Annotated in this window: 53 protein-coding genes (2 of these 53 only partly in view); 25 read left to right on the top strand and 28 right to left on the bottom strand. The window is 62.7% G+C overall.

Annotated features, from left to right (window positions below; translation table 11 throughout):
- Both NKH23_RS23130 and NKH23_RS23125 read right to left on the bottom strand, forming a co-directional pair.
- Positions 1 to 783 carry the 5' portion of a creatininase family protein gene (locus NKH23_RS23130; protein WP_353025988.1) on the bottom strand. The gene continues 21 nt to the left of window position 1, outside the view, so 783 of the gene's 804 nt are visible here — the first part of the coding sequence; it begins with the start codon at positions 781 to 783; its stop codon lies off the left edge, out of view.
- A 110-nt stretch (positions 784 to 893) separates the two neighbouring features.
- A complete protein-coding gene (locus tag NKH23_RS23125; RefSeq protein ID WP_292662997.1) occupies positions 894 to 1277 on the bottom strand; it encodes a RidA family protein in 384 nt (127 codons plus the stop codon).
- A 277-nt stretch (positions 1278 to 1554) separates the two neighbouring features.
- Between NKH23_RS23125 and NKH23_RS23120 the strand changes: the two genes are divergently transcribed.
- The 6 genes from NKH23_RS23120 (at position 1555) to NKH23_RS23095 (ending at position 7906) form a co-directional block, all read left to right on the top strand.
- Positions 1555 to 2559 carry an ABC transporter substrate-binding protein gene (locus NKH23_RS23120; protein ID WP_352978431.1) on the top strand — a complete coding sequence of 335 codons (1005 nt, stop codon included), beginning with the start codon at positions 1555 to 1557 and terminating at the stop codon, positions 2557 to 2559.
- A gap of 3 nt (positions 2560 to 2562) precedes the next feature.
- The gene (locus NKH23_RS23115; RefSeq protein ID WP_352978430.1) at positions 2563 to 3405 is read left to right on the top strand and encodes an ABC transporter ATP-binding protein; all 843 of its coding nucleotides are present in this window, start codon (positions 2563 to 2565) and stop codon (positions 3403 to 3405) included.
- Positions 3392 to 4243, top strand: a complete 852-nt coding sequence (locus NKH23_RS23110) for an ABC transporter permease (protein ID WP_352978429.1) — start codon at positions 3392 to 3394, stop codon at positions 4241 to 4243. Before NKH23_RS23115 ends, NKH23_RS23110 begins: the two co-directional genes overlap by 14 nt.
- Positions 4244 to 4421: 178 nt before the next feature.
- Positions 4422 to 5720, top strand: a complete 1299-nt coding sequence (locus NKH23_RS23105) for a cytosine deaminase (protein WP_352978428.1) — start codon at positions 4422 to 4424, stop codon at positions 5718 to 5720.
- Positions 5720 to 7117, top strand: a complete 1398-nt coding sequence (locus NKH23_RS23100) for an FAD-binding oxidoreductase (RefSeq protein WP_353025992.1) — start codon at positions 5720 to 5722, stop codon at positions 7115 to 7117. The genes NKH23_RS23105 and NKH23_RS23100 overlap by 1 nt, the downstream gene beginning before the upstream one ends.
- 207 nt (positions 7118 to 7324) lie before the next feature.
- Positions 7325 to 7906: an NAD(P)H-dependent oxidoreductase gene (locus tag NKH23_RS23095; protein WP_353035383.1), complete on the top strand. Its 582-nt coding sequence runs from the start codon at positions 7325 to 7327 to the stop codon at positions 7904 to 7906.
- Between the two features lie 6 nt (positions 7907 to 7912).
- On the opposite strand, the gene NKH23_RS23090 is transcribed toward NKH23_RS23095, so the two are convergent.
- Genes NKH23_RS23090 through NKH23_RS23070 form a run of 5 tightly spaced genes read right to left on the bottom strand, consistent with a single transcriptional unit; the run spans position 7913 to position 15500 of the window.
- Positions 7913 to 10372 carry a GcvT family protein gene (locus NKH23_RS23090; protein WP_353035381.1) on the bottom strand — a complete coding sequence of 820 codons (2460 nt, stop codon included), beginning with the start codon at positions 10370 to 10372 and terminating at the stop codon, positions 7913 to 7915.
- Positions 10369 to 11550, bottom strand: a complete 1182-nt coding sequence (locus tag NKH23_RS23085; RefSeq protein ID WP_353025985.1) for a pyridoxal phosphate-dependent aminotransferase — start codon at positions 11548 to 11550, stop codon at positions 10369 to 10371. The genes NKH23_RS23090 and NKH23_RS23085 overlap by 4 nt, the downstream gene beginning before the upstream one ends.
- On the bottom strand, positions 11550 to 12449 hold the full coding sequence (locus NKH23_RS23080) for a homocysteine S-methyltransferase family protein (protein ID WP_353025984.1): 900 nt from the start codon (positions 12447 to 12449) through the stop codon (positions 11550 to 11552). The genes NKH23_RS23085 and NKH23_RS23080 overlap by 1 nt, the downstream gene beginning before the upstream one ends.
- On the bottom strand, positions 12446 to 14899 hold the full coding sequence (locus NKH23_RS23075) for a GcvT family protein (protein WP_353035379.1): 2454 nt from the start codon (positions 14897 to 14899) through the stop codon (positions 12446 to 12448). The genes NKH23_RS23080 and NKH23_RS23075 overlap by 4 nt, the downstream gene beginning before the upstream one ends.
- A gap of 13 nt (positions 14900 to 14912) precedes the next feature.
- Entirely contained in the window at positions 14913 to 15500 is a 588-nt protein-coding gene (locus NKH23_RS23070) for a helix-turn-helix domain-containing protein (protein ID WP_353025982.1), read from the bottom strand.
- Positions 15501 to 15808: 308 nt separating this feature from the next.
- Here NKH23_RS23070 and NKH23_RS23065 point away from each other — a divergent pair, with 308 nt between their 5' ends.
- Positions 15809 to 16507: a nitroreductase gene (locus NKH23_RS23065; RefSeq protein ID WP_352978414.1), complete on the top strand. Its 699-nt coding sequence runs from the start codon at positions 15809 to 15811 to the stop codon at positions 16505 to 16507.
- A gap of 20 nt (positions 16508 to 16527) precedes the next feature.
- Here NKH23_RS23065 and NKH23_RS23060 read toward each other — a convergent pair whose 3' ends face one another.
- The 4 genes from NKH23_RS23060 to NKH23_RS23045 form a co-directional block, all read right to left on the bottom strand.
- The gene (locus NKH23_RS23060; protein ID WP_352913215.1) at positions 16528 to 17115 is read right to left on the bottom strand and encodes a sarcosine oxidase subunit gamma; all 588 of its coding nucleotides are present in this window, start codon (positions 17113 to 17115) and stop codon (positions 16528 to 16530) included.
- Positions 17108 to 20104 carry a sarcosine oxidase subunit alpha gene (locus NKH23_RS23055; RefSeq protein WP_352978413.1) on the bottom strand — a complete coding sequence of 999 codons (2997 nt, stop codon included), beginning with the start codon at positions 20102 to 20104 and terminating at the stop codon, positions 17108 to 17110. Before NKH23_RS23055 ends, NKH23_RS23060 begins: the two co-directional genes overlap by 8 nt.
- A complete protein-coding gene (locus tag NKH23_RS23050) occupies positions 20101 to 20397 on the bottom strand; it encodes a sarcosine oxidase subunit delta (RefSeq protein WP_352978411.1) in 297 nt (98 codons plus the stop codon). The genes NKH23_RS23055 and NKH23_RS23050 overlap by 4 nt, the downstream gene beginning before the upstream one ends.
- Before the next feature lie 71 nt (positions 20398 to 20468).
- Entirely contained in the window at positions 20469 to 21728 is a 1260-nt protein-coding gene (locus tag NKH23_RS23045) for a sarcosine oxidase subunit beta (RefSeq protein WP_352978409.1), read from the bottom strand.
- A 223-nt stretch (positions 21729 to 21951) separates the two neighbouring features.
- On the opposite strand from NKH23_RS23045, the gene NKH23_RS23040 reads away from it, so the two are divergent.
- The 8 genes from NKH23_RS23040 to NKH23_RS23005 all read left to right on the top strand — a co-directional run bounded on the left by NKH23_RS23040 (position 21952) and on the right by NKH23_RS23005 (position 32305).
- Positions 21952 to 24441 carry a mechanosensitive ion channel family protein gene (locus NKH23_RS23040; protein ID WP_353025980.1) on the top strand — a complete coding sequence of 830 codons (2490 nt, stop codon included), beginning with the start codon at positions 21952 to 21954 and terminating at the stop codon, positions 24439 to 24441.
- Between the two features lie 156 nt (positions 24442 to 24597).
- On the top strand, positions 24598 to 24861 hold the full coding sequence (locus NKH23_RS23035) for a hypothetical protein (protein WP_023676533.1): 264 nt from the start codon (positions 24598 to 24600) through the stop codon (positions 24859 to 24861).
- 267 nt (positions 24862 to 25128) lie between these two features.
- Positions 25129 to 27690, top strand: a complete 2562-nt coding sequence (locus NKH23_RS23030) for a GcvT family protein (RefSeq protein WP_352978406.1) — start codon at positions 25129 to 25131, stop codon at positions 27688 to 27690.
- 145 nt (positions 27691 to 27835) lie between these two features.
- Entirely contained in the window at positions 27836 to 28660 is an 825-nt protein-coding gene (locus tag NKH23_RS23025) for a site-2 protease family protein (protein WP_352719714.1), read from the top strand.
- Positions 28661 to 28760: 100 nt separating this feature from the next.
- A complete protein-coding gene (locus tag NKH23_RS23020; RefSeq protein WP_352719713.1) occupies positions 28761 to 29609 on the top strand; it encodes a DUF1194 domain-containing protein in 849 nt (282 codons plus the stop codon).
- Between the two features lie 115 nt (positions 29610 to 29724).
- On the top strand, positions 29725 to 30675 hold the full coding sequence (locus NKH23_RS23015; RefSeq protein WP_352719712.1) for an ABC transporter substrate-binding protein: 951 nt from the start codon (positions 29725 to 29727) through the stop codon (positions 30673 to 30675).
- A 71-nt stretch (positions 30676 to 30746) separates the two neighbouring features.
- Positions 30747 to 31523 carry an ABC transporter permease gene (locus tag NKH23_RS23010; protein ID WP_292654712.1) on the top strand — a complete coding sequence of 259 codons (777 nt, stop codon included), beginning with the start codon at positions 30747 to 30749 and terminating at the stop codon, positions 31521 to 31523.
- Complete coding sequence (locus NKH23_RS23005) at positions 31520 to 32305, top strand: ABC transporter ATP-binding protein (RefSeq protein ID WP_352719710.1); 786 nt, start codon at positions 31520 to 31522, stop codon at positions 32303 to 32305. Before NKH23_RS23010 ends, NKH23_RS23005 begins: the two co-directional genes overlap by 4 nt.
- A 31-nt stretch (positions 32306 to 32336) precedes the next feature.
- Here the strand turns inward: NKH23_RS23005 and NKH23_RS23000 are convergent, their stop codons facing one another.
- The 3 genes from NKH23_RS23000 to NKH23_RS22990 form a co-directional block, all read right to left on the bottom strand.
- The gene (locus tag NKH23_RS23000; protein WP_302895626.1) at positions 32337 to 33275 is read right to left on the bottom strand and encodes a GlxA family transcriptional regulator; all 939 of its coding nucleotides are present in this window, start codon (positions 33273 to 33275) and stop codon (positions 32337 to 32339) included.
- Between the two features lie 349 nt (positions 33276 to 33624).
- Positions 33625 to 33759 (bottom strand): hypothetical protein, encoded by a 135-nt coding sequence (locus tag NKH23_RS22995; RefSeq protein WP_013894968.1) that lies wholly within the window; start codon positions 33757 to 33759, stop codon positions 33625 to 33627.
- Between the two features lie 335 nt (positions 33760 to 34094).
- The gene (locus NKH23_RS22990; RefSeq protein WP_352452109.1) at positions 34095 to 34280 is read right to left on the bottom strand and encodes a hypothetical protein; all 186 of its coding nucleotides are present in this window, start codon (positions 34278 to 34280) and stop codon (positions 34095 to 34097) included.
- Positions 34281 to 34511: 231 nt separating this feature from the next.
- On the opposite strand from NKH23_RS22990, the gene NKH23_RS22985 reads away from it, so the two are divergent.
- Complete coding sequence (locus NKH23_RS22985) at positions 34512 to 35411, top strand: LysR substrate-binding domain-containing protein (protein WP_352913224.1); 900 nt, start codon at positions 34512 to 34514, stop codon at positions 35409 to 35411.
- Between the two features lie 6 nt (positions 35412 to 35417).
- On the opposite strand, the gene NKH23_RS22980 is transcribed toward NKH23_RS22985, so the two are convergent.
- Both NKH23_RS22980 and NKH23_RS22975 read right to left on the bottom strand, forming a co-directional pair.
- On the bottom strand, positions 35418 to 36401 hold the full coding sequence (locus NKH23_RS22980; RefSeq protein WP_292654722.1) for an alpha/beta hydrolase: 984 nt from the start codon (positions 36399 to 36401) through the stop codon (positions 35418 to 35420).
- A 268-nt stretch (positions 36402 to 36669) separates the two neighbouring features.
- Positions 36670 to 36852: a hypothetical protein gene (locus tag NKH23_RS22975; protein WP_352467719.1), complete on the bottom strand. Its 183-nt coding sequence runs from the start codon at positions 36850 to 36852 to the stop codon at positions 36670 to 36672.
- A gap of 275 nt (positions 36853 to 37127) precedes the next feature.
- On the opposite strand from NKH23_RS22975, the gene NKH23_RS22970 reads away from it, so the two are divergent.
- Positions 37128 to 37961 carry a class I SAM-dependent methyltransferase gene (locus tag NKH23_RS22970; protein WP_352978402.1) on the top strand — a complete coding sequence of 278 codons (834 nt, stop codon included), beginning with the start codon at positions 37128 to 37130 and terminating at the stop codon, positions 37959 to 37961.
- A gap of 28 nt (positions 37962 to 37989) precedes the next feature.
- Here the strand turns inward: NKH23_RS22970 and NKH23_RS22965 are convergent, their stop codons facing one another.
- From NKH23_RS22965 to NKH23_RS22930, 8 genes are all read right to left on the bottom strand, one after another.
- The gene (locus tag NKH23_RS22965; protein WP_352913228.1) at positions 37990 to 40059 is read right to left on the bottom strand and encodes an ASKHA domain-containing protein; all 2070 of its coding nucleotides are present in this window, start codon (positions 40057 to 40059) and stop codon (positions 37990 to 37992) included.
- 113 nt (positions 40060 to 40172) lie between these two features.
- Complete coding sequence (locus NKH23_RS22960; RefSeq protein ID WP_352467721.1) at positions 40173 to 41147, bottom strand: methyltetrahydrofolate cobalamin methyltransferase; 975 nt, start codon at positions 41145 to 41147, stop codon at positions 40173 to 40175.
- An 80-nt stretch (positions 41148 to 41227) separates the two neighbouring features.
- A complete protein-coding gene (locus tag NKH23_RS22955; protein WP_352913230.1) occupies positions 41228 to 42319 on the bottom strand; it encodes a methylenetetrahydrofolate reductase in 1092 nt (363 codons plus the stop codon).
- Complete coding sequence (locus NKH23_RS22950; protein WP_352913232.1) at positions 42316 to 42939, bottom strand: methylenetetrahydrofolate reductase C-terminal domain-containing protein; 624 nt, start codon at positions 42937 to 42939, stop codon at positions 42316 to 42318. Before NKH23_RS22950 ends, NKH23_RS22955 begins: the two co-directional genes overlap by 4 nt.
- Positions 42932 to 43234, bottom strand: a complete 303-nt coding sequence (locus NKH23_RS22945; RefSeq protein WP_292654739.1) for a virulence factor — start codon at positions 43232 to 43234, stop codon at positions 42932 to 42934. The genes NKH23_RS22950 and NKH23_RS22945 overlap by 8 nt, the downstream gene beginning before the upstream one ends.
- 236 nt (positions 43235 to 43470) lie before the next feature.
- A complete protein-coding gene (locus NKH23_RS22940) occupies positions 43471 to 44382 on the bottom strand; it encodes a fatty acid desaturase (protein WP_352913234.1) in 912 nt (303 codons plus the stop codon).
- A gap of 43 nt (positions 44383 to 44425) precedes the next feature.
- Entirely contained in the window at positions 44426 to 45208 is a 783-nt protein-coding gene (locus NKH23_RS22935) for a formyl transferase (RefSeq protein ID WP_353035377.1), read from the bottom strand.
- A 78-nt stretch (positions 45209 to 45286) separates the two neighbouring features.
- Positions 45287 to 45862, bottom strand: coding sequence for a DUF4893 domain-containing protein (locus NKH23_RS22930; RefSeq protein WP_352913238.1), 576 nt, complete (start codon positions 45860 to 45862; stop codon positions 45287 to 45289).
- Positions 45863 to 45982: 120 nt separating this feature from the next.
- On the opposite strand from NKH23_RS22930, the gene NKH23_RS22925 reads away from it, so the two are divergent.
- Both NKH23_RS22925 and NKH23_RS22920 read left to right on the top strand, forming a co-directional pair.
- Entirely contained in the window at positions 45983 to 46894 is a 912-nt protein-coding gene (locus NKH23_RS22925) for an NAD-dependent epimerase/dehydratase family protein (protein WP_352913239.1), read from the top strand.
- Between the two features lie 44 nt (positions 46895 to 46938).
- Positions 46939 to 47454, top strand: a complete 516-nt coding sequence (locus NKH23_RS22920; protein ID WP_352913241.1) for a hypothetical protein — start codon at positions 46939 to 46941, stop codon at positions 47452 to 47454.
- A gap of 59 nt (positions 47455 to 47513) precedes the next feature.
- Here the strand turns inward: NKH23_RS22920 and NKH23_RS22915 are convergent, their stop codons facing one another.
- Positions 47514 to 48143, bottom strand: a complete 630-nt coding sequence (locus tag NKH23_RS22915; protein WP_353025973.1) for a DUF1638 domain-containing protein — start codon at positions 48141 to 48143, stop codon at positions 47514 to 47516.
- Between the two features lie 64 nt (positions 48144 to 48207).
- Here NKH23_RS22915 and NKH23_RS22910 point away from each other — a divergent pair, with 64 nt between their 5' ends.
- On the top strand, positions 48208 to 48348 hold the full coding sequence (locus tag NKH23_RS22910) for an EncA/B family entericidin (protein ID WP_292654758.1): 141 nt from the start codon (positions 48208 to 48210) through the stop codon (positions 48346 to 48348).
- 81 nt (positions 48349 to 48429) lie between these two features.
- Here NKH23_RS22910 and NKH23_RS22905 read toward each other — a convergent pair whose 3' ends face one another.
- Positions 48430 to 49128 carry a cobalamin B12-binding domain-containing protein gene (locus tag NKH23_RS22905; RefSeq protein WP_023676506.1) on the bottom strand — a complete coding sequence of 233 codons (699 nt, stop codon included), beginning with the start codon at positions 49126 to 49128 and terminating at the stop codon, positions 48430 to 48432.
- A gap of 308 nt (positions 49129 to 49436) precedes the next feature.
- Here NKH23_RS22905 and NKH23_RS22900 point away from each other — a divergent pair, with 308 nt between their 5' ends.
- The 5 genes from NKH23_RS22900 to NKH23_RS22880 all read left to right on the top strand — a co-directional run bounded on the left by NKH23_RS22900 (position 49437) and on the right by NKH23_RS22880 (position 55402).
- Positions 49437 to 51011, top strand: a complete 1575-nt coding sequence (locus tag NKH23_RS22900) for a trimethylamine methyltransferase family protein (protein ID WP_352500948.1) — start codon at positions 49437 to 49439, stop codon at positions 51009 to 51011.
- Between the two features lie 107 nt (positions 51012 to 51118).
- Complete coding sequence (locus NKH23_RS22895) at positions 51119 to 51790, top strand: hypothetical protein (protein WP_352719684.1); 672 nt, start codon at positions 51119 to 51121, stop codon at positions 51788 to 51790.
- Positions 51791 to 51894: 104 nt separating this feature from the next.
- Positions 51895 to 52650, top strand: coding sequence for a dienelactone hydrolase family protein (locus NKH23_RS22890; RefSeq protein WP_353035375.1), 756 nt, complete (start codon positions 51895 to 51897; stop codon positions 52648 to 52650).
- A 68-nt stretch (positions 52651 to 52718) separates the two neighbouring features.
- Complete coding sequence (locus NKH23_RS22885) at positions 52719 to 53279, top strand: RNA polymerase sigma factor (protein WP_352913245.1); 561 nt, start codon at positions 52719 to 52721, stop codon at positions 53277 to 53279.
- 2 nt (positions 53280 to 53281) lie between these two features.
- Positions 53282 to 55402: a vWA domain-containing protein gene (locus NKH23_RS22880; RefSeq protein ID WP_352913247.1), complete on the top strand. Its 2121-nt coding sequence runs from the start codon at positions 53282 to 53284 to the stop codon at positions 55400 to 55402.
- A 148-nt stretch (positions 55403 to 55550) separates the two neighbouring features.
- Here the strand turns inward: NKH23_RS22880 and bmt are convergent, their stop codons facing one another.
- Positions 55551 to 56567: a betaine--homocysteine S-methyltransferase gene (gene bmt, locus NKH23_RS22875; protein WP_352913249.1), complete on the bottom strand. Its 1017-nt coding sequence runs from the start codon at positions 56565 to 56567 to the stop codon at positions 55551 to 55553.
- Between the two features lie 88 nt (positions 56568 to 56655).
- A protein-coding gene (locus tag NKH23_RS22870; RefSeq protein ID WP_352528189.1) for a helix-turn-helix domain-containing protein crosses the window boundary here: on the bottom strand, positions 56656 to 56726 show its 3' end. Its footprint extends 772 nt past the window's final position; the window shows 71 of its 843 coding nt (coding positions 773-843); its start codon lies beyond the right edge, outside the window — the gene reads right to left on this strand; the stop codon is at positions 56656 to 56658.

Genomic DNA, 56726 nt, shown 5'->3' with positions numbered 1-56726 from the left:
CTTTGCCTTGCGCACGTCCCTCAGCAGGCCGATGAAGCCGTCGGCCTGATGTTCGGCGGTGAGCCGGCCTTTTTCGGCGGTGGCAATGCTGGCGTCGCCGACCACACCATTCGGGTTGAGATCGCTGGCGATCCAGGCGAAGGCGTGCGTTCCGGTGTGGCGCAGCAGCGAAAATTCCTTTTCGGCGCGGGCGACCTTGGACACGAAATTGTCGGCCTTGGCCATATCGACGAGGTCGGGCCGGAAATGCAGCATCAGCGAGGTCTCGACGTCGCCGCCATGGATGCCGTGGCGGTCTTCGAGGTCGGTGTACATGCCGGCCGGCCGGCCAAAACGCTGCCAGCTGGTCTTTACCGCCAGCATCTTTGCCCGCACGCGCAATTCGCGGGTGATAATGCCCATGATCTCCTCATTGCCGCCATGCGAGTTGACGACGACCAGTTTTCGGATGCCGGCGCGCGCGACCGACAGGCCGAGTTCGGTCCATGCTTCGACCAAGGTCGTCGCCGGCAAAGTGAGGGTGCCGGGCGCATGCAAATGCTCGTTCGACTTGCCTATCGCCTGCACCGGCAGGATGCGGATGTCGAGATCGCCGGGCAGGCGGGCGATCACCGTGTCGAGCATGCCGTTCATGATCGAGGTGTCGGTCGAAACCGGCAGATGGGGCCCGTGCTGTTCGATCGCTGCCAGCGGCAGAACGGCAATGGTCGCCTCCGGATCGATGGTCGCGTATTCGGTGGTCCGGTAGTCACCCCACCATACGCGTTTTTTTGTCCCGGCCATTTTGAACCTCAAAGAGAGACTGAATGCGCGCTTGATGAGGGGCGGCGCCAACCTTTGTCGTGTAACTTGAGATCATCGGCCTGTCGATTCCAGCCGCTGGCCAGCGCTGCTCATCCCGCCGCGATGACCTCGATCTCGACCTTGAATTCCGGCCGTGCAAAGCCGGACACGATCATCAGCGTCGAGGCCGGCGCCGGGCTGGCGAACAGCCGGTCGCGAACCTCCATATAGGGCCGCAGGAACGCGCGGTCGGTGACATAGGCATTGATGCGGACGATGTCGGACAGGCCGAGCCCGGCCTCGCCGAGAATCGCCGCTATGTTCTGGAAACAGAGCTCGGCCTGTGCGCCGGGCTCCTCGGGGATCTGGTCGTCCGCTGTGATGGCGACCTGGCCCGAACACAGCACCAGCCGTTTGCCGGGCGGCAGCTCGACGCCGTGGCTGTAGCGGGCGAAGGGCGGCTTGATCGACTTCGGCGTGAGAAATTTGAACATGGCAATCTCCGGTTCTCGTCAGCGTAAAGCTGGATGTAGGCGGGCATCAAGATGGCGCTGCATGTCACGAGGGCGATTGTGGACAGGCGATCAAAAAATAGGCACGATGCCTTTCGTACAGCATGACCCGTCCGGCCTTCGCGCCGCCATTGCACAGGCGGGCATTGCACAAGCGGGCGGTCCCGACGCAACGCGCCGGTGGCATGTGTCTTGCTTCTTGAAACAATGGTGTCTAGCCCGGCGCGTGATGCGCCGGAGCGAACAAAGGGTGGTGTGGATGTACGGAAGACTCAAGATTTCGGCGGGCGTGATCGTGCTGCTTGGCGCAGGTACGCTTGCCGCGGCAGCGAACGAAAAAGTCACCTTCGGCACCAACTGGCTGGCCGAGCCGGAGCATGGCGGCTACTACCAGGCCGTGGTGGATGGTACCTATGCCGCCTGCGGCATCGACGTGACGATCATGCAGGGCGGCCCACAGGTCAGCGGCCGGCCGCTACTGCTCGCAGGTAAAATCGATTTCTACATGGGCGGCAATCTGCTGTCGGCCTTCGATGCCGTGCAGCAGGGCATACCGATGCTCGTCGTGGCCGCGGACTTCCAGAAGGACCCGCAGGTCATCATGTCCCATCCCGGGCAGGGGCTGGACAAATGGGAAGACCTGAAGAACGCCGACCAGTACATCCTCGGCGACGAAGGTGCCCAGACCTTCTTCCAGTGGATGGTCACCGACCTGGGTTTCGATGCCGCAAAACGCGTGCCGTACACTTTCAACCCGGCGCCGTTCATCGCCAACAAGAAGTCGATCCAGCAGGGTTACGTCACCTCGGAGCCATTCGCCGTCCAGAAGCAGGGCGGTTTCACGCCGAACCAGTTTCTGCTGGCCGACTATGGCTGGGACACATATGCAACGACGGTCGAGACCATGCAGGAGACGATCGACAAGCGGCCCGAGGTGGTCCAGTGCTTCGTCGATGGCTCGGCCAAGGGCTGGTACAATTATCTCTACGGCGATAACAAGGCCGCCAACGAGATGATCAAGAAGGAAAATCCGGACATGACGGATGAGCAGATCGCCTTCTCGATCGAGCAGCTGAAGAAATTCGGCGTGGTCGATTCCGGCGACAGCGAAAAGCTCGGCATCGGCGCCATGACCGACGCACGCATCCAGAGTTTCTACGACAAGATGGTCAAGGCCAAGGTCGCGCCGGCGGGCGTCGACATCAAGAAGGCCTACACGCTTTCCTTCGTCAACAAGAGCGTCGGGCTCGACCTGAAGAAGTAGGCCGTGAAGCTGGAGAAAGTGGCGCAACAGCCAGGAAGTGTACCGGGGCCGACGCTGTTGGCGCTGCGTGGCGTCGGCAAGGTGTTTTCCAACGGCGTCACCGCGCTCAGCAATGTCGAGCTGACGATCCGGGAAGGCGATTTCCTCAGCCTGCTCGGACCGTCGGGCTGCGGCAAATCGACGGCGCTGCGGCTGATTGCCGGCCTGTCGACGCCGACCTCGGGCGTGCTCGACTGGCGCGGCAGCGGCGCCCGCGATCGTTCGAATATCGGCGACCGTTCGAATATCGGCTTCGTCTTCCAGGAGCCGACGCTGCTGCCCTGGGCCGACGTCTTCGACAATGTCTGGCTGCCGCTGCGGCTGAGGGGCGTATCGCGGGCCAAGGCGGCGCCGGCGGTGATGGAGATGCTGGCGCGGGTTCACCTGACCGGCTTCGAGAATGCCGTGCCGCGCGAATTGTCGGGCGGCATGAAGATGCGCGTCTCGATTGCCCGGGCCATGGTGACCAAGCCGCGCATTCTGTTGATGGACGAGCCGTTCGCGGCACTCGACGAGATCACCCGCTTCAAGCTCAACAACGACCTTCTGGAGCTATGGCAGGATGAGCGCTTTACCGTCGTTTTCGTCACCCACAGCGTCTTCGAAAGCGTTTTCCTCTCCAACCGCGTCGTCGTCATGGCGGCGCGGCCGGGCCGGGTATTCGCCGAGCTTGCCGTCGATGCATCCTATCCGCGCGACGAGGCGTTTCGCACCTCGCCCGACTATGCCGCGCTCTGCCGCCAGGCATCCGACGTGCTGATCGGCGCCATCAACTCAACTGCCGGACCGCATCATGACGGCCATTGAAGAACAAGTGCTGGCGCTCGACCCGGAGGAGGCGCGTCGCGTCCGCCAGGAGCGCTTCGAGCGCATCGGCAGATGGCTGCTGCCGCTGGCGATCATGATCCTGGCGATCTGGCTGTGGGACCGCGTCTGCGTTTGGAACGACATCCCGAAATACATCCTGCCGCGTCCCGGCGTGGTGCTGCAGACGCTGCATGACGATGCCGGGCTGCTGTTCTCCTCGCTGCTGGTGACGCTCAGGATCACCTTCTTGAGCCTGCTTCTCGCCGTGGTCGGCGGCGTCGGGCTGGCGGTGCTGTTCGCGCAGTCGAAATGGGTGGAGATGTCGTTCTTTCCCTTCGCCATCGTGCTGCAGGTGACGCCGATCGTCGCGATCTTTCCGCTGATCAACATCTATGTCGACAACCAGACGACGAAGCTTTTGCTTTGCGCCTGGATCGTCGCCTTCTTCCCGATCCTCTCCAACACCACGCTCGGCCTCAATTCCGTCGACCGCAATCTGCGCGATTTGTTCAAGCTCAACGGCGCCACCCGCTGGCAGCAATTGCGCTATCTGCGGCTGCCGGCGGCGATGCCTTATTTCCTCGGCGGGCTGAAGATCGCCGGCGGCCTGTCTCTGATCGGCGCGGTGGTGGCCGAGTTCGTCGCCGGCGCCACCGGCCAGTCGTCCGGCCTCGCCTCGCGCATCATCGAGGCCGGCTACCGGCTCAACGCGCCAAGGCTGTTCGCGGCGCTGATCCTGATTTCGCTCACCGGCATCCTGATCTTCCTGGTGCTGTCGCTGATTTCGCATCTCATTTTGCGGCGCTGGCACGAGAGCGCGCTGAGGCAGGAGCGGTGATGGTGGGCAGCGCCAGCACCCCCCTCTGTCCTGCCGGACATCTCCCCCTCAAGGGGGGAGATTGGATGCCATCCAGGATTTCGCCAATCGCCAACCTTGCAAGACGAGCGCCATCGGCGAAGCTGCCAATCTCCCCCCTTGAGGGGGAGATGTCCGGCAGGACAGAGGGGGGTACGCCTTGATACCGGCTTCTGGTTCCTACCATCTCGCCAAGGTTCGGCTTCATGCCTCACTGACGCCGGGCTTTTCTGGAGCCTTCGATACCGACGGGTTTGGGCTCGCCGATATCGCCATCGCCGATGGCAAGATCTCCGGGATTACGGCGCATCGATCCAATGCACCGGCCGATGCCCCCGACCTCGGCGGCCGCATCGTCTTGCCCTGCTTCGTCGACTGCCACACCCATATCGACAAGGGCCATATCTGGCCTCGAAAGCCCAACCCGGACGGCACTTTCATGGCCGCGCTGAATGCAACCGGCGCTGACCGCGCGGCGCGCTGGAGCGCCGACGATGTTGCCCGCCGCATGGATTTTTCGCTGCGCTCGGCTTATGCGTATGGCACCAAGGCGCTGCGCACGCATCTCGACAGTGTTGCGCCGCAGGAAGAGATCTCCTGGCCGGTATTCGAGACGATGCGGGAAAAATGGCGCGGCCGCATCGAGCTGCAAGCGGCCTGCCTGCTCGGCATCGAGGGCGTGCGCGACAGGAAATGGTTCGAGAGGCTGGCCAAACGGGTGGCTGCCGCCAAGGGTGTGCTTGGCGTCGTCACCTATATGGTGCCGGATCTCGAAGAATTGCTCGACCAGGTGTTCGCGCAGGCGATCAAGCACGGCCTCGACCTCGATTTCCATGCCGACGAGACCGACGATGTCGCGGCGATCTCGCTGAAGAAGATTGCCGAAGCAGCCCTTTGGAACGGTTTTGACGGGAACATCCTGGTCGGCCATTGCTGCTCTCTGGCGCGCCAGCCCGACCTTGACGTGCTCGACACGCTGGACAAGGTCGCCAAAGCCGGCCTGGCGGTGGTGTCGCTGCCGATGTGCAATCTCTATCTGCAGGACCGCCGCGACGACAACACCACGCCGCGCTGGCGCGGGGTGACGCTGCTGCACGAGATGAAGGCGCGCGGCATTGCCGTCGCCGTCGCCTCCGACAATACCCGCGACCCGTTCTACGCCTATGGCGATCTCGATATGCTGGAGGTCTATCGCATGGCGACGCGCATCCTGCATCTCGACCATCCCGTTGCCGATTGGCCGCAAGCTGTCACCGCGACGCCGGCCAAGGTGATGCGGCTCGATGGTTTCGGCACGCTTGCCGCCGGAGGGGCGGCCGATTTCGTCGTCTTCAAGGGAAGAAGCTGGACGGAATTGCTGTCGCGGCCAGAATCGGATCGCATCGTCGTGCGCGACGGGCATGCGATCGAGCGCCAGCTGCCCGATTATGCCGAACTCGATGATCTGATGGTGGAATGATGGATATTGCGGCGCTCAAGCGCGACCTGGACGGCCTCAAGGTCGACGACCATCCGGCGATCGTCCAGCAGAAGAGTCGCGACTTCTATTGGTACAGCCCGGTGCTGAAGCAGCAGCTCGAGCACGTCACCGGTGACCTGATCGTGACGCCGAAAACCGAAGACGAGGTCGTCCGCATTCTCGCCGCCTGCCATCGGCATGGCGTGCCGGTGACGCCGCGCGGCAGTGGCACCGGCAATTACGGGCAGGCGATGCCCCTATCCGGCGGCGTGGTGCTCAATCTCGCCGAGATGAACGCGGTCAAGATGATCGCGCCGGGCCGTGTCGTCACCGGCCCCGGCGCCGTGCTCGCCGACATCGACAGAGCGACGCGGGCGCATTCCGGCCAGGAACTCCGCATGTCGCCGTCGACCTACAACACCGCATCGATCGGCGGGTTCGTCGCCGGCGGCTCCGGCGGTATCGGCTCGATCCGCTGGGGCGGACTGCGCGACCTCGGCAACGTCATCCGGCTGAGGACAGTGACGATGGAGGCACAGCCACGTGTCATGGAGCTCACCGGCGAAGACGTGCTGAAGGTCATGCACGCCTACGGCACCAACGGCATCATCACCGAAGTCGAGATGCCGCTGACCGCCAGCTATGACTGGATCGACGTCATCGTCGGCTTCGACGATTTCATGGATGCGGCCGGCTTCGGCAACGACCTCGCCATCCAGGACGGCATACTGGCGAAGCTGATCACGCCGATCGCAGCACCCATCCCATACGATTACTTCAAGCGCCACCAGCGGTTTTTCCGGCGCGGCCAAAGCATCGTCGTCCTGATGATTGCGCCGCATGCGATGGATGCCTTCCTCGCCTTCACGACGCGCAGCAAGGGCGAGATCGTCTTCCGCTCCGACAAGGAGGCCGATCTCAAGGGGCTGCCGCCGGCCTATGAGCTGACCTGGAACCACACCACGTTGCGCGCCATCCGGGTCGATCCGACGATCACCTACCTGCAGACCCGCTATCCGTCGCCGGACCACCTCGGTCACGTCAAGGCGATGGTCGAACGCTTCGGCGACGAGGTGCCGGCGCATCTCGAATTCATCCGCTTCGACGGAGCCATCGGTATCGCCGGGTTGCCGCTGGTGCGCTTCACCACGGCCGAGCGGCTGGACGAGATCATCCGCATCCACGAAGACAATGGCTGCTGGATCTTCAACCCGCACCGCTACACGCTGGAAGAAGGCGGCATGAAGCGGACGGATGAGGTGCAACTGGCCTTCAAGCGCGAGACCGACCCGCAAGGGCTGCTCAATCCCGGCAAGATGATCGCCTGGGAAAACCCGGACTATGATTATCGCTCCGGCAAGTCGTTTCTGTTTAAGGGGCTGGAGAAGGCGGGTTGAGACGATGACGGGCGTGTGGTGCTGTACCCCCCTCTGGCCTGCCGGCCATCTCCCCCTCAAGGGGGGAGATTGGCAGTTTCTACGCTCCGATCACCTTGCCGCGTTGGGGGTTGGCAAAAGCGACGGTGACAGCCAATCTCCCCCCTTGAGGGGGAGATGCCCGGCAGGGCAGAGGGGGGTGCCTCGCGCCGACCTGCGAGGACTTGGTTGAACGTCCTCGTCCTCTACGCTCATCCGGTCGAGACCAGCTTCAATGCCGGCCTGCACCGGACCATCGTCGAGCGGTTGACGTTGGCCGGCCATGCGGTCGACGATTGCGATCTCTATGCCGAGGGTTTCGATCCCAGGCTGACGCGGGCCGAACGGCTCTCCTATCATGACCGGCGCGGCGCCGGCGATCCTACGGCGGCTTACATTGAGCGCTTGCTGCGGGCCGACGCTCTGGTGCTGTCGTTTCCGGTGTGGAACTTCGGCTATCCGGCCATTCTGAAAGGCTTTTTCGATCGCGCCTTCCTGCCCGGCGTGTCGTTCAAGCTGGTCGACGGCAAGGTGCAGCCGTCACTACACAACATCCGCAAGGTGGTCGCGGTCACCACCTATGGCGGCAGCCGGTTCCGAGCCATGCTGATCGGTGACCCGCCGCGCAAGCTGGTCAATCGGGTGCTGCGTGCGACCATCAAGCCCGGCGGGTCGGTTTCCTACCTCGCGCAATACTCGATGAACCTGTCGACCGACGAAAAGCGGACGAGGTTCGTGGCGAAGGTCGCGGCCAGGATGGACGCGTTCTGAGGTGCGCTACATCCGCACCCGTTCCGCCTTCGGATCGTACATCGGCTTAAGCGACGCTTCCGCCGCAAAGCGCTCGCCGGCGATCTCGATCTCGTAGGACGACGACAGCACATCCGCCTCGTTCTCGCCCTTGCAAGGCACGTAGCCAAGCCCGACAGCGCTGCCGAGATGATGGCCGTAATTGCCCGAGGTGATCGGGCCGACGATCTTGCCGTCGCGCAGGATCGCCTCGTTGTGGAACAGCAGCGGCTCCGGGTCGTTCAGGCGGAACTGCACCAGCCGGCGTGACAGGCCGGTTTCTTTCTTCTTCAGCACCGCATCGCGGCCGAGGAAGTCTCCCTTGGCCGTCTTCACGGCGAAGCCGAGGCCGGCCTCCAGCACATTGTCCTCGTCGGTGATGTCGTGGCCGAAATGCCTGAACGCCTTTTCGATGCGGCAGGAATCCAGCGTGTGCAGGCCGCATAGTTTTAGCCCGACATCGGTGCCTGCCTCCGCGATCGCCTCGAAGACATGGGCGGCCTGGTCGGTCGAGACATAAAGCTCCCAGCCGAGTTCGCCGACATAGGTGACGCGGTGGGCGCGGGCCAGGCCCATGCCGATCTCGATCTCCTGAAACGTTCCGAACGGGTTGTTGTCATTGGAGAAATCATTCGGGCTGACCTTTTGGATCAGCTTCCTCGAATCCGGGCCCATCAGGCAGAGCACCGCTTCGGCAGCGGTTACATCGGTAATGACGACGAACTCCTCGGCAAGATGTTTTCGCAGCCACGCCAGGTCGCGTTGCAGCGTCGCGCCGGGCACGACGAGGAAGAAGGCGGTTTCGGACAGCCGCGAGACGGTGAGATCGCTCTCGATGCCGCCGCGCTGGTTGAGCATCTGGGTGTAGACGATCTTGCCGGGCGCCACGTCCATGTCGTTGGCGCAGAGTCTTTGCAGGAAAGCGCAGGCGTCGCGACCCTCGACGCGGATCTTGCCGAACGAGGTCATGTCGAACAGGCCGACGCCGCTCCTGACCGCCAGATGCTCCTCGCGCTGGTTGTCGAACCAGTTCTGCCGTTTCCAGGAATAGCGGTATTCGCGCTCCTGGCCGGGCCTAGCGAACCAGTTGGCGCGCTCCCAGCCGGCGACCTCGCCAAAGACGGCGCCGCGCGCCTTCAGATGTTCGTGCAGCGGCGAGCGCCTCACGTTCCGCGAGGTTGCCATCTGCCGGTAGGGGAAATGATCGGCATAGAGCAGGCCAAGCGTTTCGGAGACGCGCTCCTTCAGATAGCGGCGGTTCTTCTGGAACGGCTGGGCGCGGCGGATGTCGACCTCCCAGAGGTCGAAAGGCGCTTCGCCGTCATTGATCCATTGCGCCAGCGCCATGCCGGCGCCGCCGGAGGAGACGATGCCGATCGAATTGTAGCCGGTAGCCATCCAGTAGCCGGAAAGCTCCGGCGCCTCGCCGAGATAATAGCGGTCGTCGGGGGTAAAACTCTCGGGGCCGTTGAAGAAGGTGTGAATGCCGGCGGTTGCCAGCATCGGCATGCGGTTGACGCCCATTTCCAGGATCGGCTCGAAATGGTCCATATCCTGCGGCAACTGGTCGAAGCAGAACTCCTCGCTTATGCCGTTCATGCCCCACGGCTTGGCCACCGGCTCGAAAGCGCCGAGCATCATCTTGCCGGCATCTTCCTTGTAGTAGGCGCACTCGTCTGGCACGCGCAGCACCGGCAGGCGGGAAAGCCCGGGGATCGGTTCCGTCACGAGATAAAAGTGCTCGCAGGCGTGCAGCGGAATGGTGACGCCGTTCTGGGCGCCAAGTTCGCGTGCCCACATGCCGGCGCAGTTGACGACGATATCGGTATCGATCAGGCCTTGCTCGTCGCCTTGCGCCCAGGAAACCCCGGTGACGCGCCCATTTTTGGTGGGGACCTTGGTGACCTTCACATTCTCGACGATCGTCGCACCGCGCTGGCGCGCGCCCTTGGCCAAGGCCATGGCGATGTTGGCCGGATCGCACTGGCCGTCGAGCGGCAGATGCACGGCGCCGACAACATCGGAAACATTAAGATGCTGGTACATCTCCTTGACTTCGTTTGGCGAAATCTCGCGCACGTCGACATCGAAGGCGCGGGCGAGAGACGCCTGCCGATAGATCTCGTGCTTGCGCTCCTCGGTCAGCGCCACGGTGATCGAGCCGACCTGGCGCATGCCGGTGCCGACATCGGTCTCGGCCTCCAGCTTGACGTAGAGGTCGGCCGAGTACTTCGCCAGCCGCGTCATGTTCTGCGAGCCGCGCAACTGGCCGATCAGGCCGGCGGCGTGCCATGTCGTGCCCGACGTCAGCTGCTTGCGCTCGAGCAGCACGATATCGGTCCAGCCGAGCTTGGCCAGATGATAGGCGACCGAGCAACCGGAGACGCCGCCACCGATGATGACCGCCCTTGCTTTGGTAGGGATGGCTTTCGGGGGCAGGGCGTTCATGCCGCCTCGCGGCGATAGAAGGAGGCGAAGCGGCGCAGGCGCGTGGCAGCTTCCATCAGTACGGCCTCAGGCTGGCAGAGGCTGACGCGGATATGGCCGGCAGCGGCCTCGCCAAAGCTCGAGCCGGGCATGACGCCGACCTTTTCCTGGTCGAGGAAAGCCCAGGCGAATTTCTCATCGTCCGGCTCGATGGCCGATATGTCGAGCATGACGTACATGCCGCCCTCGGAGCCGCGCACCGTGATGTTGTTCATGCCACGCATGGCATCGAGGACGACGGTGCGCCTCGCGGCGTAGCGCTCGGCGATCTCCTTAACGCCGTAGCCATTTTCGAGCGCCTCCGCGCAGGCGAGACTGATGAAGGCCGGCAGGCCGTAGGTCATTACCAGATTGAGGTCGGTCAACAGCAAGACCATCGGTTCCGGCCCGGTCAGCCAGCCCATGCGCCAGCCGGTCATGCCGTGGCTCTTCGACATCGAATTGATGACCAGCGTGCGTTCCGCCATGCCGGGCAGCGAGCGTGGTGAGACGTGCTCGCCGCCGCCCAGCGTCCAGTAGACCTCGTCCGACAGCAGCCAGAGGTCATGCTCGCGGCAGATCTGCGCCAGCTCTTCCAGGCGCTCGCGCGAATAGACGGCACCCGTGGGATTGTTCGGCGTGTTGATCAGGATGGCGCGAGTGTTCGGCCGAAGGGCGGCGCGAATGTCGGCGGCGCGCGGCTGAAAGCCATCCTCGGCGGGGGTCTCGACGACGCTGAACTCGGCGCCCGCCGCACTGAAGGTATTGGGATAGGTGGCGTAATAGGGCGCGACGACGATGGCATGGTCGCCCTGGTCGAGAACCGCTTGAATGGCCGCGTAGAGCGCTGCCTGCCCACCCGGCGTGGCGATGACCTGGTCGGGGCCGGTCGCAACGCCGGTGCACAGCGTCGAGGCCGCGGCCATCGCCTTGCGCAGGCGCGGAACGCCGGCAAGCGGCGTGTAGTGATGATTGCTGGCACGAACCGCCGTCACGCAGGCTTCGATCGTCTCGCTCGGCGTATCGAAATCGTGGTCGCCGACCGAGAGCATGATGATGTCCTCGCCGGCCTGCTTGCGCGCCCAGGCAGCGGAATGAACCTCCCAGCCATCCTTGCCGGAAGGCACGATGCCGGAAATGCGCGATGATGGTCTGGGCATTATGCTACTCCCGAAATTTCATAACCCACCTGTTCGAGCCGGTCGCGCAGGGCGGCAATGTGGGCGGGTCCGACTTCGCAGCAGCCGCCGACGATGCCGGCGCCGGCCTCGACCCAGCCGATCGCCTGGCCGGCGTAGGCGTCCGGATCGAGGTCGTGGCGGGCGTGCAGCACTTCCACGGTACCGCCATGCTTGAGCGCCTCAATCGAGGTGAAGCCATTGGCATAAGCGCCGACCGGACCGCCGAGAGCGATCAGTTCGGGCAGCGCTGCAGCGATCGCTTCGGGCCGGCAGCAATTGATCAGCCGGGCCGCGACGGGCAGGCCATCAAGAGCGCCCGACGCCGCCGCAATGGCTTCGCCGCTGCGCAGGCGCGGCGTGCCGTGGTCGGCAAGCGTCCACGACACCCATACGGGCTTGCCGCTTTCCGACGCCGCGGTGACCGCGGCGCGCGCCTCTTCGGCCGACGCCATGGTTTCGCACAGAAACAGATCGACGCCGTCCGCCTGCTCGGCAACGATACGGCGATAGATGTCGAGCGTATCCTGGAAGGATATCGTCAGTGCCGGCGCATAGCTGCCGAACAGCGGCGACAGGCAGCCGGCAATCGCCGCGTCGCCGGCCTGGTCGCGTGCTTGCCTTGCCAGTTCTATGCCACGCTTCTGCAGCGGCTTGAACAGCTCTTCCGCGCCCTCGCGCGCCAGCCGCTCGGGCGTGGCTGAATAGGTGTTGATGGTGATGACGCGGGCGCCGGCGCGGATGAATTCCGCATGCAGGTCGCGCACCAGATCCGGTTCGTCGATCAGCACCCTGGCTGACCACAGCGGCGTCGGCTCGGAACTGCTGCGGCGGACCAGCTCCTGGCCCATGCCGCCATCGGTGAGGATCACTTTCTTCATGCTCTGAGCCTCACGTTCTTTGAATCCCATAACGGCTCATCCTTCTGCACGACCGCCCGAAAACGTTCGCCGAAGATCTCGACCTCGACCGCGGTTCCCGGCTCGGTAAGGTCAGCGCGCAGCATGCCGAGCGCGATCGACTTGTCGATGCGATGACCCCAGCCGCCGGACGTTGTCTCGCCGACGATCCGGCCTTCATGCCACAGCGTCGACATATAGGGTGCGTCGCAGTCGCCGGGATTTTCGACGACCAGCGTGACGAAGCGTTTCTTTACGCCCTGCTGCTTTTCGTTCTGCAGCGCCGCCTTGCCGCGGAAGTCGGGCTTGTCCCATCTGACGAAGCGCTCCAGCCCGCCCTGCAGGATCGAATAGTCGGTCGACAGGTCGCCCTTCCAGGTGCGGTAACCTTTTTCGAGCCGGAGCGAATCCAGCGCGTACATGCCGAACGGTTTTAGGCCATGCCTCTGCCCGGCCGCCCAGACGGCGTCGAAGATGGCTGCGGTATCGTCGACCTTGCTGTGGATTTCCCAGCCGAGCTCGCCGACGAAGGACACGCGCACCAGCTTTGCCCAACGTCCGGCGATACTGGTTTCCTGATGCGTCAGCCAGGGCAGGGTGAGGTCGGCCGCGCAGAGTTCGGCGAGGATGTTTCGCGAGTTGGGGCCGGCGAGGATCTGGGTGGAGTATTCCTCCGTCCTGTCGACCAGCTTGAATGTGGCGTCCTTCGGGATGCGCGACTTCAGCCATTCGAAATCATGCCACTGAGCCACAGCGGCGGTGATCAGCGTCATCAGGTTCTCGTCGTGGCGGACCACCGACATTTCGGTGACGATGCGGCCCTTGTCGTCGGCAAAATAGACGAGGCCGATGCGGCCGGGTTTCGGCACCAGGCCTGTCACCTGGAGGCTCAGCCATTCGGCGCCACCCGGACCGTCGAGATTGAAACGGGAAAACCCCGGCAGGTCCAAAATGCCGGCGGCATCGCGGACGGCGAGGCATTCCTCGCGCACGCGATGCTGCCACGGCCCGTCGCGGCGGAAGGTCAGCGTGGATTCTTCGGAGATGTCGTCGCCTGCCTTCGCATACCAGGTGGCGCGTTCCCAGCCATTATAAGCGTCGAACCGGGCGCCGAGTGCCTTGATGCGGTCGTGGAGCGGCGACAGCTTGCGGTCGCGCCCGGCCGGCCAGGCATGGCGCGGGAACTGGATGGCATATTCGTTGCCGTAGATCTCCATGCCCTTGGCGACGCAATAATCCGGGGCCGAGGCAAAGGCGGTGAAACGGCGTGGATCGCACGACCACATGTCCCATTCGGTCTGGCCTTGCGTCACCCATTCGGCCAGCACCTTGCCGGCGCCGCCGCCCTGGGCGATGCCGAAGGTAAAGACGCAGGCCTCGAAGGCGTTCGGCACGCCGGGCATCGGCCCGATCAGCGGGTTGCCGTCGGGCGCATAGGGGATCGGCCCGTTGATGACCTTGGACAGGCCGGCGGTGCCGAGGATCGGCACGCGGGCGACAGCATCGGCCAGGTAGTGTTCCAGCCGGTCGAGATCGTCGGGAAACAGCTGGAACGAAAAGTCGTCGGGCATCGGATCGTTGTGGCCGACCCAGTGGGCGCGGCAATTGCGCTCATAGGGGCCGAGGTTCATGCCATTCTTTTCCTGGCGCAGATAATAGGACGTATCGACGTCGCGCAGCAGCGGCAGCTTCTTGCCTTGTTCCTTCGACCACGCCGCCAGTTCGGGGATTTCCTCGAACAGGATATATTGATGGCTCATCACCATCATCGGCACCTCGCGGCCGAACATCCTGCCGACTTCGGCGGCGCGGTAGCCCGCGGCATTGACGACGATCTCGCAACGGATCTCGCCTTGCGCCGTCTCGACCACCCACTCGTCGTTCTCGCGGTGCACGCCGGTGACCGGGCAGAAGCGGATGATCTTCGCGCCCATGTCGCGGGCACCTTTAGCCAGCGCCTGGGTCAATTGCGCCGGGTCGATATCGCCGTCATTCGGATCGTAGAGCGCGCCTTTCAGCTCATGCGTCTCGATGAAGGGATAACGGCGTTTGATCTCGTCCGGGCCGACCACGTCGATGTCCATGCCCTGGTAGCGGCCCATGCCCTTGGCGCGCTGGAATTCCTGCATACGCTCGGTCGTATGGGCGAGCCTGAGCGAGCCGGTGACGTGGTAGTTCATGGGATAGCCGACCTCGTCGGCCAGCCGGCGATAGAGCTCGGTCGAATAGCGCTGCATGTTCATCAGCGACCATGACGAGGAGAAAGTCGGCACGTTGCCGGCGGCATGCCAGGTCGAGCCGGAAGTCAGCTCGTTCTTCTCCAGAAGCACGCAGTCGGTCCAGCCCGCTTTGGCGAGATGATAGAGCGAGGAGGCGCCGACGGCACCGCCTCCGATGATCACCACGCGCGCCGTGGTCGGCAAACCGGCCATGTTCTTCTCCAGATCAATAGACGGGCGGCGAAACCACCCAGATCACCACAGCCGGTTCCGCTCCAGGATTGCGCCAGCGGAACGGCTTGCCGTCAAAGCGGAAGGAGTCGCCTTCTCCAAGCCGGTGCCAGACGCCGGCAATTTCGATGTCGAAGCTGCCGGACGCGACGTAACCGGCTTCCTCGGTCGGCCGGCGCGCCTCGCTCTTCAGCTCGGCACCGGGGGCGAAGACCGAACGCAGCATCTCGAAGCTACCGCCGAGATCGGGCGACAGAAGCTCCTCCACCAGGCCGGAATCGCTTGTGCCAAGCGTGCGCCGGTTGCCGGCGCGCACGACCACGCCGCGTTCGGTCTCGACAGGCACGTCATGGCTGAAGAACAGGCTGACCGGCACGCCGAACAATTCGGCGAAGGCCCTGAGATCGCCGAGCGACGGGATCGACAGGCTGCGCTCGACCTGGCTGACCCAGCCGACGGAACGGCCGAGCTTCAGCCCGATTTCGGCAAGCGTCAGGCCGCGCGCCTTGCGCAACGCGCGAATGTCGCTGGCCAGCAGTCGTTCGCCGTTATCTTGTTCCGGTCTTGCGGCGATCGAGGGCAAAGCCACTCCCTTTGATGAATCACTTGGTGAAAAATGAAGAATCTCGATGAAAAATTCTTGGCAAATTTCATGTGACCGCAGGTCTGTGAAAAAATCAAGATGATTTTCATGAACCCACAAGATTTACTTGCGCCATTTTGACGGTTCAGGCAAAGGCTCGGCGCACGAGCGGAGAGTGGGGCGTCCGGTCGAGGCGGATAGGGCGTCGAGCGTTCATAGAAACTCGCAAGGATGCTCCATCACTTCTAGTCGGCGCATGATCCTTTCCGGATAGCCGGGTTCCAGGATTATGCGCAAAGGGACAGCCCATGCTGGAAAACAACTCCCGGATTGCGGCGGCGATCGTCGATGACGCGATCACCTCGCGCCGGTCCGTACGCGCCTTCTTGCCCGACATGGTCGACGACGACACCATCCGCGGTATTCTCGCCGTTGCCGCGCGCGCGCCCTCAGGCACCAACATGCAGCCCTGGAAGGTCTATGTGACCAAAGGCGAGGTCAAGCAGCGCATCACCGACGCCATCCTCAGTTCGGGCATCCGCGCCGAAAAGGCCGAGTGGGACGAGTACCGCTACTATCCCGACCAGTTCTTCGAACCCTATCTGACGCGACGGCGGGCCAACGGCTTCGGCCTCTACGGCGTGCTCGGCATCGGCCGGCGCGAGGTCGACAGGATGCGTGCGCAGCATGACCGCAATTTCGTCTTCTTCGATGCGCCGGTCGGCATGATCTTCACCGTCGACCGGCGGCTGAACAAGGGGTCGTGGATCGACTACGGCATGTTCCTGCAAAACATCATGGTCGCGGCGCGGGGCAGGGGCCTGCACACCTGCCCGCAGGCCGCCTTCGCGCCCTATCACCGGCAGATCAGGCCGGTGCTCAACATCCCCGACGAGGAGATCGTCGTCTGCGGCATGGCGCTCGGCCATGAGGATACGTCCAAGCCCGAAAATGCCTTCCGCACCGACCGCGCGCCGCTGGAAGAGTGGGTGACGTTCGCCGAGTAAGGTGACGACGCGCCGTCTAGCTACTGCACTTCGTAGCCGACTTCCTCGCTGGCGTGGCAGAGCGCCTTCCAGAACGAGCGGGCAAACGAGCGGAACACATAGATGTCGAACTGATCGGCGCCGGTGCGCTGGATCTGCGCGAAGACGTCGTGATGCATGGTCGAGCGGCCGGCGCCGATCGGGAACGCCGGCAGCGCGAAGTCGATGGCGAAGAATTTTGCCAGCACCCACTCGGCCTTCGGCCCGGCGATACGGATCGCGGTGCGGCCGTGCGAAAGGTCGGTCACCGTACCGATGGCCGAAGTGACGACACTGGCAAAGGCCGACGCCAATCCCTCGGCTTCATCGACCACAGTGAACTTTCCCGGCGCAAAGCCAAACACCGACCTGACGCCGTCCGTGACACCGCCGCCGGCACCGTCGGGCAAAGCCAGGCCGGTGACCGCATGGATGCCGGCCATCAACTTCTTCTCCTCGCCGGGCCAGGCGGCGAGCTGCAGGATCGAACCCTGCCTGGTTTCGGAGAGGATGATTTCGACACCGTGCTCGAAATTGCCATGCGAGCCTGGATGCAGCACCGGCTCAAGCGGTGATTGGCGTTCAACCATGCATGCGGCTCCCGTCCGGATCGAAGAAATGGTTGGAGACGATCTCGACCGGCCCGAACCGGTTGCGCAACGGGTCGGAAACATAGGCACGCGAGCCGCGCCGCGCCTTGCCGCCCTTGACCAGGGCAAGCGCGATATATTTGCCGAGCGCCGGCGAATAGCAGCAGGCGGTGATGTGGCCGAGCGAGCCGTGCGGATTGGCTTCGTCAAGCTCCTCGACGATGTGTGCGCCGCCGTTGAGCGGCTGGTTGTCGAGCGAAACAATACCGACGAGTTCCAGGCGGTCGGGTGCGATCAGCCCCTCGCGGTCCATCATCGCCGAACCGATGAACGGCTTCTTCTTCGACAGCATCCAGTCGAGATGCAGGTCGCGTGCCGTGGTGCGGCCGTCGATCTCGGCGCCGGTGACGTGGCCTTTCTCGATGCGCATGGTGCCCAGCGCCTCCAGGCCGTAGGTCACCAGCCCGAACGGCCTGCCGGCTTCGATCAGCGCCTCCCAAACATGGGTGCCGTAACCGGCGCCGGAATAGACCTCGAAGGCCATTTCGCCGGAGAAGGACAGCCGGCAGATCATCACCGGCACGCCAGCGATTTCGCCGTGGACGATGCCCATGAAGGGCAGGGCGGCGTTGTCGACGGCGGTGCCGCTGACGCACGCGGCCAATATCTGCCTCGCTTTCGGCCCGCCGATGGCGGCACCGGCCCATTGGTCGGTCACCGAGGTGACGTGGACCTTGAGCTCCGGCCAGATCACGTCGAGGAAATACTCCAGATGCTGCATCACCTTGCCGGCATTGGCGGTGGTGGTGGTCATCAGGAAATCCTGCTCGCCGAGCCGCCACGTGGTGCCGTCGTCGAAGGCGAGACCGTCCTCGCGCAGCATCAGCCCGTAGCGCGCCTTGCCGACGGCCAGCGTCGAAAACATGTTTGTGTATACGCGGTCGAGGAATTCCGCCGCGTCCGGGCCTTGCACCGCGATCTTGCCAAGTGTCGAGACGTCGACGATGCCGGCGCTCTCGCGCGTGGCTCTCGCTTCGCGCACATAGGCCTGCTCGATCGTCTCGCCGGGATGGCCGTAGATCATCGGCCGGTACCAGAGGCCGGCCGAATACATGGTGGCGCCGTTGGCGACGTGCCAGTCATGCATCGGCGTTAGCCGCTCGGGCTTCAGATCGCCGAAGCGTTCGGCGGCAAGCGAGCCGATCGACACCGCCGAAAAGGGCGGGCGAAAGCGCGTCGTGCCGACCTGCGGGATCGGCTTGCCCAGCGCCTCGGCCATGATGGCGAGGCCGGGTATGTTGGAGTTCTTGCCCTGGTCCGTCGCCATGCCGAGCGTAGTGTAGCGCTTCAGATGCTCGACCGAGACGAAGCCTTCGCGATGCGCCAGCCGCACGTCATCCGCCGTCACGTCATGCTGGAAATCGACGAAGCTCTTTCCTTCGGCCTTGATCTCGAACACCGGCGCCGGATCGGGATCGCCAGGTCTTGCCTCGATGGCAGGCAAGGCCGCCGGCGTGGCGGTTGCGCCCGCAGCGGAAAGGCCGGCGGCGCGGCCTTCGGTGATCGCCTCGGCGGTGGAGAAACTGCCGGTGAAGGCGCCGGCGCCGATCCATTGCCGTGTTGCGGGCTTGGGCGGCAGGAAAGCTTGCAATGCTTCGTTCCATTCCGCTCTGGCGCCGGCCTGGCTGGCCAGATGGATGGTCGGCGACCAGCCGCCCGACATCAGCAGGCAGTCGGCGTGGATGCTGCGCGCATCGCCGGAAAGCGCGCCGTTGACCATGTCGAAGCGCTGCACCTTGAAGCCGGAAAGCGCCTTGCCGCCCTCGGTGGCGATCACCGCGTGGCCAGAAAGGATCTCGGCCTCCGCTTCGCCGGCCAGCTTGCGCATTTCGCTCGAAAGCTCAGGGCGCACGTCGACGATGGCGACGACCACGGCGCCGGCCTTCTTCAGCGCAAGGGCGGAGCGATAGGCGCTGTCATTGTTGGTGAACACCCCGATCCTGTCGCCGGGCAGCACGCCATATTCATTGGCATAACGCTCGGCAGCATGCGCCAGCATTACGCCTGGCCGATCGTTGCCCGGAAAGACCAGCGGACGCTCCAGGGAGCCGGTGGCCAGCACCACCGATTTGGCGCGGATCGTCCAGTAGCGATGGCGCGGCTCGCCTTTGCCGGGCTTTTCCTTGTGGTCGGTGACGCGTTCGATCGCGGCAAGTGTGTTGCCGTCATAATAGCCCCAGACGGTGGTGCGCGGCAGCAGGCGGACGTTGTCACGGCCTTCGAGCTGGCCGGCGGCGCGCGCTGCCCAGTCGGCGGCCGGCATGCCATCGATCGTCTCGCCCGACCAATTGGCCGAGCCGCCGAAATGCGGCTCGAGCTCGGCCAGGATGACGCGTGCACCCTGATCGGCGGCCGCCCTGGCGGCCATCAGTCCGGCCGGGCCGGAGCCGACCACCAGCACATCGCAAAACGCGTTCATGCGTTCGTAGCGCGCCGTATCGGGAGCCGTGCCTGCCTTGCCCAGGCCGGCGGCACGGCGGATGAAATGCTCACAGAACATCCAGAAGCGCGTGCCCTTCAGCGGACCTATCACCGGTCCCATGAAGGTCTTGTAGTAGAAGCCGGCCGACAAAAGCTTGCCGCCGAGCTGGTTCACGGCACTGACGTCCCAGGCAAGCGAGGGGAAGCGGTTCTGGCTGATTCCTGCCAGCCCGTCATAGATCTCGACCATGGTGGCGGGAATGTTCGGCTCGCGAACCTCGCCCCTCAACACCGTCACCAGCGCGTTTGGCTCCTCGACGCCGGCAGTCAGCACGCCGCGCGGGCGGTGATATTTGAACGAACGCCCAAACAGGGAGACGCCGTTGGCCAGCAGCGCCGAAGCCAGCGTGTCGCCAGCATGGCCGGTATAGGGGGCGCCGTCGAAGGTGAAACGGATGGTCCGCAGCCGGTCGATGAGGCCGCCGGCCTCGCTACGGCGCGGGCTCATGGCTTGTCCTCGGCCCGGTGCCGCGCAACCGAGTTGTGGTCGCCGCGCGCGAACGCGGTGCTGGAGATCTCGTGCGTCAGCGTGTTGCGTACGACCCTGAGATGGGCGCGGCAGCCGCCGGAATGCTGCCAGATCTCATTGTGGTCGCCGGCCGGGTTAAGCCGATCGTAGACATAGGCGTTCCAGGCGTCGAGGTTCTGCGAGGCGGGCTGTGGGCGCAGGCGGTTGCCGTCGCCCTGATAGGTGAACTCGATGACGTCGCGCGGACCGCAATAGGGGCAGGTAATGAGCATGGATTTCTTAAACTTTCTCGTTTGACCATGATCTTGTCCGAAAACCGGTTTCCACTTTTCGGGATCATGGCCTAATGCAGCCGGGGCGTGGCGCCCTGGCCCTTGTCGTCGATCACCAGGCCACGGTAAAAGCGGTCGAGCGTGAAGGCCGCATTGAGATCGTGCGGCTCGTCCTTGGCAATGGTCCAGGCAAAGCACCAGCCGGAAGCCGGCGTCGCCTTGAAGCCGCCATAGCACCAGCCGCAATTGAGATACATGCCCGGCAGCGGACCGGTGGTGATGATTGGCGAGCCGTCCATCGACATGTCGCAGACGCCGCCCCATGAGCGCAGCATGCGGACGCGGGCGAGCCCCGGGAATAGCGCCAGCATCTCGCTCATCACCTCATCGACGATCGGCAGGCTGCCGCGTTGGGCGTAGCTGTTGTAGCCGTCGAGATCGCCGCCATAGACAAGGCCGCCCTTGTCCGATTGCGACATATAAAAATGGCCCATGCCGAAGGTCAGGACCGTATCGATGAAGGGTTTTAGCGATTCCGTGACGAAGGCCTGCAGCACGTGGCTCTCGATCGGCATCGTCTCGATGCCGGCAAGCCGCATGACCCGCCCGGTGCTGCCGGCCACTGCGACGGCTACCTTTTTGGCGCGGATTTCGCCGCGCGTCGTCGTGACGCCGGTGATGCGGTCGCCGTCGCGCAGGAAGCCGGTGACCTCGCAGTTTTCGATGATGTCGACGCCGCGGCGATCTGCGCCGCGCGCATAGCCCCAGGCGACCGCGTCGTGGCGGGCGGTGCCGGCGCGCCGCTGCATCAGGCCACCGACGATCGGGAAACGCGCGGTGGCCGAGACGTCGAGCGCCGGCACCAGGCGCGCGATTTCGGCGGGGGTCATCAGTTCGGCGTCGACGCCGAGATGGCGCATGGCGTTGCCACGCCGGGCATAGTCGTCGAGCTGGGCAGGTGTGTGGGCGAGGTTCAGGCAGCCGCGCTGCGAGAACATGACGTTGTAGTTGAGGTCATGGGCCAGGTTCTCCCACAGCTTCATCGAATGCTCGTAAAAGCGCGTGTTGGCCGGCAGGAGATAGTTGGAACGGACCGCCGTGGTGTTGCGGCCGACATTGCCGGAGCCGAGCCAGCCCTTCTCCAGCACCGCGACATTGGTGATGCCGTGCTCCTTGGCTAGATAGTAAGCGGTCGACAGGCCATGGCCGCCGCCGCCGATGACGATCACGTCGTAGGACGCTTTCGGGTCGGGCTTGCGCCAGGCCGGCTTCCAGTCCTTGTTTCCGGTCAGCGCGTTTTTGAGAAGCGAAAAGGCCGAATATTCCGCCATTCTTATTGTCATCCATTTCAGGCTTTGCGGCAGACTATAGAGCAGGCCGCCAATGCAAAGCCAAGATTGCGCCATCGCTTTTCGACTCCCCGACTTCGATTGGCGACTTCGATTGGCCGACTTCGAAAGCGGGCCGTCAGGGACGGCTTGCCCCCAGATATGTCGGTCTTTATCAAGAGCGGGCCTTTAGAACGCCTTATCGCCCGTGAGTCGCCAGACAATCATGTTTTTCCGACTGATCCGTTTCGTTCTGGTCCTGGCGCTTGTCGCCACGGCGCCGCTTTCGTTGCGAGCGGTGGCGCAAGGGCTTGGCCAGGCGCCTGCGGGACTGGTCAGTGATCAGCAGAAGATCCTCCAAGATCTGACGACAAAGACCGACAACCTCGAAAAGAAGATCCAGCAGGACGGCGACGATGACGCCAGCCTTGTCGATATTCGGCTGCAGCTGGAAGAAATGTCGCGCGCTTCGCTGAACAGCGCGCTCGCTTTCCGGCCGCGGCTGAGCGAGATCAACAGTCGGCTCGAGCAGTTGGGTCCGCCACCGGCCGCGGGCCAGCCGGCCGAGCCCGATATCGTGACCGGCGAACGCCAGGCGCTGGCCTCCGAAAAAGCCGAAATCAATGCCGTCATCGCCACGGCGCAAACCCTGTCGATCCGCATCAGCGGGCTGATCGAGCAGATAGGCAACATGCGCAGCCAGCTGTTCCGCAATCAGCTCACCAAGCGCTACGTGCTGTCGGATGCATTGAGCCCCGAGGTCATTTCCGACGCCAACGACGAATTTACCAGTTTCTATAAGGCGGTGTCGTCCTGGCTGAGCTTCGCCTTCAAGTTCAAGTTCCAGGCCATTCTTGCCGCGGCCCTGATGGCGCTCGCGCTGGCTGCTGTGCTTTTCGTCGGCGGGCGGCGCCTGTTCGGCCGCGTCTTCGAAGCCGATCCTTCCGTCGAGGATCCCTCCTATCTCAGCCGCTTGTCGGTGGCGTTCTGGTCGACATTGCTGCCGACGCTGGCGGTTGGCGTCTTCCTTGTCTCGACCATTTTCTTCTTCAATTACTATAACGTGTTGCGCGGCGACATCGGCATCTTCCTGAATGCGCTGGTTGCCGTTATCGCGGTGGTGTTCTGCGTCAACCGGCTGACCAATTCGGCGCTGGAACCGCGGCTGCCGAACTGGCGTCTGATCCCTGTCGAAACCGGCCCGGCGCGCTGGCTGGTGCGGCTGACCACTGCCATGGCCGTCGCCATCGGCATCAATTATTTCCTGTCGGTCGTCAACGACAAGATGGGCTCGCCGCTGTCGCTGACCATCGCCAGAAGCTTTGTCGCCACCATCAGCGTCGGCGTCATCCTGATCCTGATGAGCCTGCTTAAGCCGTTCAAGGCTGCCGACGGGAGCTGGCGCCCGTGGCCGGCATGGCTGCGCTACACCGCCGTCGCGCTGGGGCTATTCACCATCGCGTCGGCGCTGCTCGGCTTTATCGGCCTTGCCATTTTCGTCTCGGTGCAGGTCGTGGTCACCGGCACGATCCTGGTCACCGCCTATATCGGCTTCCTGTCGGCGCGGGCGATCGGCGAGGAAGGCGGTTTCGCCAACACTTCGATCGGGCGCTGGCTATCGGCCAATTCAAGCTATGAAGAGACCGCGCTCGACCAGCTCGGGCTTGTCGTCAGCGCCGCCATCAACATTATGATCGTGCTGGTGTTCCTGCCGCTGATCCTGTTGATGTGGGGCTTCCAGCCCGGCGACATCCAGGCGTGGGCCTACAAGCTGGCGACCGGGCTCACCATCGGCTCGGTGACGATCTCGGTCACCGGCATCCTCACCGGCGTCGTCGTCTTCATCATCGGCTATTTCCTGACGCGCTGGTTCCAGGGCTGGCTCGACGGCTCGGTGATGGCGCGCGGCCGGGTCGACACCGGCGTGCGCAATTCGATCCGGCTGGCGGTCGGTTATGCCGGCGTCGCGGTCGCGGCACTGGTCGGCATCTCGGCGGCCGGTATCGACCTCTCCAATCTCGCGCTGGTCGCCGGCGCCCTGTCCCTCGGCATCGGTTTCGGCCTGCAGAATGTCGTCTCGAATTTCGTGTCGGGTCTGATCCTGTTGGCCGAGCGGCCGTTCAAGGTCGGCGACTGGATCGTCGCCGGCGACATCAGCGGCACGGTCAAGAAGATCAGCGTACGCGCCACCGAGATCGAGACGTTCCAGCGGCAATCGGTGATCCTGCCCAATTCAAACCTGATCAACAATGCGGTCGGCAACTGGACGCACCGCAACAAACTCGGCCGCGTCGACATCAAGGTCGGCGTCGCCTATGGCAGCGACGTCAAGCACGTGCATGGCGTCCTGTTGGAGATTGCGCGCAGTCATCCGTTGGTGCTGAAAAATCCGGAACCCTTCGTGCTGTTTTCCAATTTCGGCCCGGCCGCACTCGAATTCGAGATTCGCGTGTTCCTGGCAGACGTTCTTAGTGGCAATATCGTCCAGAACGACATCCGCTTTACTATCTTCGATGTGTTCGCCGACCAGCATATCGAAATTCCGTCGGCGCCGCGCGCCGTCGTCGAGACCAAAAAGCACGAGGCGTGGCCGATCGACGACGACAAGATCGAAGTCGAATTCGCCGAGCGAGAGCAAGCAAAAGTCCTCGCGGCGGCAGAGGCGAAACGTCTCGCCAAGTCGGGACGCAAGGTGCGGAAGCCCGATCCTGACTAGCTGTTTGGAGCTTGCCTTCAAGCCTTCGGAAACCAATTGCGGCATGAATGCGGCATTCAGTTGCCGTTCAGCTTGCATTGCATATAAGCTCACCTGCAAACGGCGAGAATGCCTTGCGAAATGCAACAGGGGCGGTGGCAACACCGATATTGCAAAATGTGGAAGTCTCTCGTCGCCGCCATCGCTTTTCTGGCCGTGGGCGGTTCGGCCCATGCCGCCAGCGCGGTCAACAAGGACGCCGAGACCCGCACGCTGATCGTGACGGAAGGCGGCGGCAAGACCGAGCTGGCGCTGGCCGCCGGCGAAACCGTGGAATTTTGCCCGAGCGGCTGTTTCGTTACCTTGCCGAATGGCGACCTCGAGGCACTGACCGGTTCGGAAACGATCGAGATCTCGGGTGGCGTCGCGCGCATCAAGTAACATCGACGCCATGATTTTTGAAGGCCGGGCAAACGCCCGGCCTTTTATTTGCTTCCGGTAATCGGCGATGAAGGTACGCACTTTTCTTCGAAGCTGCGCAGGACTGGCTCTAGCAGCGCCTTCGTACCGAGCAGGGCGAAGGCGTAGGTCTAACTGCATTCGACGAGCTGGTGGCGCGGGCTTTTTTGGCGATGTCGCAAACAGGCTGCAAGCGCGCCGCCGCGCCGCCCTATAGTCTGCCGCAATAGCATCTTGGAGTCGCGGGCAATGGCAGGATTTCCGGAAAAGGCGAAGGTCGTCATCGTCGGGCTGGGCGGAATCGTCGGCGCGTCGGTCGCCCATCACCTGATCGAGCGCGGATGGGACGATATTGTCGGCATCGACAAATCGGGCATCCCGACCGATATCGGCTCGACGGCGCACGCCTCCGACTTCTGCTACACGACCAGCCATGATTTCCTGTCGTGCTGGACGACGCTCTATTCCATCGATTTCTACGAAAAGATGGGTCATTACGCGCGCATCGGCGGCCTCGAGGTCGCCCGCGTCGGCGACGACGCCCGTATGGCGGAAATCAAGCGCAAGATCGCTTCGGCGAAGGCCTTCGGCACACGCGCGCGCCTGATCGATCCCGCCGAGATCAAGGAAAAATTCCCGCTGATCGAAGAACAGATGGTACAGGGCGGCCTGTGGGATCCCGACGCCGGCCTCGTCATCCCGCGCTCGCAGACCGTCGCCGGCAAGCTTGTCGACCAGGCGGAAGCCTCCGGCAAACTCAGGGCGTTTGCCAACACCTCGGCCAGGTCGCTCGTCATCGAGAACGGCCGCATCAAGGGCGTGGTGACCGACCGCGGCACCATCGAAGCCGACTATGTCGTGGTCTGCACCGGCATCTGGGGACGGCTGATTGCGGAAATGGCGGGCGAGGACCTGCCGGTCATGCCGATCGACCATCCGCTTACCTTCTTCGGGCCGTACACTGAGTTCGCCGGCACCGGCAAGGAGATCGGCTGGCCGCTGCTGCGCGACCAGGGCAACTCGGCTTACATGCGCGATACCGGCGACCCCAAGACCGCCGAAGGCGGGCAGATCGAATGGGGTTATTACGAAGAGACCAATCCGCGCCTTTGCCATCCGCGCGATATTCTCGAGAAAAACGAGGCGCGGCTTTCGCCGTCGCAACGCGATCTCGACATGGAGCAGATCCTGGCGCCGCTCGAGCGCGCCATGGAACTGACGCCGATCCTGGGCGAGCTGGGCTACAATGAGAGCCATTCCTTCAACGGCCTGCTGCAGGTGACGGCGGACGGCGGCCCATCGATGGGCGAAAGCCAGAAGGTGAGGGGCCTCTGGTATGCCGTTGCCATCTGGGTCAAGGACGGCCCCGGCATGGGCAAGCTCATCGCAGACTGGATGACGGACGGCCGCACGGCGATCGACCACCACGCCATCGACTATTCGCGTTTCTATCCGCACCAGACCAAAGAGCAGTTCATCTGGGACCGCTGCACCGAAACCGCGATGAAGGTCTACAACCCGGCGGTGCATCCGCGTGAGCCCTTCTCCAAGGCCCGCAATGTCCGCCGCTCGCCCTTCTGGGAGCGCGAGAAGGAACTCGGCGGCTATTTCATGGAGCTCGGCGGCTGGGAGCGCGCCCACGGCTACGCCGCCAACGAGCATTTGCTCGAGAAATACGGCAACCGGGTGCCGGTGCGCCAAAACGAATGGGACAACCGCCATTTCTGGCGCGTCTCGAATGCCGAGCATCTCGCCATGAGCGAGGATTGCGGCATCGTCAACCTCTCGCATTTCGCCATGTACGACGTGGAAGGTCCCGATCATGTCGCGCTGATGGAATGGCTGTGCGCGGCAAAGATCGGCGGCGACGGCAATATCGGCAAGGGCATCTATACGCATTTCCTCGACGAGGAAGGCATGGTCCGCGCCGACCTGACCGTCATCCGCATGGCCGACCGCTGCCGCGTCATCGACGGCGCTGATGCCGGGCCGCGCGACTTCCAGTACATGCGCCGGACGGCAGAGGACAAAGGCTTCGACGTTACCGTCACCGATGTGACCGAGAGATATGTGACCGTCGGCATCTGGGGTCCGAACGCGCGGGCAACATTGGGCAAGGTCGTGGAAAACCCCGACGGACTGACGCCTGAGAATTTTCCCTTTGCCGCGATCAAGCCCGTCAGGATCGCCGGCAAGGACGTGACCGCCTTCCGCATCTCCTATGTCGGCGAGCAAGGCTGGGAACTGCATATGCGCTACGAGGACGGCCTGGCCGTCTGGGACGCGCTGCGGTCGACCGGCGTGATGGCCTTTGGCGTCGAGACCTATGCCAACAGCCGCCGCATGGAGAAGAGCCTGCGCCTGCAGAACGCGGATCTGTTGACCGAATACAATCTGCTGGAAGCCGACCTTGCCCGCCCGAAGGTCAAGGAGGCCGATTTCTGCGGCAAGGCAAAGCATCTGGAATATCGCGCCCGGGCGCATCAGCCGGCCATGCTTTGCACGCTTATCATGACGGACAATACCGATTCCAACGGCGTTCCCCGCTATCCGGTCGGCATGATGCCGGTGATGGATCCGCAAACCGGTGAGACGCTGGTTGACGAGCTCGGCCGTCGGTCGTTCACGACCTCGGTGGTCTATGGTCCGACCCTCGGCAAGAACATCGCGCTCGCCTACCTGCCCTGGGCTTATTGCCAGGAGGGCCGCAAGCTGAGCGTCGAATATTTCGGCGAGAAATACCCGGTCGAAGTGGCCGCCGTCGGCTACAGGCCGCTCTACGACCCGGAGAACCTCAATCCGCGCAGCTGAACGTTGCTTGCTTGCCGATTCTCCACACAGGCAGCCCGAGTAGTGCCAGCAGGACCTGAATGCAGAAGCCCGATTCATCGTCGGGCTTTTCGCTTTGTGGAGCGATGATTCTCGCTTACCGTCGCGCTGCGATTGGGGGGTGCCTTTGCGGCGGATCGGCTGGGACAGAAAAAACGATGCGCTTGTGTTTCAGCTGAACCGGAATATCCCGGTTCGCGTCAGCTGGACCTTGGCAATTCCCATCGTGCTGCCCTTCCTGAACGAGTGGGCGAGCCGACCCAAGGATGCACTGATCCATACCTCTATCTTTGCAGCGCTTCTATTTGCGTCGATATTTTTGCACGAACTGGCACACGCCTGGATCGGACGCCGACAAGGCGTCGCCACCGACAGGATAGAATTATATCTCTTCGGCGGGCTCACGCGTTTCAAACGCGCCGCAGCGCCATCGCCTGCCTGGGCGCGGATTGCGATAGCGGGTCCCCTGGCGAACGTCGCGCTCGCCGCGTTTTTCGCTGCGGCCTATTATCTGGTTTTTGGAGAACTCATCCCAGTTGCGCCCGAAAGGCCATTCGGGTGGCTGCCGTCAAGGTCGGCCGGTCCTCTGGAATGGACGCTTTGGATTGGCGCATTGTTGAACGTGTCGCTTATCGTTCTCAACATCCTGCCCGCCTACGATCTGGATGGCGGCGTGATTGCAAGACATTTGTTCCTGAGACGCTTCGGCGTCCGCCGGGCCGCGCAGATCGTCGGCATCTGCGGCATCGTACTTTCAATTCTGCGTTTTGCGATCATCTTGCCTGCCGCGGGTGCAGGTATTCTGTTGTGGCTTCCGCCGTCATTCAAGCCGAACTGGAGGGCAGCGCGCGGGGTCGGTACTAGAAAACCGAAGCCGGACCCATTCCCTGAGACGGATGTCGAGAAGGCCGTGGAGTGGCGGGGACGGGGCGGGCACCGCATCCACAAATGAAATTCATTTTCCGGCGGTTCGCAAAAATGTGACCGGATGAGCCCGGCTCTCCACCGGGCTTTTCTCTTTGTCGATCGGCGATTTTCGCTTACCGTGCGGCATGTCTGCTTTTGCCCGTGCAAGACATCTCGTCTCGGGCGCCGCCGCGCTGGCGTCGGCGCTGTGGCTGACTGCAAACTCCCGCGCCGCCGAGCCGGTTGATGTCCAACTGGTGCTGGCAGTCGACGTATCCTTGTCCATGTCGCCCGACGAGCTCGAAATCCAGCGTCATGGCTATGCGGCGGCGCTGACGCACGACGATGTCCTGCAGGCAATCGGCGAAGGCGCTCATGGCAAGATTGCCGTCACCTACGTCGAATGGGCTGGCGCGACCTGGCAGCAGGTCGTGGTGCCATGGACGGTGATCGCCAATCGTGCCGACGCTGAGCGGCTGGCAGCGCAGCTTTCCGCTCATCCGCCGGCCAGTGCCAGGCGCACCTCGATCTCCGGCGCCTTAGAATTCGCCAGCGATCTCTTTGCCGAAAGCGGCTTCCAGGGCGTCAAGCGGGTGATCGACATTTCGGGTGACGGCCCCAACAACCAGGGCGCACCTGTCGATATCACCCGCGACGCCGTGATTAAGCAGGGCATCACCGTCAACGGCCTGCCGCTGATGACCAGGGGCGGGTTCAGCAGCGCTTATGATGTCAACAATCTCGACCGTTACTACAGCGACTGCGTCATCGGCGGGCCGGGCTCCTTCATGATCCCGGTCAATGACTGGACGCAGTTTCCGGAGGCAATCCGCCGCAAGCTGGTGCTGGAGCTTGCTGGTCCGGCCTCGCCGCAGCGAGCGGCCGAAGAGGCGGCGCATCCGCCATTGGTGCTGGCACAGGACATCCCCGACACCGACTGCCTGGTCGGCGAAAAAATGTGGCGCGATCGCAGCTGGATGTACAACACCCGCTAATGGCGAAGTTTACTGCCGGTAGTGAGATACCGCAGTGCAGCATCTGCTTCATTGACAAGCCTGTGGGCGTCTGTGACACAATTCCCCATCCGAACACATAAAAAGGGGAACCGAGATGAACAGGATCGGAATTCTTGCCGCAGGCTTGACGCTTGCCGTCGGATTGTCCGCGCCGGCGATGGCCGCCACATCGGTTAGCATCGGCATCAGTGGATGGACCGGCTTTGCGCCGCTGACCCTCGCCAAGCAGGCCGGCATCTTCGAAAAGCACGGCCTCGACGTCACCTTGAAGAAGGTGCCGCAAGCCAGCCGGCCGCTCGCCATCGCCAGCGGCGACCTGCAATGCGCCGCCACCACGGTCGAGACCTGGCTGGTCTGGAACGCCAATGGTGTGACGACCAAGCAGATATTCCAGCTCGACAAGTCCTACGGCGCCGACGGCATTGTCGCCCGCAACGACATCAAGACCGTCGCCGATCTCAAGGGTAAGTCGGTCGCGTCCTCGGCGCCGGGCACGTCGCCCTATTTCATGCTGGCCTGGGTGCTCAACAAGAACGGCATGTCGACCAAGGACGTGACGGTCGTCAACCTGGAGCCGGACGCGGCGGCGCAGGCGTTTCTCGCCGGACAGAACGATGCGGCGGTGACCTATGAGCCGTTCATCTCGGCGGTGCGCGACAAGTCCGACCAGGGCCATATCCTTGTGACCACTCTCGACTATCCGATGGTCCTCGATACAGTCGGCTGCACGCCGGAGTTCCTTAAGGCCAATCCGGATGCGGCCAAGGCGCTTGCCGACAGCTATTTCGAGGCACTCGACCTGATCAAGAGCGATCCCGCGAAATCCTATGAAACGATGGGCGCCGACGTGAAGCAGTCGGCCAAGGAGTTCGAAGAGTCGGCCAAATACCTGAAATGGGCCGACAAGGCCGAAAACAAGCAGTTCTTCACCAAGGAATTCCAGGACTTTTCCAAGACCGCCGGCGAGCTTCTGCTGCAGATGGGCTTGATCAAGGAAGCGCCCGACGTCTCGACATTGGCCGACACCAGCGCCGTCGCCGACTAACCGGCAGGATTGTCGCCCGGCGGCGGCGCGTGCGCCGCCGCTTTTTCATTCAGATCAGAGGACGGTCGAAGATGCCGCGCCCCTTGCATCCGGTCTCGCCGGGCACTCGAACCGTGCTCGGCATCTCGTTCTTCGTGCTGTTCGTGGCGTTCTGGGCGTGGATCACGCTTGGCGGCCACGTCAATCGCATTTTCCTTGCCGATCCGCTGTCGATGGTGCGAGACGGCTGGCGGCTGCTGGTCGAGGACCGCTTCTGGCTCGACATCCTCATCACCATCTGGCGCGTCTTCGGCGGGTTTCTGATGGCGGCCATCGTTGCCGTCCCGCTCGGCATCGTGATGGGCGCCTGGAAGCCGGTGGAGGCGTTCCTGGAGCCGTTCGTCTCCTTTGCCCGCTATCTGCCGGCATCGGCCTTCATCCCGCTGCTCATCCTGTGGGCGGGCGTCGGCGAGCTCGAAAAACTGCTGGTGATCTTCGTCGGCTCGGTGTTCCAGATCATCCTGATCATCGCGGTCAAGGTCGGCGGCACACGGCGCGACCTGGTCGAGGCCGCCTATACGCTTGGGTCGTCCGACAACGGCATCGTGCGGCGCGTGATCATGCCGGCCAATGCGCCCGAGATCGCCGAAACCCTGCGCCTGGTGCTCGGCTGGGCCTGGACCTATGTCATCGTCGCCGAGCTGATCGGCTCGTCGTCGGGCATCGGCTACATGATCATCAACAGCCAGTCGCGGTTGGCGACGGGGCAGATCATCTTCGGCATCATCGTCATCGGCCTGATCGGGCTGCTGTCTGATTTCGCCTTCAAGGCGCTCAACCGCTGGCTGTTTCCGTGGAGCCTGGCGTGAGCAAGCTGCTCATTGAAGGCGTCTCGCGCACCTTCGCCGGTGTCGGCGGCGGGCAGCCGGTCCAGGCACTGATGCCGGTCGATCTGGCGGTTGCTGCCAACGACTTCATCACCATCCTGGGGCCATCCGGCTGTGGAAAGTCGACGCTGCTCAGGATCGTCGCCGGCCTCGAAGCGCCGAGTGAGGGACGTGTTCTGCTCGACGGCAGGGTGGTGGACCGGCCGGGTCCAGACCGTGGCATGGTTTTCCAGTCCTATACGCTGTTCCCGTGGCTGACGGTCGCCGACAACATCGCCTTCGGCCTGCGCGAGCGCGGAATGGCCGAACGAGAGCGGCACGATATCGTCGCGTCCTATGTCGATCTCGTCGGGCTTAAAGGCTTCGAGAACCATTGGCCGAAGCAACTTTCAGGCGGCATGCAGCAGCGCACCGCGATCGCCAGGGCACTGGCCAACGATCCGGAGATCCTGCTGCTCGACGAGCCGTTCGGCGCACTCGACAACCAGACCCGCGGGCTGATGCAGGAACTGCTTCTCGGCATCTGGGAGCGCCGGCAAAAGACGGTGCTGTTCGTCACCCACGACATAGAGGAGGCGATCTTCATGGCATCGCGCGTCGTGGTGATGACGGCGCGGCCTGGCCGCATCAAGTCGGATGTCGCTGTCGACCTGCCGCATCCGCGCCACTATACGCTGAAGACCAGCCCGGAGTTTTCGGCACTGAAGGCGCGGCTGACGGAAGACATCCGCGTCGAGGCGATGCGCACGGCCGAAGTGCATTGACTAGGCAGGCTTCGTTCAGCCGATGGTCCGATCAAGCCGCCAGAAGCTGCTTGCGGTCGACTCGTTCTTGTTGCGGCGAGCGGGCGTACAACTCGCGATAACATTTGGAGAAATGCGAGGCGGAAACAAAGCCGCAGGCGACCGCCACTTCGACCACCGGCAACGACGACTGGATCAGCAGGTGCCGGGCGCGGTCGAGGCGGATCTCCAGATAGTAACGGGCAGGGGAGCGCCCCATCTCGGTGCGGAACAGGCGCTCGATCTGCCGGCGCGACAGGTCGACATGGTCAGCGATCTCGATCAGCGAGAGCGGCTCGGAGAGATTGGCCTCCATCAGCTCGATAATGGTCAGCACCTTGGAATTCTGCACGCCAAGGCGGGCGCGCAGCGGCAGGCGCTGGCGGTCGGTCGGGCTGCGCACGCGATCGGTCAGCACCTGCTCGCAGACGCGGTTAACGAGGCTCTCGTCGAAATCGTCGCCGATCAGCTTCAGCATCATGTCGAGCGCAGCGGTGCCGCCGGCGCAGGTGTAGATGTTCTGGTCGATCTCGAAGAGGTCGGCGAAGACATTGGCCTTGGGGAACGCCTCGGAAAAGCCCGGCAGGTTCTCCCAATGGATGGCGCAGCGCTTGTTGGACAGCAGGCCCGCGGCGGCCAGGATATGCGCGCCGGTGCACAGGCCGCCGACGGCAACGCCGCGATTGTACTCCTCGCGCAGCCAGGCAAAGGCCGATTTGTTCTGATAGCGCTCGACATTGATGCCGCTGCAAACGATGGCCATGTTCGGCCGGTCCGGTCCGGACATTTTCTTGCGCTCTTCCTCCAGCGAGGTGTTGACGGCGCATTCGACGCCGTTCGAGGCGCGCACCGGCTTGCCGTCGATGCTGGCGAGCCGCCAGCGATAGGCTTCATAGCCGAGCATGCGGTTGGCCGAACGCAACGGATCGAGCGCCGTCGCGAAGGCGATCATGGTGAAATCGGGGACCAGGAAGAATACAAACGATCGCCGGATCGGGTGCTTTACGACGTTCACGGGTAGATCCTCACGCTGCAATGGCGCGAACAGGATGTCGCGATCAGCATAGCGACATCAGGAAAAACGTTTCCTGTCAATTGGCTAGATGGCAACGGAAAGACTTTATTTGCGACATGGGTCGCAAATGGGCAATCGCTATGCGGCGAAGGGCACAATGTGCCGCCGGATCGACCAAACGAGCCGACGCAGTCTGCGCACACGAAAACGCCGCCTCGGCAAAGCCAAAGCGGCGCTGGATCGACGTCGACGCAGCGCTAGACTGCTTCCGCCAAGATTTGCTGTCTCAGGCGACAAAGCCGAGGCGCGCGGCAGCCATGGCGCCGGTCTGGCCAGGCATGGTGTTGGCCAGGCGCTGGCGCTCGAGCGCGGTCGTCAGGTTCATTTCGCGGCGGGCAAAGAGGCGGGCAAAAAGCTTCATGATCATCTCCATTCGGTTGCTCAGACGGGTCGCCTTCGCTTGATGGAGTGGGGCAGCTCGTTTGTTGATGATGATATAGGCTTACGTGAGGGGAAACTAAATCGCAAAAGCGAAGCACTTGATATGAAAAGCGACACGGAATGCGACAAATTTGGGCATTCTGCCCAGGATTTTCGATTATTTACAATGTGTTGATTGCCGGCACGGGCTGCTATGCGACTTGCTCATATGCGTCATGCGGCGGCGACATGGCTCGGGGAAATCATTTGAATACAAACAAAAAGGCCTGCCGGGCTGATCTGCGCGGCAGGCCTTCAGCTGTTGATACACACGGTTTACTTTGCTCCAGCCCAGGATCCTACGCCATGGCGAGTGCCGGCCTTGGCGTCGGCAGCTTCGGGCCAGCCGATATCCTTCTGCAGTTCAATCGGCAGTGCGCGGATGGCGCGTTCCGTCTGGTAGCGGGCGCGGGCCTCACTGAATTCGGTCGCGATCCGACCGATGGATGACAGGATAGACATCTCATTCTCCTTCGCGTTGGGCCGGGATTTTCCCGGCGCTTGCAGCGTCAGGCGGTACACCGGGTTTGTTTCAGCTTCATTTCGTGTCGATTGCAGGTCCGTGTCATGGTTGTTTCCCGGACCACTTCGATGCAGCCTGCCTTCGATGGAGTTGACTATCCTCCCAAACTGATGTTCAATCAAACGAAATGGAATGATGGTTTGCATCAGAAAAATTGAAGGTCGATTCCCATGAACGCCCCACTCAATCATCCGCTGCCGCTGCTCGATCTTGATGTTCTGCGCACTTTCGTCGCAATCGCCGAGACCGGCAGCTTCACCACTGCGGCCAATGCGGTCTTCCGCACGCCGTCGGCCGTCTCCATGCAGATCAAGAAGCTGGAGGACATACTCGGCCGCTCGGTGTTCGCGCGCGACGCCCGTTCGGTGACGCTGACCACCGATGGCGAGATGCTGCTCGGCTATGCGCGCCGCCTGCTGTCGATCAATCGCGAGGTGGTGTCGAAGTTCATCATTCCAGACATTGTCGGGGTGGTGCGGCTCGGCTCGCCGGACGATTACGGCGAACGTGTGCTGCCGCATGTGCTGAAGCGGTTCGCACAATCGCATCCATCAATCGCGGTCGACGTCACCATCGACCAGAGCGTCAATTTGCGCCGGCGCATGGACGACCGGGCGCTCGACATCACGCTGCTAACCAACTCCTACAAGACCAGCGCGATCGGCGCCGAAGTGCTGCTCACAGAGCCGATCGTCTGGGCCGGTGCCAAGGGCGGTTGCGCGCATCTGCGCGAGCCGCTGCCGGTCTCATTGTGGGAAGAGGGCTGTGCCTGGCGGGCAGGGGCATTGGAGGCGCTTGGCCGCGAGGGCCGCAACTACCGCATCGCCTATATGAGCGCACACACGGCCGGCCAGCGCGCCGCGATCATGGCGGATCTTGCAGTCGCGCCGCTGCCGAAATCGTTCCTCGGCAGTGACATGGTCGAGCTGTGCCCGAAGGACGGCATGCCTGACATCGGCACCTACAATCTCGCCATGGTGGTGACGCCAGACGCCAGCGCGCCGGTGAAGGCAGTCGCCGACCATATCCGCGCGACGTTTGAGGTGTTCAGGGAAACTGGGAAGTTCTGACCCAAACTACGACCTGAGCGGCGCAACCAGATCGCGAGGGGTTCCGTCGCGGTCTGTCCTTTGCAGCGACAACTCGCCTGCCGTGGCATGGTAACTGTCAGTTTCGTTGGTCAAGAAGGCCACTATACTGTCCCGCGCGCGTCGCGCCTCCGGCATGTCGATCAACGGCCAGACATGGAACATGCCTTGCTCGTGGACGACCTCAATTTCGACGCCGGCCGCGCGTGCCTTTTCCGCGAAGATCAGATTGTCGGGGGTGAGCAGATCGCGTGAACCGGTCAGCAGCAGCGTTTTGGGCAGCACCGACAGGTCGCCGTAAACCGGGCTGATGCGCCAGTCGGTGGGATCTATGCCGGCGCTGTAAAGCCGGATCGCCTCGCGGCCGCCAGCAATGCCTAGCCACGGATCGTTGCGTTCAGCCTCATACATTTCTGGGTTGGCGAGCGACACGTCGAGGCCGGGCGAAATCAGCACGTGGCGTGATGGCAAGGGCAGGCCGTCTTGCGCAGCCATCATGGTCAGCACGACGGCCATGTTTCCGCCGGCGGAATCGCCCATGAAGATGATGTCATTCGCCCTGGTTTCGCCGAACATCTGGCGGTAGACGGCGCCGACCATGCCGAACATGGCGTGGAAATCGTGTTCGGGAGCAATGGGATAGATCGGCACGGTGATGCCGAACCCGAGACGGTCGGCCATGTCGGCGATCAGCCGCCAATGATAGGGTGTGATTTCAAAGACGTAAGCGCCGCCGTGCAGGTAGAGAATCCGCCTCCGCTCGCCAGCCTGGGGAGCGATCTCGTAGACGGGGAAGCCGCTGATCGTGCGGGTTGTGATCTCCAGGCGCGACTGCAGCGACGCAGGCGGCTGATGGTTTTCAGTCTTGCGCGCATAGGCGATCCAGCGCTGCAGGTTCTCCGGGCTGGAAAACGCCTTCTTGCGACTGTACCTGAGGACGAACGACACGACGTGGCTTTTGAGGCTGGGCATGCAGATACACGGACTTCGGCTGAGCCGACTAAGAGAACCCCCGACTATTTCGAAGATTGTGTCGCCACCAAAAAAGTCAAGATTTATGCGATCTCAACACGGTGGTTTGATCCCGGCTGGCGACAAAGCGTCCGGCCATGAAGTCGCTGGCCCAGCGGCGCAGCTCAACGCCGGGGCAGTAATGCGGCGCGCAGCCAATTGCTGGGTGCAGCCGGAGCCGCATTGCGGCCCCGGCGAATACCGAGCAGCTTGCATTTGTCGATGAATTTCATCCGCGCTGCATGCCCCAGCCGACCGAAAGCTGCTTTTCGCTCGAACGCGGCGACACCGGCCAGCCAATGTCCTTTTGGATCTCAGGCGGCAAGCTGTTCAGGATGCGCAGCGACTTGCGCGCTTCGCGTGTTTTCTTGATGGCCGCACCATAGCGGCCGAGGCTTTCGAACATCGACATCGTGCTCTCCTTTGAGTGTTGCGGCGGGACAAGAGATGTTCTCTACCGGCCATCGATGCCGGTTAAATGCACCGCATATGTATCTGGCGGATTTCACGAAAACGGCAGTTTGTTTCAGGCTGGGCTGATCCGGAAACATTTGCATGCAAATGAAATTGGGGCGAAGTGCCGTTGTCGCCTTCTGGATAACCGTCTCGGTGGGCCGGAACTTGTGACCGCTGGTTCACAGCGCCCGGCGCTGTTAGTGTCTTCATGCCGACAGACGAGAGATTGTGATGGGCAGTGCCGACGCAATCAGCGAAATGCCATATGCGCTCGGCCATTCCGAGCTGGAGTTGCGGCGCCTCAGTACCCAAGCACGCCTGATCGACCCGATCACGCGACGTTTTTTCATGGAGGCTGGAATTGCTCCCGGAATGCGCGTGCTCGACGTCGGTTCGGGAGCTGGCGATGTCGCCATCCTGCTTGCCGATTTGGTCGGCCCGACGGGAAAGGTTGTCGGAATGGATACTTCCGCCACGGCGCTCGACATCGCCCGGCGTCGAGTTGCCGCGCTCGGATTGAACAATGTGACGTTCGATATGGGGGATCCCACGGAGATATGCCTGGCGCAGGCCGTCGACGCGATTGCTGGCCGCTACGTCCTGCAGTTTATGCCTGATCCTGCGGCCGCCCTGGCCAAACTGAAGACCCATTTGCTTCCTGGCGGCATCATCGTCTTCCACGAGTTGGATTGGGCTGGCGCGCGCTCGGTGCCGCCTGCGCCGCTCTACGACCGCTGCTGTGCGCTGTGCGCCGAAACTATTCGCCGTCTCGGCGCCGAAACCGGCATGGGTCCGAAATTGCATATCGCATTTGTGAACGCCGGCATTCGTCCGCCATCGATGCGGCTGGAATCCGTTGTCGGTTCGGGCCCGGCGGATGCCGACAAGCTCGATCTTGTCGCTGATCTTGTGCGGACGCTGCTACCAGACATGGAGCGTCTCGGAATCGTCGTCAAAGACGAGATCGATACCAAAACCCTGTCGCCAAGAATGCTCGACGAGGTCGTTTCGCTCGGAAGTGTGGTCATCGGGCGGGCGGAAATCGGTGCGTGGTCGCGCATCTGATTGGTCGTTCAAACCGTCCGACGTTTCTTCACTCCCGGCTACGCCGGGCCGCGTGGCCTTCGCGGGAGCGCCGGCGCGGGGCGGCGTCACCGGCGACACCGTCCTCGCTGACGGTCTTGCGGGGTGGCAGTTTCACCGCCGCCGACAATTTTGGGAACGGGTCGATCTTGTTCGGGAGCGCCATGGCATAAACGAAATGTTCCTGGAATTTCGGCTCCAGCGCCGTCTCGATCTTCTCGATCTTGCTAACGGTTTCCTCGATCTCGCGGCGATAGCCACGGTTCAACAGCGCCATGCGGGCGCCGGCGCCGGCCGCATTGCCAACGGCCGAGACCTTGTCGAGGTCGCAATCCGGGATCAGGCCCAGCACCATTGCGTATTTCGGGTCGATGAACGAGCCGAAGGCGCCGGCGAAGTGGATGCGGTCGACATGATCGGTGTGCTGCTTTTCCATCAAAAGCTTGGTGCCGGCATAAAGGGCGGCCTTGGCAAGCTGGATAGCGCGCACATCAGTCTGGGTGATGGTGATCTTGGGCTCGCCTTCCTTCAGCACATAGGAGAAGGTGCGGCCGTTGGCGACGACGCGAGACGAGTTGGCGCTCAGCGATCCATCGACGACGCCGTCCTCGGAGATGATGCCGGCGAGATACATCTCGGCGACCACCTCGATGATGCCAGAGCCGCAAATGCCGGTGACGCCAGTCGCCTGCACGCTGTCGAGGAAGCCCGGCTCGTCGGACCAGAGTTCCGAGCCGATGACGCGGTATTTAGGCTCCAGCGTTTCGGGATCGATACGGACGCGCTCGATGGCACCCGGTGCGGCACGCTGGCCACCGGAGATTTCCGCACCCTCGAAGGCTGGGCCGGTTGGCGAGGAGGCCGCCACGACCCGCTGGCGATTGCCGAGCACGATCTCGGCATTGGTGCCGACATCGACGATCAGCATCATCTCCTCCTGGCGGTGCGGGCCTTCCGACAGCGTCACCGCGGCCGCGTCGGCGCCGACATGGCCGGCAATGCAGGGCAGCATATAGAGGCGAGCGCCCTGATTGAGCTTCAGGCCGATGTCCGATGCCTTTATGTGCACGGCGCCCGAGACGGCAAGTGCGAAGGGTGCGCCGCCGAGTTCGGTGGGATCGATGCCGAGGAACAGGTGATGCATGATCGGATTGCCGACGAAGACGGAATCCAGGATGTCGTTGCGTTGGACGTTGCCCTCCGCGCAGACCTTGTCGACGAGGCCCGAAATGGCCTCGCGCACGGCGACCGTCATGCCTTCGCGGCCGTCCGGGTTCATCATCACGTAAGAGACGCGGCTCATCAGATCCTCGCCGAAGCGGATCTGCGGATTGGACGTACCCGACGAGGCGGCGACGCGGCCCGACAGCAACGACACCAGATGCATGGCGATCGTGGTCGAGCCGATATCGCAGGCAAGCCCGTACGCCTCGTTCTTGAGGCCGGGCCACAAAGCGATGACCCGCGCGGTCTCGCTGTCGGTGTCCTTGTGGATGGCGGCGGTCGCGGTCCAGTTGCCCTTGCGCAAAATGCCTTGCACCTGCGGCAACAGATGGAAATCGAAATCGAGGCTCTTGAGGCCCCAGTCCTTCATCAGCGCGATTTTCAGGCGGTCGAGGTCGCCGAGTGGCTTGTGCATGTCGGGTTCTTCGATCTCGACATAGCACATGCGGATTGATGCATCGCGGGCGATGACCCTGGTGTCGGCATCCTTGCGGATGGTTTGCGCGTTGATGACGGTGTCCTGCGGCACGTCGACGACGAGATCGCCGAGGATCTGCGCCGAGCAGGACAGGCGGCGGCGTTCGGGCAGCCCACGCACGCGCTCGTAGCGCTCTTCCTTCGCGCCCTTGGGCGAGATGTGGTCGTTGGAAGAGACAATCTTGTGCTTGGCGAAATTGCCTTCCTGCACCTCGATCTGGCAGCGCCCGCAAGTGGCACGCCCGCCGCACACGCTCTCGACATAGACACCGAGCTGGCGCGCGGCATCCAGCACCGGCGTGCCGACCGGAAACCGCCCGCGCTTGCCGGACGGCATGAACAGCACGAGCGGATCGGTGATGTTGACGGGAGAGTTCATACGTTCCAGACTTTACTTTCTACGCTGCTCGGGTCTTGGCCACGGCAGCGATGCCGCTGTGTTTCGGTTCCTCCCCAGTCCTAGGCCCCATATCGTGTCGGCCAAGCCATGGCTCAACCCCGGGCCATCCGCGCTTCGCGGCCGCCGCGCCTGCGTCCGCCATTGCCATTGCCATCGCCCGGCGCGTTGACCTGTGTCCGGGCGGCAACGGCCTGGCCGCCTTCAGCAGGCTTGTAGTCCTTGTAGGTCCTGATCCAGTTGGTGCAGTTCTCGTCGGTGCCGTTCAGCACGTTGGCGCCGCGCACCGCTTCCATTTCCTGCGGCCGCACCGGGTTCATGATCGCCGAGGTCATGCCGGCGCCGATCACCATCGGGATGAAGGCGGCGTTGATGCCATGACGGTGCGGCAGGCCGAACGAGATGTTGGAGAGGCCGCAGGTGGTGTTTACCTTGAGCTCCTCGCGCAGCCGGCGTAGCAGGGCAAATACCTGGCGGCCGGCATCGCCCAGCGCGCCGATCGGCATGACCAGCGGGTCGACGACCACATCATGCGCCGGAATCCCGAAGTCGGCGCAGCGCTGAACGATCTTCTTGGCGACGGCAAAGCGCACATCGGGGTCCATCGAAATACCGGTCTCGTCGTTGGAAATGGCGACGACCGGAACGTTGTATTTCTTAATCAGCGGCAGGATGGCTTCGAGCTTTTCCTCCTCGCCGGTGACGGAATTGACCAGAGGCCGGCCCTTGGCGACCTTCAGCGCCGCTTCGATTGCCGCAGTCACGGAGGAGTCGATTGACAACGGCAGGTCGACCAGGCCTTGCACGATCTCCAGCGTCTGCACCAGCAGGCCGGGTTCGGTCTCGTTCGGATTGACAGAGGTGACGCCGGCATTGACGTCGAGCATCGTTGCGCCGCAGGCGGCCTGCTCCAGCGCATCCCTGATGACAGTCTCAAAATTGCCCGCGATCATTTCGGCGGCCAGCTTTTTGCGGCCGGTCGGGTTGATGCGCTCGCCGATCACGCAGAAGGGCTGATCGAAGCCGATGATGATTTCTCGTGTCGCCGAGGCGACGATGGTCCGGGTCATGAAATCTCTCCATCGTGATATAAAGAGTTCTTTATATCGTTATCTGTTTCTGATCAAGCGAATGCTGACGATTCGCGCCGTCAATGCGCGGTCTTGACCATGTCGACCTGGGTTTCGGTGATGTCGTCATGCAGTATGTGGTCAAGCCGATCGGCAACGAGCTGGTCGTCGCGGCGGATTTCGCGCTTCCACGGCCGGCGACCCTTCAGCACGCCGGATTCGTCGACGATCTCGGCGACATATTCTTCCTGGCGGTAGGCCATCACATGGACGCCGGACACACCAGGAATTTCCTTCACCTCATTGATGATGTCGATGCAGAGCTGCTTGCCTTCCTTCTTCTGATCCTGGGCGCCTTCCAGGCGCTTGACGATCTGATCGGGAATGTGAATTCCCGGCACATTGGAGCGGATCCATTTGGCCGTCTTGGCCGAGGCGAGCGGCCCGACGCCGCACAGGATGAAGCATTTCTCGGTATAGCCGAGATCGCGGACCTTCTGCATGTAGGCGCGGAACATCGGTACGTCGAAGCAGTACTGGCTCTGCACGAACTGCGCGCCGGCGGCGATCTTCTTGCCCAGCCGATAGGGACGGAAATCGATCGGCGGCGCGAACGGGTTGATGGCCGCGCCAAGGAAAAGCTGCGGCGGCGTCGTGAGTTTGCGGCCGGACAGGAATTTGCCGTTATCGCGCATGATGCGGCAGGTTTCGAGCAGCGACATGCAGTCGAGATCGAACACCGGCTTGGCGCCGGGCTGGTCGCCGGCCTGCACGCCGTCGCCGGTCAGGCAGAGCATGTTGGCAACACCCATCGCAGCACCCCCAAGCACGTCGCCCTGGATGGCGATGCGGTTCCGGTCGCGGCAGGCGATTTGCATGATCGGGGCATAGCCCATGCGGGTCAGCAGCGCGCAAATACCGACCGACGACATGTGGCAGTTGGCCCCGGAAGCGTCGACGGCATTGATCGCGTCGACCCAGCCGTCGAAAATCCTGGCGCGGTTGTAGACGTCTTCCGGATCGGCGCTGTCGGGCGGATTGAGCTCGGTCGTCACTGCGAACTCGCCGCGTCGCAGGACCCGCTCAAGCCGGCCGCGCGAGGTGTGACCGGGCAGGGGATCGAGCGGCAAATGGATGCCGGCGGGATTCTCGTCTGGCTGGCGGCCGATCATGCCGACGCCCCGGTGTTCGTAGTATTCTGGGCCGCATTGCGGGCGGCCGCGGCCTGCGCGGTCACCCGCAGCCAGGCGGAGGTTTCGCGCAAGGACTGATCCACCGGCTTCTGCACTTCCAAAATCTTGTCGCGATGCACCATGTTCTGCGAGCCTTCCCATGCCTTGACCCAGACGCAAGGCATATCAGGCTCGACCTCGCAATTGCCGTTGGCGCGCACACCGCCGCAAGGGCCGTTGCGCAATTGCTTAGGGCAGTTCATCGGGCACGACATGCCGGTCGAGGAAAGAATGCACTGACCGCACATGCGGCAGTCGAACATGAAGCCCTTGACGCGCTTCTCGACGAATTTCACCGGCCCTTCGACACGGCTGTAGCCGATGCCCTTCCATAGCGGGTGGAGAGTCAGGAACATGTCGGCGAACCTGGCGTAGAACCATTCGAGCAGCCGCGAATGCCGCACCGACCAAAGCCGCACCGCAAACGAGCGCTGCACGCGCCGCTGCGGCGATACGTCGGCCGGCTTGTAGTCGGATTTCGTCGCCGCCTTCTTGACGATGGTCGCCTGGGTCACGCCGGCTTGAGCCGTTGTCGCCGGCATTGATTGGGGATCAGACATTTTCTTTGCCGCCCGCCTTGACCAGAGCGACCAACCGCTCACGGTCGTATTTCGCATCGAGCTCCCGAAGAGCCTTCTCGGCCTCGGCTTCAAGATCGTCACTGACTGGGACGGGCTCTGCCTTGCGCCATTCGGCAAGATAGTCGTCGGTGCCGCCGGCGCCAGTGCGCATGGCGCACATGTCGATCGCCTCGGTGAAGCGCAACGGCAGTTCGCGCTTGGCGTTCTGCCGGCCCTTCTTGACGATGACCTGGGCGGGGATGTCGCGCCAGAAGACGACGATCAGATCGGCCATGAATTCCTGCTCCTGTAGGGCGCCGCGCGTCCAATCGAACGCACAAACGATGCTCTACCACCTAACTCCGCTGCATCGTGCCCTGCGAAGATCGATTCCGATCTTTTGGGCCGATGCAGTGGTTTCGAGCATTGCCGGAAGCGCTGTTGGGCTGCTTGTTATGGGACGACGCGGGGGCCTTCAAAAGCGACGCAATCGACGGCCGCGGTTGAAAGCGGAGTTTCTTCCAGCACTGGTCAGCCGGCGCGGCCATCGAAGCTGCCGACCAGCTTCCTGTGGAAGCGCACGTAACCTCGTTCGGTCGTGCGTAGATGCTCCGCGACGATCTCATGGAAGCGCGGCAGGCTGTGGAAGGGAACGGCCGGATAGGAATGGTGCTCCGAATGGTATGGCATGTTCCAAGCCACCAAGCGCACCAGCCTTGTGGTGAAGGTGGTGCGGGTGTTCTCGAGCATGTTGGCGACATGCGGGCACAACGCGTGCTCGGCCAGCAGGTAGGCCCGCAAAAACGGCTGTCCTACCAGCACCGGCACGATCCAGACCCACAACAGCAGCGCCGACTGCATGGCGAGAGATGCGGCCAGCAACGCCGCATAGCCGATCAGGAACAGCCGTGCTTCGGCAACCACCTTGCCGCGACCCTTTTCCGGTACGAAGCCGTCGCGGTTGCGACCAGCCGCATTGGTTGCGATCACACGAGCCATAGCTATCCAATAGGGGCCGCCGGACAGATAGCGCAGATATTGGCCGATGGTCTCCGGCTTCGGGGCCATCAGTTCGGGGTCGTTGTCCGGGTCGTGGGTGTGGCGGTGATGGGCGAAATGGAAATAGCGGAACCATGCGGGTGGCAGCAGGATCAGGAAGCCGGCCACGGCGGCAACAGCGCGATTGAGCCACGCCGTTCTGAACGCCGTTTCATGGATGGTCTCGTGCAACGGCGTGAAGAAGAAGACGATCAGGATTCCCTGCGGCAAGACGAGAAGCGGCCAGAACGGGATGCCGGCAGCGATCAGCGCGCCCAGCAGGATAACCAGCCCGCCATGGCCGGCCAGCCGGACAATGCCTGGCCGGTCAAGCTTGGCGGTGAGGTCGCGACGGTCCTCGACCGAAAGGCCGGCAATGATGGTGCGGTGGTCGATGTCGCTCATGATGCAATGTTAGTGGTGGGTGGCTGTCCGGTAAATCGGCGCGTCACCAGACGCCGTTCCTTATCCCGGTCCAGAGATAAAACCAGACCGTCGGATGATACCATTGTTTCGAAGGCAGGCCGGGATCCACCGTGCCGAGCTTGCCGGCCAGCGCATCCCTGACCGCTTCGACGCAGATGTCGCGCGAGAATGCCGCCTGCCGCAACGCGTAGCTTGAAATAGTGTCGCCAGGTTGGGGTTTGCCGCGTGCCTGCCGCAACACCCCGCCAGTGTCGACGCCGGCGTCGACCAGATGCACGGTGGTGCCGAAGTTTTCCGCATCGCCTGAAGCCAGCGCCCAATAGCCGCCGTTCATGCCACGATATTTCGGGGCGATGCCGGCATGGTAGTTGAGGACCGGGCAAGGGATTTTCGCCAGCGTCTGCCGCGACAGCAAGCGGCAGCCGGCGAGCAGCACGACACCCGGCTGGATTTCCTCGATCGCCTGCAGGCACTCCCGCGCGTTGGCCGACGAGACTTGGATGATCTTTTGCCCAGGCTTCGGTTCGGTTTGCAGCTTCTGCTCGGCGGCGAGCCGTGCTGCGTGGCCGGCGAAGAAGTGCTTGCCGAGCCGGGTCAGCATCATCGTGCCGAGTTGACCGACGGCCGAGGTCCAGCCTTGCCGCCGCGCCCGCCCGAGAAGCAATTGCTTTTTGGATTCAGGGGTTTCGAGGATGACGCTGACAGGCGCGAGGTGGTCGGCGATGGCGTTGACGATCGCCCAGATATGCGGGCCGCCTTCGGTGACGACGACGATCGGCCGTTGGTTTGTTTTCGACCGTGCCATGCTTCGCGACCCCCGCAAAGAGCTGTTCTTTGTGCGCGAATGCTAGGTTGACCGGGTTAACCCTTGGTGATCGGGGGCTCAGCGCTTGAATTCGAGGATATCGAGCTTCGATTCGTAGTGGGGCGCCGGGAACTCGATGCGCCATTCGCTGGCGCTGTTGCGGAAGGCATAGCCGACCTGATCGCTTTCCGGGCCGCTGCCGTAGGGCTTTGCCGGATCGTCGTTGACGTAGAAGGAACCGAGATAGATCGCGCGTTTCTCGGCATCGTCGAAGAAGCGGCCCTTGGTGCGCTGCGAGCCGGTGATCTTTTCCAGTCTCCAGCCGGAACCGTCGTCGCTCACCTTGCATTTGAACCAGCCATAGATGACGAGCGGGCTCAATCCGCCGGCCTTGATGGTGCGGCATTGCCAATTGCCGGTCAGGTCCTTGTCGGAGAAGGAAACCAGCGGCTTTGCCAGCAAGGCGTCGAGCTGCTTGACCTCGGCGGGATCGCCGGCCTTCGCCTCGTTAAGCGCTGCCTTGCGCGTCTCGCCATATTTGTCGAGGCGCGCCTTGTCGGCAGCCGTGATCAGTTTCTGCACCTCGCCGTCGGCGAACGCGGGCAACGTCAAGCAGAGGACAGCTGCCGCGGCAAACATGAGGCGAGCGATCATTGGTGGCGTTTCCCTGTGATGGCTGGAGCAGCCTGTTTTCTTGTCTGGCGCATACCTTAATGTTTCGCAGCGCTCTGTCATCCGTGCTTGAGCATCGACAGCAGAAACGAGGTGGAAAGAATGCGGATCTTGCTGACGGGATCGTCGGGTTGGCTGGGCAGCGCCTTGGCGCCGCGCCTGCGGGCTCTTGGTCATGACGTCACCGGCCTCGATCCCGTCCCATCCTCGGATACGCCAGTCGTCGGCTCAGTCGCCGATCGCGACCTGGTCATGAGGGCGGTCGAGGAGAACCGCATTGAGGCCATCATCCATAGCGGCGCGCTGCACAAGCCTGACATCGAACATCATCGCAACGAGGATTTCGTCGAGACGAATATGCGTGGCACGCTCAACCTGCTCGATGCGGCAGCAGCATTCGCGGTTCAGCGTTTCATCTTCACGTCGACGACATCGCTGATGATTACCCAGGCCATCCGCACCGGCTTCACCGGCGGGGCGCGCAAGGCGGCATGGCTGACGGAAGACATGTCGCCCGAACCGCGCAACATCTACGGCGTCACCAAGCTTTCAGCCGAACACCTCTGTCGGCTCTATCATTTGCAGTTCGGCCTTCCGGTGATCGTACTGCGCACCGCCCGCTTCTTTCCCGAAGTAGACGATATGGCGCATGTGATCGAACAGTCGGACGCCAACACCAAGGCCAATGAGCTGTTGTTTCGCCGGCTGACGGTGGAGGATGCTGCCGACGCCCACATCGCTGCCCTGGAGAGAGCGCCGCAATTGGGCTTCGACATCTTTATCATTTCGGCGCCAACACCGTTCCAGCCCGACGATTGCGCGGCATTGATCGCCGACGCACCGTCGGTCGTCGCGCGCTATTTTCCGGATTATCCGGCACTCTACTTGAAGAAGGGCTGGACGATGTTTTCGTCGATCGATCGGGTCTACGATGCCTCGCGGGCGAGGGACCGGCTGGATTTCGTCTGCAAGACGAGCTTTGCCGATGTGCTCGCCGGGCTTGTGGCGGAATAAGAGCGCAGGTATTCGTCAGGACTGCGCGTCACTGGGAGAGGTAGTTGGGAGTAACAATCCACTTTGAAGGACAGTTACGGGGTCACGAGCAATATGCTGCTTTGCTGCACGAAGCCAAGGCGTTCGCCACTGCGCGAGACTGGCCGGTGCGCGAGATCGATGAGCGCGAGAAGACGCTCAATCGAGTCATTGATGAACGAAACGTGGACTATATTGGCCCTGTGTTTGGAATAGAGCTTCAACCGCATCCCAATTCGGAGCCGCTGCGGCTTGAGTTCGACAAGCACCTCTTCGTTCAACAATATTGTAAAACTCAGTTTGCAGGTTCAGGCGCTCATATCGAGATCATCAGGTTTCTTCGCGAAATTACTCGCTTGTTCTCCAGTCTCTATGTCGTCGATGAAGGGGAGTATTGGGAGCGAAGTGATCCGTCAATTCTGCAAGGTAATTTCGACAATGTCGATGCAATGCTTGCCGAAATATTGCTTAAAGATCCAACCGCGCGGGGGCCGATCCGCCTGGAAACCGGGCGCATTATCGATGTCACATCGGATCGGTGAGGCGGTGGGCGAAAATGACCGGCAGCCTCCGGCAAACGCTTAGAGGACGCTATTTCTTTTTACGAATGTGCTGAGGCGCTGGCCAGTTCCTTCGTCAGGTCACCATAGCCGGTCGAGCGCCGCTCATAGGCGAGGCCGAGCATTTTCGCCGCCTTTTCGGCGACCTTGTCGAGTTCCGGGTCGTTGGTCTGAGCGATATAGATCAGCTTCTCGTAGTTGCCGAAATAGTCCTTGATCAGCTCCGGGTGCTTGTCCAGGCCGAGCGGCTTCATGAAGAAGGCATCGAATTGCCGGCAGAGGAAATCGGTCATGTAGAACGACATCATGTCATCATCGGCGACCTTCGCATAGGCATCCATGCCCTGGTAGAAGGCAAAGCAATGCGGCCCGGCCATGCGCTCGACACCGTGCTTCTCGCAGATCCGATCGAGCAGGCCACCCGTGCCGCAATCGGCATAGCCGACGAAGATGTGTTTGTAGCCGTCGGCCCTGGCCTTGGCGATTGCCTTGTCCATGGCCGGCGCAATGCGGTCCGGATAGAAATGGAACTCCGCCGGCAGGCAGGTCAGGTCGAGATGGTCGAGCCCGAGCTGCTCCTTGACCGCCAAAACTTCGCGCGCAATCATCCCGCAGGCGATGACGAGCAGCCTGTCGCCTTGATCGGATTGTTGTTTTCGCGCGGTAGTCATGGAACCAGTCTAATCCATCTTCGTTGCTGTCCAGCGAATTTATATTCTGAGGGAGACACCAATCATGAAATTGTTCCGCGTTGCGCCAATCGCTATTCTCGCCTGCGCCTTGGCTGTTTCGGCCTGCGCCAACACGGTGCGCGGCGTCGGTAAGGATCTCAAATCCACTGCGAAGGCAGTTGACGATACCGTCAAGAAACCCTGATCTGCACGGCTCTAAACATTTGGGAATAAAAAAGCCGCACTGCAAGGCGCGGCTTTTCTCGTCGGTGCCGGACTTATTGGCTCAGGCCGAAGCGCGGACGTTGTGCTTGCGCTTCATGAAGTCCTTGGCGGTCTCGACTGCCACCGCGGCGTCGCGGCAATAGGCGTCGGCGCCGACGGCTTTGCCGAATTCCTCGTTGAGCGGCGCGCCCCCGACCAGCACGACATAGTCGTCGCGAATGCCCTTTTCCTTCATCGTATCGATGACGACCTTCATGTAAGGCATCGTCGTCGTCAGCAGCGCCGACATGCCGATGATGTCGGGCTGGTGCTTTTCGATGGCATCGAGATATTTTTCGACCGCATTGTTGATGCCGAGGTCGATGACATCGAAGCCGGCGCCTTCCATCATCATGCCGACCAGGTTCTTGCCGATGTCGTGGATGTCGCCCTTGACGGTGCCGATCACCATCTTGCCCTGCTTCGGCGCGCCGGTGGCGACAAGCAGCGGACGCAGGATGAACATGCCGGCCTTCATCGCGTTGGCCGATAGCAGCACTTCGGGAACGAACAGGATGCCGTCGCGGAAATCCTCGCCGACGATGCGCATGCCTTCGACCAGAGCCTCGGTTAGCACCTTGTAAGGCGCCCAGCCGCGCTCGAGAAGGATATTGGTGCCTTCCTCGATTTCTTCCTTCAACCCGTCATAAAGATCGTCGTGCATCTGCTGCACCAACTCGTCGTCGGAGAGTTCCGAAAGGATGATCTCGTCGTCGGCCATTTTTTCTCAGGCTCCTTGCCGGCTACAACTATCGCGGCAGCTTAAAAATATCGCGTCAATACCTAACCTGCGCGGGCCGGTTGTCCATAGCTGATTTGCGACTTCCCGCAAAACGAAAGCGACCGTAAATCTCTTGGAATTCTTGTCGATTTTGCGACAGGCGTTGGCGCTGGCGGGCCGTTTCGAATAGGGTGCATGGCTACGATCCGGCCAGAGACCGCAATATGCGGCCGCAAACGGATTTCAGGCCGGAACAAGAGCCCGGCCAAAGCAAATCAGGCCAGAACGAAAGCCAGGGAAGAACGATTATGAGTGAGAACGCGCCGGTCGATCAGGAAGCGTCAAACGCACGGCGCGGGCGCGCTGCCAGCGGTGGCGCCGCAGCGCGCCGGGCTGCACGTTCGGGCGGCGGCCCCGGCACACAGCTCACCTATATCAAGCGCAAGATCAACGTCTATGAAGTGCTGGACGAGGAAGGCCTGGCACTGATCGAAAAGAACACCGACACGGTGCTGGAAGAGATCGGCATCATCTTCCGCGACGACGCCGAGGCACTGCAGCTTTGGAAAGAGGCGGGCGCCGACGTCAAGGGCGAGCGGGTGCATTTCCCCAAGGGCCTCTGCCGCTCGCTGTTGAAGACCGCTCCGTCCGTCTATACCCAGCACGCCCGCAACGGCGAGCGCTCGGTGCAGATCGGCGGCAATGCGACAGTGTTCGCGCCGGTCTATGGACCGCCCTTCGTGCGCGATCTCGACGGCGTCAGGCGCTATGCCACGATCGAGGATTTCCGGAATTTCGTGAAACTCGCCTATATGGCGCCGTCGATCCACCATTCGGGCGGCACGGTTTGCGAGCCGGTCGACGTGCCGGTCAACAAGCGCCATCTCGACATGGTCTACAGCCATATCAAATATTCGGACAAGCCGTTCATGGGCTCGGTGACCGCGCCCGAGCGCGCTGAAGATACGGTGGCGATGGCCAAGATCGTTTTCGGTGACGATTTTGTCGAGAACAACACGGTGCTGACCAGCCTGATCAATGCCAACTCGCCGATGGTCTTCGACGAGACCATGCTGGGGGCGCTGAAAGTCTATTCGCGCCATAACCAGGCCTGCATCGTCACGCCCTTCATCCTTGCCGGTGCGATGAGCCCGGTGACGGTCGCCGGTACGCTGACCCAGGTTCTCGCCGAAGTGCTGGCCGGCGCGTCGTTCACACAGCTGATCCGGCCCGGTGCGCCGGTGCTGTTCGGCACCTTCGCCTCGTCGATCTCTATGCAGTCGGGCGCACCGACTTTCGGCACGCCGGAGCCGTCGCTGGTTTCCTATGGCGCGGCGCAGCTTGCCCGCAGGCTCGGCCTGCCGTTCCGCACCGGCGGCTCGCTTTGTGCTTCGAAAATCCCCGATGCGCAGGCCGCCTATGAGAGCGCCAACACGCTGAACTCGACGATCCTCGCCGGCACCAACTTCGTGCTGCATTCGGCCGGCTGGCTCGAGGGCGGTCTCGCCTCCTGCTACGAAAAGTTCATGATGGATATCGACCAGCTCGGCATGACGCAGAAGTTCTCCGAGGGTGTCGACCTGTCGGAAAACGGTCAGGCGATGGATGCCATCCGCCAGGTCGGCCCAGGCAGCCATTACCTCGGCTGCGATCACACCCAGGCGAATTTCCAGACCGCGTTCTACCGCTCCAACATCGCCGATAACAATTCCTACGAGCAGTGGCTGGCCGAAGGCGAAAAAACCGCGCCGCAGCGCGCCAACGAGCTCGCCCGCCGCTGGCTGGAGAGCTACGAGGCGCCTTATCTCGACCCGGGCATCGACGACGGGCTGAAGGACTTCATCGGCAGGAAGAAGGCGTCGATGGCCGACGCCTTCACCTGAAAGGAGCCCGAATCAGGCGGGGCTAAAGTCGCCAACATCATTCACAAGGAAGTCTGGCGGAGTGCCTTCTCCGACCCGGACAAGAAGGGATGATCCCCGAGCGCGGCATGACTGAAACAGTCGCGGTTGCGCTTTCCGCCCACGGCCTCATCCTGCGCGGCGATTTCAATTTTGCGAGCGGTGAGGAAACACCTAGCGGTCTCTCCGGCGCTGCCGCCAGATCCGCCCTGTTGGTCGGCCAGGCAGGTGCCGCACCCTGGCCGCACTTCCTGCGCTGGCTGGAGAGACAGTCACAGCCGATCGACGATCCGCTCGACGCTTGGTCTCGCGAAGTGATCGGCGCCGTGGCCGAAAGATTCGGGGCACGCGCGGTGTCGCCGTCCGACAGGCCTTATCTGCCGTTCCAGCAATGGGCGATGCGTGCGGAGGGGCTGAAGCCGTCGCCGCTCGGCATTCTCATGCATCCGCAATACGGGCTCTGGCATGCCTATCGCGGCGCGCTGCTGTTCGAAGATAGGATTGCACTTTCAGAGCCTCACGAGGCGATCCACCTTTGCGACACATGTGTCGCAAAACCTTGCCTGAGATCCTGTCCGGTCGAGGCTTATTCTGCGGATGGGTTTGCACATGAAACCTGTCTTGCCCATGTGCGCGGGCAAAACGGCGCGCCTTGCCGGACCGGCGGCTGCCTCGATCGCAACGCCTGTCCTTACGGTGCCGATTATCGCTATCCGGCCGAGGTTCAGGCCTTTCACATGGCAGCATTCGCGCGTCTGTAGCGTCGCCGAATGCCGCACGAAATCTTGAAGCAGATCGCCTCATTACAGCTTGCCGCAACGGTCGCAGCGGGTATCTATCGCACGTCAGATCAACGGAGCGGATGATGGCCACGCAAGCGATGCAGATCAAGACAAGCGACGGCATTGCCAAGGCCCGGCTGTTCCGTTCGGCGGCCCCAGCCAAGGCAGCGATCATCCTCTACATGGACGTTTTCGGTCCGCGACCGGCGCTCGATCAGATGGCGGAGCGGCTTACGGGCGAGGGCTATGCGGTGCTTGTGCCGGACCTCTTTTACCGCAATGCGCCCTACGGTCCGTTCGATCCCAAGACTGCGTTCGGCGACGAGAGGAGCAAGGCCGCCATCACAGGTCTCCTCGGCGGCACGACCCAGGAGATGACGATCCGCGACAGTGGCGCTTTCCTCAATGTGCTCGCTGCCCAGGGCCTAACCGGGCCGGTCGGCATTGTCGGCTACTGCATGGGCGGAGCGCGGGCGCTGAACGCCGCGGCCAGCTATCCCGATCGCATCGTTGCCGCAGCAAGTTTCCATGGCGGTAATCTGGCTGGTGACGCCGCCGACAGTCCGCACCGGAAGGCCGCCTCGGTCAAGGCAAGGGTCTATATCGGCACTGCCGGTGTGGACCGCAGCTTTCCGCCTGAGCAATCGGCGCGGCTGGCCGAAGCACTGCGCGCCGCCGAAGTCGACCATGTCATAGAGAACTATGCCGGTACGGCGCATGGCTGGTGCATGCCGGACCATAGTGCCTTCGATGCAGCCGGCGCCGAACGCCACTGGAAGCGGCTGACGACGCTGTTTGCGGAGACGCTCGGCCAAGGCACGCCAACCATTACGACGTGACAGCCCGCCAAAAAATTCTTTCCATCGCCCCAAGGAACCGCCATTAGCCTTCGTCCAACAGGCAAATGATGGCGATGATGCTGGACGAAAGCGAAGCCTCCGACGCCGAACTGATCGGGCGGGCGAAGGGCGGAGACCGGGGTGCTTTCGGCAAGTTGCTCGAAAGGCACTACGGTTTCGTCTATCGCGCCGCCTATCGCTGGTGCGGGAAAAAGGCCGACGCCGAGGATATCGCCCAGGAAGTGTGCGTTCGGCTCGGCCGGGCGATCCGCGACTATCACGGCAGCGGCGCCTTCACGACATGGCTCTACACCATGACGTTGAATGCCGCGCGCGACATGATGCGCAAGACCGCCCGCGAGACTGTCAAGACCGATGCCTATGGCGCTTATGCACTGATTTCAGGAGAGGCGTCGTCCGAGGCGGAAGACCCGGCCGAGGCGCTCTGGGCAGCGGTGCGCAAGCTGCCGGACAAGCAGCGCGACGCGGTGCTGCTGGTCTATGGCGAAGGGCTCAGCCACGCAGCCGCCGCCGAGGCGATGGCGATCTCGGAGACGACGGTTTCCTGGCACATCCATGAGGCGAAGAAACGGTTGAAGACGCTGATGCGTTCAGCCGGGGAAGTGTGACCATGGTCGACGACAATCAACTGAACAGGCTGCGCGATATCGCAGCACCGGCGCCCGACGCGGATGCAAAGGCGCGTGCCCTCCAGGCCGCGCTGCGCGCCTATGACATGGAAGAAAAAACTTTACCGGCCGCCCAAGGATCGGCAGGCGGGCTTCGTCTCACAGAGCGAGCACAAAGGCTCTGGAGCGAAATCATGCAAAAGAAACTCTTCGCCACGCCGGCCATTGCCGGGCTCGTTGCCCTGCCGATCGCCGGATACGCTACCATCTATATGCTGGGAGAATCCAAATTCGGCGGCCCCGAATTCGGCGGGGACGATAAGATCACCGAAACGCTGGCTGACAAGCCGGCGACCGTCAAACCGCCGGTCGTTGCCGAAGCAGATAAGCAGAAGAAGGTGGACGCCGACAGCGAAAGCCGCGACGCCGGCGAGGCGCTTGTGGTGCCGACATCGCCGCCGAAAGCGGAGTCGACCGCAGTCGGCGTGTTGACACAGCAGGACGTGCTCACCCGCAATGCTCCCGAACCGGCGCAGAGTGGCGAATTTGTGCTGAATGGCGGTGCAAGCTCCGGGGCTCCGGCCGTCGATGGCGGTGCGCGGGTCGGACGCATGCCTGGCACGGTTGCCGAGTCCAAGCTGATGGCACAGCAGCCCGCCGCTGCGCCGGCCGACCAGATGCTGCCGCAAGAGGAAAACCGCGACCGGGTCGAGGATTTCAAGACCAATCCGGTGCATGCTGCACTCGAAGACCCGGTCTCGACCTTCTCGATCGATGTCGACACCGCTTCCTATTCCTTCGTCCGGCGCTCGCTGAAGGAAGGTTTTATCCCGCAGGCCGATACGGTGCGCGTCGAGGAGATGGTCAACTACTTCCCCTATGACTGGAAAGGCCCGGACTCCGCCTCGACGCCGTTCAATTCGACCGTCAGCGTCATGCCGACGCCGTGGAACGAGCACACCAGGCTGATGCATGTCGCCATCAAGGGTTTCGACGTGAAGCCGGCCGAGCAGCCCAGGGCCAATCTGGTCTTCCTGATCGATGTGTCGGGCTCGATGAACGAGCAGGACAAGCTGCCGCTCCTGCAATCGGCCTTCCGGCTGCTGGTCAACAAGCTGAGACCCGACGACACCGTCTCGATCGTCACTTATGCTGGCGATGCCGGTACCGTGCTGGAGCCAACCAAGGCTTCGGAAAAGGACAAGATCCTCGCTGCCATCGACAATCTGACATCCGGCGGCTCGACAGCAGGCGAGGCCGGCATCAAGGAAGCCTACAGGCTGGCGCAGAAATCCTTCGTCAAGGACGGCATCAACCGGGTGATGCTCGCCACCGATGGCGACTTCAATGTCGGCCAGACCGACGACGACGATCTGAAGCGGCTGATCGAAAAGGAGCGCAAGACAGGCGTGTTCCTGTCGGTGTTCGGCTTCGGCCGCGGCAATCTGGACGACCAGATGATGCAGACCATCGCCCAGAACGGCAATGGCACCGCTGCCTATATTGATACGTTGGCGGAGGCCGAGAAGGTGCTGGTCGAGGATGCCTCCTCGACACTGTTCACCATCGCCAAGGACGTGAAGATCCAGGTCGAGTTCAACCCGAACAAGGTCTCGGAGTACCGGCTGATCGGCTACGAGACCCGTGCGTTGAACCGCGAGGATTTCAACAACGACCGCGTCGACGCCGGCGAGATCGGCTCAGGCCATTCGGTCACTGCGATCTACGAGATCACGCCTAAGGGCAGCGGCGGCGAACAGATTGATCAGCTTCGCTATGGCCAGGCCTCGGTGAACAATGGCGGTGTCGCCAATGCCGACGAATATGCCTTCGTCAAGATCCGCTACAAGCTGCCGAATGAGGACACTTCGAAGCTGATCACCACGCCGGTGACGTCAGCCAACGAAGTGGCGTCGTTCGACCAGGCCAGTACCGACCAGCGTTTCTCCGTGGCCGTCGCTGCCTTCGGCCAGAAGCTGCGCGACGAGGATGCGACCGCGAAGTTCGGCTACGACAAGATCATGGAGATTGCCACCGCCGCCAGAGGAGCCGACCCGTTTGGGTACCGGTCCGAGTTCCTCTCGCTTGTGCGCCTTGCCTCGGCACTCGGCGGTAACCGGTAGTGGCAATGACGGCCGGTTTCTTTCAGATGGGATCGTTCTGATAGGGGAGCCGGCCTACGGGCGGGTGAGGCAGGCCGGCGAGGGAAACCTTGCCGGCCTTTTTTCGTGGCTGCACCGCCTCGCGCGGACCGCGTCGCAGCCGAAAGCGTCAGGCGCGTCCGCGGCGCCGCTCGCGGCGGGCTTCGCTGGTCTCGGCGACGTTGACCGTCGCCTGCTTGTTGCGCATCGGGCCGATGCGTTCGACGATCTGCTCGACGGTCGGGCGATCCGACTTGGTGTGCGCATCGAGCGCCTTACGCATGGCGGCAAGGTGCTGGAACGAGGTGCCGCAGCAGCCGCCGACGATTTTGGCGCCGGCATCGACGGCGAGGCGCACATAGTCGGCCATCAGCTCGGGTGTGCCGGAATAGTAGATCTCGGCACCGCGAAATTCGGGAATGCCGCAATTGCCCTTGACGATCACCGTTGCTTCCGGCTTCGCCTCGGTCATGTCGAGCAGCGAGGCGAGAATGTCGGAGGCGCCGACACCGCAATTGGCGCCGACACCGAGCGGTGTCTGCGACAGGCCATCGACGACGCCGTGGATGTCCTTCGGCAGCAGCCCCATCATGGTGCGGCCGGCGGTGTCGAAGGAGCCGGTATAGGTATAGGGCATGCCGACGCGGATGGCGGCTTCGGCGGCGGCGCGGATTTCGTCAGGCGCCGACATGGTTTCGATCCAGGCGACTTCGGCGCCGCCGGCCTTCAGGCCCTCGATCTGCTCGGCAAAGGCCTCGACCGCCTCGTCATAGGTCATGGCGCCGAGCGGCACCAGCAGCTCGCCGGTCGGGCCGACGGAGCCGGCCACGATCACCTTGCGGCCAGCCTTTTTTGCAACGGCGCTTGCGATCTCTGCGGCGCGCTTGTTCAGCGCATAGACCCGGTCCTGCGCATGGTGCAGCTTGAGCCGATGGCGGGTGCCGCCAAAAGAGTTGGTCAGGATAATGTCGGCGCCGGCATCGACAAAGTTCTGGTGCAGGCTGGTGATTGTGTCGGGCGCGGTCTCGTTCAAGAGCTCGGGTGCCTCGCCGGCCTCAAGACCCATGGCGAACAGATTGGTGCCGGTGGCGCCATCGGCGAGCAGGACGCCCTTTTCGGCAAGCAGAGCGTCGATCGGATTGGTCATGTGAAATACGCCTTCCCGGAAGAATAACTGAGATAAGGATATAAAGAATTCTTTATGTGCCGTCAATGTCGGCGCGGAGAGCAACCGGTCAAAATCGCATCTCCGCCAGCTTTCGTGTGAAGCTGGCCGCTTCATGCGCGTTGACGTCCGCGGCGCGTA

Origin of the sequence: Mesorhizobium sp. M1328, assembly GCF_040318075.1 — a bacterium.
Classification (GTDB): domain Bacteria; phylum Pseudomonadota; class Alphaproteobacteria; order Rhizobiales; family Rhizobiaceae; genus Mesorhizobium.
Note: the sequence above shows the minus strand (reverse complement) of the source record. Positions and strands in the feature narration are given on the sequence as shown.

Bases quoted from the DNA above. Each gene is read 5' to 3' on its own strand.
- NKH23_RS23020 (WP_352719713.1), top strand. From the start codon at position 28,761: ATGTCTGCTTTTGCCCGTGCAAGACATCTCGTCTCGGGCGCCGCCGCG.
- NKH23_RS23090 (WP_353035381.1), bottom strand. From the start codon at position 10,372: ATGAACGCCCTGCCCCCGAAAGCCATCCCTACCAAAGCAAGGGCGGTC.
- NKH23_RS23110 (WP_352978429.1), top strand. From the start codon at position 3,392: ATGACGGCCATTGAAGAACAAGTGCTGGCGCTCGACCCGGAGGAGGCG.
- NKH23_RS22880 (WP_352913247.1), top strand. From the start codon at position 53,282: ATGGTCGACGACAATCAACTGAACAGGCTGCGCGATATCGCAGCACCG.
- NKH23_RS23055 (WP_352978413.1), bottom strand. From the start codon at position 20,104: ATGAGCCCGCGCCGTAGCGAGGCCGGCGGCCTCATCGACCGGCTGCGG.
- NKH23_RS23060 (WP_352913215.1), bottom strand. From the start codon at position 17,115: ATGGTTGAACGCCAATCACCGCTTGAGCCGGTGCTGCATCCAGGCTCG.
- NKH23_RS23015 (WP_352719712.1), top strand. From the start codon at position 29,725: ATGAACAGGATCGGAATTCTTGCCGCAGGCTTGACGCTTGCCGTCGGA.
- NKH23_RS22885 (WP_352913245.1), top strand. From the start codon at position 52,719: ATGGCGATGATGCTGGACGAAAGCGAAGCCTCCGACGCCGAACTGATC.
- NKH23_RS23065 (WP_352978414.1), top strand. From the start codon at position 15,809: ATGCTGGAAAACAACTCCCGGATTGCGGCGGCGATCGTCGATGACGCG.
- NKH23_RS23030 (WP_352978406.1), top strand. From the start codon at position 25,129: ATGGCAGGATTTCCGGAAAAGGCGAAGGTCGTCATCGTCGGGCTGGGC.
- NKH23_RS22955 (WP_352913230.1), bottom strand. From the start codon at position 42,319: ATGATCGGCCGCCAGCCAGACGAGAATCCCGCCGGCATCCATTTGCCG.
- NKH23_RS22975 (WP_352467719.1), bottom strand. From the start codon at position 36,852: ATGTCGATGTTCGAAAGCCTCGGCCGCTATGGTGCGGCCATCAAGAAA.
- NKH23_RS22905 (WP_023676506.1), bottom strand. From the start codon at position 49,128: ATGGCCGACGACGAGATCATCCTTTCGGAACTCTCCGACGACGAGTTG.
- NKH23_RS22925 (WP_352913239.1), top strand. From the start codon at position 45,983: ATGCGGATCTTGCTGACGGGATCGTCGGGTTGGCTGGGCAGCGCCTTG.
- NKH23_RS22910 (WP_292654758.1), top strand. From the start codon at position 48,208: ATGAAATTGTTCCGCGTTGCGCCAATCGCTATTCTCGCCTGCGCCTTG.
- NKH23_RS23045 (WP_352978409.1), bottom strand. From the start codon at position 21,728: ATGGCGGAATATTCGGCCTTTTCGCTTCTCAAAAACGCGCTGACCGGA.
- NKH23_RS22970 (WP_352978402.1), top strand. From the start codon at position 37,128: ATGGGCAGTGCCGACGCAATCAGCGAAATGCCATATGCGCTCGGCCAT.
- NKH23_RS22980 (WP_292654722.1), bottom strand. From the start codon at position 36,401: ATGCCCAGCCTCAAAAGCCACGTCGTGTCGTTCGTCCTCAGGTACAGT.
- NKH23_RS23075 (WP_353035379.1), bottom strand. From the start codon at position 14,899: ATGGCCGGTTTGCCGACCACGGCGCGCGTGGTGATCATCGGAGGCGGT.
- NKH23_RS22965 (WP_352913228.1), bottom strand. From the start codon at position 40,059: ATGAACTCTCCCGTCAACATCACCGATCCGCTCGTGCTGTTCATGCCG.
- NKH23_RS23080 (WP_353025984.1), bottom strand. From the start codon at position 12,449: ATGAAGAAAGTGATCCTCACCGATGGCGGCATGGGCCAGGAGCTGGTC.
- NKH23_RS22915 (WP_353025973.1), bottom strand. From the start codon at position 48,143: ATGACTACCGCGCGAAAACAACAATCCGATCAAGGCGACAGGCTGCTC.
- NKH23_RS23000 (WP_302895626.1), bottom strand. From the start codon at position 33,275: ATGATCGCCTTCGCGACGGCGCTCGATCCGTTGCGTTCGGCCAACCGC.
- NKH23_RS23040 (WP_353025980.1), top strand. From the start codon at position 21,952: ATGTTTTTCCGACTGATCCGTTTCGTTCTGGTCCTGGCGCTTGTCGCC.
- NKH23_RS23010 (WP_292654712.1), top strand. From the start codon at position 30,747: ATGCCGCGCCCCTTGCATCCGGTCTCGCCGGGCACTCGAACCGTGCTC.
- NKH23_RS23085 (WP_353025985.1), bottom strand. From the start codon at position 11,550: ATGCCCAGACCATCATCGCGCATTTCCGGCATCGTGCCTTCCGGCAAG.
- NKH23_RS22990 (WP_352452109.1), bottom strand. From the start codon at position 34,280: ATGTCTATCCTGTCATCCATCGGTCGGATCGCGACCGAATTCAGTGAG.
- NKH23_RS23120 (WP_352978431.1), top strand. From the start codon at position 1,555: ATGTACGGAAGACTCAAGATTTCGGCGGGCGTGATCGTGCTGCTTGGC.
- NKH23_RS23125 (WP_292662997.1), bottom strand. From the start codon at position 1,277: ATGTTCAAATTTCTCACGCCGAAGTCGATCAAGCCGCCCTTCGCCCGC.
- NKH23_RS22960 (WP_352467721.1), bottom strand. From the start codon at position 41,147: ATGACCCGGACCATCGTCGCCTCGGCGACACGAGAAATCATCATCGGC.
- NKH23_RS22985 (WP_352913224.1), top strand. From the start codon at position 34,512: ATGAACGCCCCACTCAATCATCCGCTGCCGCTGCTCGATCTTGATGTT.
- NKH23_RS22945 (WP_292654739.1), bottom strand. From the start codon at position 43,234: ATGGCCGATCTGATCGTCGTCTTCTGGCGCGACATCCCCGCCCAGGTC.
- NKH23_RS22900 (WP_352500948.1), top strand. From the start codon at position 49,437: ATGAGTGAGAACGCGCCGGTCGATCAGGAAGCGTCAAACGCACGGCGC.
- NKH23_RS22895 (WP_352719684.1), top strand. From the start codon at position 51,119: ATGACTGAAACAGTCGCGGTTGCGCTTTCCGCCCACGGCCTCATCCTG.
- NKH23_RS23035 (WP_023676533.1), top strand. From the start codon at position 24,598: ATGTGGAAGTCTCTCGTCGCCGCCATCGCTTTTCTGGCCGTGGGCGGT.
- NKH23_RS22940 (WP_352913234.1), bottom strand. From the start codon at position 44,382: ATGAGCGACATCGACCACCGCACCATCATTGCCGGCCTTTCGGTCGAG.
- NKH23_RS23050 (WP_352978411.1), bottom strand. From the start codon at position 20,397: ATGCTCATTACCTGCCCCTATTGCGGTCCGCGCGACGTCATCGAGTTC.
- NKH23_RS22950 (WP_352913232.1), bottom strand. From the start codon at position 42,939: ATGTCTGATCCCCAATCAATGCCGGCGACAACGGCTCAAGCCGGCGTG.
- bmt (WP_352913249.1), bottom strand. From the start codon at position 56,567: ATGACCAATCCGATCGACGCTCTGCTTGCCGAAAAGGGCGTCCTGCTC.
- NKH23_RS23100 (WP_353025992.1), top strand. From the start codon at position 5,720: ATGGATATTGCGGCGCTCAAGCGCGACCTGGACGGCCTCAAGGTCGAC.
- NKH23_RS22995 (WP_013894968.1), bottom strand. From the start codon at position 33,759: ATGAAGCTTTTTGCCCGCCTCTTTGCCCGCCGCGAAATGAACCTGACG.
- NKH23_RS22930 (WP_352913238.1), bottom strand. From the start codon at position 45,862: ATGATCGCTCGCCTCATGTTTGCCGCGGCAGCTGTCCTCTGCTTGACG.
- NKH23_RS22890 (WP_353035375.1), top strand. From the start codon at position 51,895: ATGGCCACGCAAGCGATGCAGATCAAGACAAGCGACGGCATTGCCAAG.
- NKH23_RS22935 (WP_353035377.1), bottom strand. From the start codon at position 45,208: ATGGCACGGTCGAAAACAAACCAACGGCCGATCGTCGTCGTCACCGAA.